The sequence below is a fragment of the Actinobaculum sp. 352 genome (assembly GCF_003957265.1).
Taxonomy (GTDB): Bacteria; Actinomycetota; Actinomycetes; order Actinomycetales; family Actinomycetaceae; genus Asp313.
In genome coordinates this window covers 1-57,671 of sequence record NZ_RQSN01000011.1, presented here as the reverse complement: position 1 = coordinate 57,671, position 57,671 = coordinate 1, and the positions used below count along the sequence as shown (strand labels likewise).

Genomic DNA, 57,671 nt, shown 5'->3' with positions numbered 1-57,671 from the left:
GCGGTTCATTTGCAGGCACATAGTAGTCCGCTTGCCAACCCGGCAGCACCTGGGGATCCAGATAGCCCGTGCTCGACTCCGGGTACCCTCCAACCGACCCAGAGTATCCCGCGGCCGAACCCGGGTATCTGCCGAACGCCGGACGCTGGCCTACGGCATATCCAGCGGATGAATCGTATTGACCATCCGCACCGGTAGTCATCGGAATATTCGGCTCCGAAGGTCCGTTGAAGCCACCGTTCGATTGACTCATGATCTTCCCTATGCGGTACCAAACTTGCCTAGATACCCCTTCGCGGCATCCACCAAGCGGTTCCGTGCGACGGTCACAGTAAGCGGCCCTACAGCAATGTCAATGCGCACGGCTTCCGCCACCGCAAAACATCTACAGCTAGTTCGGCACCGGAAGGTACACCTCCTGTTGCCCCTCGACCGACCAGAAATCTAATTCCGCAGACTCGGGTGAGAAATCCTGCGGAACGCTGAAATAGAGCCATCCCTCTACTTCTTCCCCGACGTCGAGTGTATCCACGTACGCTATTGTCCCTACACCGAAGTAGCGCAGCAGGAGGTAACGGGTATTGCTCGTGCAAAGCATTGGCCCGCCAAAACCGCTGTATGGATGAAGTGACTGCGATCCAACGTTGGTGACCTTGAACTTCACGCCGACAACCTTCCACTCCTCATCCAGCTCGTCGTAAAGATTCAGCTCATCATGGGTGATGATATCAGTGGCATCATCGTTGTACTCGAGTGCTTCAAAGGTCAGCGAATCAACCCGCACAGTGGTGCCATTGATGCGTTCCACACCCGGCGGCGTGGAGGTCGGTTCGGGCGTCGGTGAGCTGGTCGTTGCCGACGGCGTCGGATCGGCTTGTTCGCCACCCTTGAACACGCCAAGTCCGAATAGAACTCCAACAATGATGCCGACGACAGCGACCCCCACGAGAACCCAACCCCATGCAGGGAAGCTCGACTTCTGTGGAGGATAGCGGCCCGGTGGCACCTGGCCACCCGCATACCCGCCGGAAACGGCGTATTGTCCGCCTGGATACTGGGCCGAGGAGCCATACTGCCCTGCGCCGTATGGCAGATTGCCGGGCGCGCCGACCTGCCCGTACATTTGCTCTTCGGACAGTCGCGGCGCACCGGGTTGGGGACCACCCTGAGCCAACGGGGATCCCTGACCAGCGGGACCGTATCCCTGCCCAGTCTGTTGTCCGTACGGTGTCTGCTGTCCCGGTTGTGGTTGCTGTGCATAGGCCTGCTGTGCATACGGCGCTTGCGCATTCCATTGTCCATATGCTCCCTGCCCCTGCTGCGCAGCCGGGTCATACTGCGGTGGCTGTCCAGCATTAGACTCGCTCATTATTCAGCCTCTCTGGTCGCACGCATGTTCCTTCAACGTTCCCCGTCATTCTCACACAGGGAAGCAGCATCAGTTCAACACTGCCCATAACTGGTCTCGCGGTGGAAACTGCGCCTCATCTTCAGTGGCGTTAGTCTGAACGCATCCACCTGTGCATAACCGCAGGTGGGAGCCGCGCGCCGCCTCAGATCATGCGGTCACTCCGGCAAAAACCATTCATATCCAGGCATATCAACCTTTCCCCTCACTTCATATCGCCGCCCGAATGCCACGCAGATCACGCTTTACTCATCCGTTGATCCGGGCAGGGCCAGCAACGCAGAGCCAGCAGTGCAGAGCCAGCAGCGAAATACCTTGCTTGACGTACTACGTCAGACGTAGTACGTTCGACGTATGAAGCAAGCGGTGAACCTGTCCTCCATAGACTTTGAAGCGAGAAGGCAATCGTGATTAGCGCTGATGCCATCCGCGGTTACATCGACCTCATCGTGCTAACTCTTCTAAGGCAGCAACCCTCTTACGCGTACGAGCTGGCGAAAACCATCACCACGGTTGCCGATGGGCAATACACGATCAAGCAGACAACTCTCTACTCCGCACTCAAGCGCCTGGAGACCACCGGCTTAGTGGCCTCCTACTCCGATACCAGTGATTCCGGCAAGGCCCGTACGTACTACCGGCTCGCTGCCAGCGGCTCCAACCACCTCACGGCCAAACTCGCGGAATGGGAGGACACAAAGAATCTCATCGACCGCTTTGTCGGCAACAAGGAGCCATTCAATAACTCCCCGCGCACCCGTGAATATCACTCGACTCAACCAGACCAAGGAGCTTCCTGATGGACACCATCTCCACCTTCCTCGACGCCATGTTTGCCCCCTATCCCGAGACACCGCGCCTCTTGGAAGCAAAGCGTGAACTCCGTGCCATGATGGAAGATGCCTACGCGGATGCGATGGCTTCCGGCAAGTCCCATAATGAAGCGGTTGGCTCCGTTATCACAGACTTCGGGAATCTCGAAGAACTCGCGCCAGTGCTAGGCATCCTCCCGGATATCCGCACCACCGCCAAGTTGGACGACGACGAGGTGACGAACTCTGCAGCGCACGACGGCGTCGCCGGAACAACGGCTGCCGCACTGCGGGGGCACGATTCCACCTACGAAGAACCACACCACACCGTCATCACACTGCCCGAGGCGCAGGCGCTGGCCGAGGCCCGCCGCTCTACCGGTACTCTTCTTGCGAACGGAGTGGCCCTGTGTGTGCTCGCAGGGGCCGTCTTCTTCACCTTCCTCGGTCTGGCAAAGGGTGACTCCGGCATTGGCGTTATCCCATTGAACGACAATCAGGCAGCCGCACTGGGGTTACCGTGCGCGCTTATCATCGTTGCCGTCGCCGTCGGACTCTTCATCCGGCGCCACCAGGCGTTCGTAGGCCTTGAGCACCTCGTTACGGGCATGTTCACCCGTGACCCGATCGTCACGGCGTGGGCAGCGCGGTTGCGCATAGAAAACGAGGGCAAGCGGTCCCGGGCTCTCGCCATTGCCGTTACTCTCTGGATTCTTGCTGCAATACCGGTACTGGCTGCCGCGTTCCTTTCCGATAGCGAGTACACGCTTCTCGCTTTTGCCGTCGCGCTCGTTATGGTTGCAACCGGACTGCGCATCTTTTTGCCGACTAATTGGGCCGCAGCTACTCACGACACCGTGACGCATCTGGGCAGGACAGCTGCGCCTGAGCCGCCTAATCCAAAAGAGTTACCCTTCAGCGATGCTTTAGCCGGCCCGTACTGGCTGCTCTGCTTAGGTATCTATCTGGGCACGTCGTTCATCACCCAGCGCTGGGATCTCACCTGGATGATCTGGCCTATCGCCGGCGTGCTCTTTGGCATTATCGCGGCGACTGAAACCGGCATACGTTCCTGGAAGGCGCGCTGAAACGGCCCATGCGCCACCGCAGGGTCCGGCGGTTCGAATAGTCGCAGGGTCCGGCGATTCGAATAGCCGCCGGACCCTGCCGCTTTGAATACGCGAGCGCTAAGGGTACCGAAGGCACCCGGTGTATGTGCATTGTCAAACAGCACATGCGGGCACCGTTGCTACGTGGCCGGAGCCTCGGTGTTTTGTGCCACGAGGTAATGAGCACTACGGATTGATCTCGATATAATCCCAGTCGTCTTCGTCCAAATCTGTAACGCCAAGGCCGTGGAACGAGAAACTCTCCGGCACTTCGTAGTAGATCCAGCCCTCGGCTTCTTCCCCACTTTCCATGTAGGTGACATCAAATAACAGATCATCACCCTCGGCAACGATCCACAGATAAGGCACATCGTTCTCGAACAACAGTAGGTTCATGCACTCAAGAGCGGGGAAAACGGGGCCGTCTCCGTCGTTTGTCACCTTCACCTTGACACCGACAAAGCGGTTACCCGCGTCCGGTTTTGCCGTGTCTCCAGGACTCGTACTCACCTGTTTGGTGACGACGTCATTCGCATTGTCGTTGTATTCGAGAACTTGCACGACGATGGAGTTGGTACGCGCCGTGTGGTCATCAATACGCTCAACCGTCCATGCCTCCTCCGGTGTCTCAGTCGAGTCCGGCGTTGTGGTCGTGGTCGGCGTCGGCGTTGGAGTGGGCGAGGGCGTCGTCGAACTGGTAGAGGGTACCGGGGTGGGTGTCGGTGTTGATGTTGGCGACGACGTCGGAGCGGCTTCCTCATTGCCGCCGAAAACACCGGTGGCAAACAGAATCCCCACGACCACACCAACAACAGCTACCGCCGCAACAATCCACCCCCACACCGGGAAACGCCGCCCCGATGGCGGCTGAGACGGTGGAAACTGACCCGGAGGATACCCACCTGCGGGAGGATATTGCCCAGGCTGCGGATACGAACCCGGCTGCGGTCCCCGATACCCGCCCGCAGCAGGATACTGTCCGTAACCTGCTTGCTGCTGTCCATACGCTCCCGTGGGCTGCCCGTAACCGGGCGCACCTTGGCCGTAAGCGGGCTGCTGACCCGGCTGTCCGTATCTGGGTGCTTGCCCATAACCTGCTGGTTGTTGGCCCTGCGGATTGAACTGCGGACCACCATTCATCTGACTCATCTGCACACCTTTCGTGCGATTCCCACCGCCGCTTATGTTGGTGAGAGCTTTCCGGCGGAAAGGAAAGCTCGTCAAAGTGTCAGCGCAGGCCACCAGTCACCGTAGAGCCTAACAACCAAAGCTATACGGAACCATGCAGCCTAAGCTGAGTCTTAGTCTTACGGTATCGCATGATAACCCCACACCCCAGTGGCGTCCCACGCACGAGTCCAGCTTCCCCGAACGGGTTCACGCCGCCACAGCCGCCACGCGCCCGGCATCATCCGATTGTCATGACCACAACGGCCGAGAGTGCGAATCCAACCACGCCCGACATGACCATTTGCACGCCCGCCCACGCCGGAGTGGCGTCCAAGGGTCCGCGTCGCATGGGCAGAATCACGCCCTTGTTCGGCAATTCACGTGGATGCTTGCGCAGACGAGCCATGAGCTCTTCCTGTTCCTTGGTGACGGTGTCGATATTCGACAGCTCCCCTAACCCAGCTTCGTTTTGCTGCAACGCCATCAACGTACCCGCAGGTGGCTCAACCGGATTCTTCACGTCGATGTCGCGAAGCATGATGACGGATCGAAATACGGCACCGCCGACGACGGGACGAACCACGACCGGTACCAACAGTCCCGAGTTCCGACCGCGGCGCACCACACGTGTGAGCACGTCTTCATCGGTGCCAAGTGTCCGCGCCACCACCGGTATAGGATGTGCAGGCGATTTGGGCTGCAAAAGCCACGGCGAGAGGAAGAGCGCCGCCATAACTAACAACAGCAACAGGATCAGCCAGAAACGCGGCCCATGCAGATTGGGGCCGAATGACAGTACCGCAATGACCGTGCCCGCACAGCTTCCGGCGAATAGTCCGGTTCCAATGCGCCGCAAATGGTCGATGGGGCGATTGGCCGGCACCGAGCCGGCGCTAGATATTTCTTGAACAAGGTTCGTACTCACGCGTGTACTTCACTCCTGAGGAATGCGACAATTTCTCGGGCCGCACGCCGTGCCTCCACGCCGTCGCGCCCCGGACCACTGAATCTGTGCGGCGCATTGCCAAGTATATGGACGCGTGGATCGGACAGCACTCGGCTACCTTCTAACACAATACCGCCCCCACGACTGCGCAGGCCAAGCGGCGCAAGATGCCGAAGCTCCCGCCGGAATCCCGTCGCCCAAATGATGGCGTCCGCCTCAAGATAAGAACCGTCATCCCATCGCACCCCGTATGGCTCTACACGGCTGAACATCGGTCGACGGCGCTTTCGACTCACGGGACTATTCCGCGAGGTTGCACGGGGGAGGGAATCCGTCCCGTCTTCGGCACTGCTCACGGGAGGAGTCCGCGCCACCCAGTACAGCTTTTTGGCGACGCGATCCAGATCTGCCAGGTGGAGCTGCGCGCTCAGACCGGAACCAACGACGACGACGCGCTGCTTCTCGAAGTACCGCGGCCCGGGGTAATCCTGCGTGTGATACTGCTGGCCACGAAAGTCTGCCATTCCTGGATAATTCGGCACAAAGGGACGCGTCCAGGTTCCTGTACAGGAGACGACGACGCGAGCATGGAACAGACCTATCGAGGTAGCTACCCGAAGTAGACGCAACCCAGGCGTCGGATCCTCGCTGACTGATCGGACCATCACCGGGCGCAGAACGGGCAGGTCGAAATAGTCTTCGAAATCGGCGAAGTACGATGGCACGACGTCGGCCGCTTCTTCCCACGGGTCGATGTTGCCCATCCGGATTCTGGGGAGTGTAGGTAAGCGCTCCACATCGGCCACGCGCAAGCTCGGCCAATAGTGTTGCCACGCCCCTCCCGGACGCACTTCGGCATCGAGCAGTAGAAAGGATTGCGAACTGGTCGGCACGGCGGTTGAAGCGCCCGTGTTGGGGAGGTCAGCGCTCGCCGTTAAGGCTGCCCGCGCTGGGGCGGACTGGCCACTTAGGGTTCGGTCGAGCTCCACCCGTTCACTCGTACCCCGGTCTTCTCCTGCCCGGTCACTTCCTGTCTGGTCGTGTCCTGTGTGGTGATCTCCCACCTGGTCGTGTCCTGTGTGGTCGCTTCCTGCCTGGTCAGCTCGTACCCGGTCTTCTCCTGCCCGGTCTTCTCCTGCCCGGTCACTTCCCGCCTGGTCGTGTCCTGCGCGGTCACTCTGCACGCTCACCAGGTTCGCGCCTGCCCCAAGTTTGTCCATATAACCGTGCAGGCCCTGCCGCAGTAATTCATATCCCATCGCCAGACCATTCTGTCCAGCACCGATGATCAGTACATCGACCGGGCGTGACGCCTCCTGCGGCGCCTCGCCGTGGATGCTTTCTAGCGATGAGTACCACACAGGTTCCAAGCCCTGCCGACTACCGGCCGGAATATAGGCTCCCGTTGGGATACGAGAATAGCCGCGCTTGTGCCGCACACTCGCTCCCCCGGTTTCCCCCATGTTGATACCGTACTCGGTTCCGCGCCCTGCGCGGCGAGTACACTCAAAAACGTGGACCTACACGAGGCACGCAGTATGGCACGTCACCTTATGGACATGCATGGCCTACAAGGCTGGGATTTGCGCTTTGATCGAGCCCGCCGCCGCGCCGGGCAGACGAACTTCACGGACCGCTTCATCAGCCTGTCTGCTCCCCTGCTCGCACTGTATGACGAAGACCTCGCCCGACAGGTGATCTTGCATGAAATCGCACACGCACGTGTGGGGTACGGGCACGGGCATGATCGTGTGTGGAAGGCAGAGGCCGAGCAGCTCGGGGCTTCGCCCACCGCCACCTTGCACGAGGCCCCCGAAGTTCCCGCGCCGTGGATCGGCACCTGCCCCCATGGGCACGTTGTACACCGTTACCGCCGTCCCTCCCGCCCGCAGTCATGTGCCCGTTGTTCACGCACGTATGATCCGCGTTTCGCATTGCGGTGGCGCCACCAATAGCCAGGCCCTTGACGGATGCAGCCTCCCCGCACCGGCACGCCGCTCCTACTTGCCAAGCAATGCTGCGACGATCCCCGCAGCTCCCTTTTCCACCACCGCGAGCGTGGCATCGAAGTCCCCACTGAACCATGGATCAGGCACATCCCATCGACCATCCGAGGAATAGAAATCCGAGTAGCCCCTGGATCCTGCTGCACCGCGAGAGGCGCCGCTGCGCGCTGACCGGCCCCGATCCCCCGGCTGGCCGGATACTCGCTCCTCCAGCGCACCACCCGGTCCGAAGCACCCACGTGGCGCAACCTGCAAACCGCTGCCATCGAATTCCCGCCACAGGTGAAGGCGTTCCAGTTCAATGCCAACACTCTCACACATGCGCCGCAAAGAGCGCGCATGGCCCACGGTCATCGCCAGGATCAGCCCCGAGCCTCGCAACTCGGTGGTTGTGGCGCGATGTGCGCGGCGGTGCGGCACCGGGTAGCCGGACGCACGCAGCACCTGAGCAGCCGGAGGATAAATCGGGTTGCCATGCTCTTCATCCGAGACGCCGCTGCTCGATACCGTATAGTCAAGCCCAGCCTCGCGCAAACGCTCACCGAGCACTACCTCACCCATTGGTGACCGGCAAATGTTCCCGGTGCACACCACGAGAATCTGCGGCGCTGCATCAAGACGAGTACGCAGGTCAATGCCGACGCGTGTATCAGGATCCGTCATACGTCTATCCTACGGGCCAAGATCTCGACCCGGAGCACGCACCCTGGCGAGCATCCCCGGACGGTTGTGAGCTAGCCGAGCGCGGCTGCCGCAAACGCGTTGGCAAATGCGCCGGGAACCCGATCAGCCAACTGCACGAGTGGCCCCGCAGGGCGCGGACCGGCGAATGACACACGCACGTGTCGGCGAATGGCACGCGGCTTTCCGTAATCGGTCGGAAAGCCATGCACGACGACCAAGAAACGCCAGGCCGCAACAGAGTGGCCCGCGTGGCAAGCGTGTGCGGCATGGCACGGAGAACTCACACCGGGGCGACAAGCTACCCGCACGTCCCGCGAGAACGCAGGCGAGGGGAACGCGGTCTACTTCGGCAACCGAGCAAGCACGTGCTCCACTCGCCGTTCAAGCGAGGGCGTCACCGAGGCGAAGAACTCCGCCCGCAGTCTCTTCGCGCTCCGCCGCCAATATCCGACTGCCGTTCCACCGGAAATAATCGAGGACCGGAAGACCCCGTGATTACCCGGCACCAGAATCCCGTCGAATCGCTCCGGCACCGTCATATAACGAGACGCATAACCGAGGATCAATTCATCAAATCCCGGCAATGCCAGCACAGAACGCGCCACCGCCGTGGAATCCGCCCGCTCCAGCACCGAGTTGTCAACCCAGAAGCACTGCCCATCCACATGGAAAGATGTCAACTGTGCAGCACATTCCTCAATCGCGGCATCGATATCACGCAACGGCAGGCCACACCACCAATTCAAGTCACGGCGTGATGCCGGACCATGCGACCGTAGATAGCGCGACACAAGTTCGACGACGGCGTCGTCGCGGTCGACCTGGCGGGACTCTCGAATCCAGTCCTCAGTCAGAACGAAGAGATGCACGCCGGACTCATCCATTGGGCCGAACACCAATGTGCCCTCCACACAAAGGCGATGCAGGAAATAGTAACGGTGATTCCGATCATGCAGCAGGTGATGCTCCTCCCAGAGGGCCTCCAGTTCTGTCCGCGTCATGCGCGGATTGACGGTGCGCAGTGCCTGCACCGTGATGTCGCGAACCGCATCGATATCCGCTGCCGATACTCCCCACCGTTGGCGACGCGCTTCTTCCCCCGCCAACTTGCGTTGCGCTGTAAGGGGGAGATACCAGGCGACGTCGGCGGCGGAGAGAACGTGCAGGGTGCCGCGCTGCGGCCAGGTACGGACGAGCCGACCCGAGTTGAACACCTCCCGCACTTCGGACAAAGAACGTGCGCGCGTGCGAAGTGCCAATGACAACTGCACGCCCGGCCAGTCCTGGCCCTGCAGGCACATCATGTCGTACGCCGCCTGCGTCACCGAGGGCCACGGTGGACCGACAAGACGCTGGGCCACCAGCCGTAGTCGCGATATGTATCGCCGTTGTTGCGCAGTGCTCATAACTCACCTTCCGGATCCGGACCGACGCGCCACACGTGTTGCACATCCGAAGATGGGTGCAGTCCCAGCGAAGCCGACCGCACCGCATCCGGCACGACCAATGACTCGGAGGCCGGGCCCTCCCATACTACCGAGCGCGGCCATTGGGGCGCGGTCATCATCGGGGCGAAGTCGTCATTGGGCAAGGTCATCATCGCACCCGGGCCGCCATCGTGTCCGGGCTACCATGGGGCGATGCCACCATTGGGCGAGTTCATCATCACACCCGGGCCGCCATCACACCCGGAGCGCGATCAAGGCGATGCCACCCTCGGGCAAGGTCATCATCGCATCCAGGCCGCCATCGTGTCCGGGCTACCATGGGGCGACGCCACCCTCGGGCAAGGTCATCATCGCACCCGGGCCGCCACCACGTCCGAGCCGCCGTTGGGCGAGACCACCATCGCGCCCCGCCATGGCCTCCGGGCCTCTGGCGCAGCGCCGATCACGGCCTACGGTCCCGCCACCCATGCGTCATCTGTCCAAATCCCGTCCAAACGAAACCAGACTGGAACAATTCAATTCAAGAGTTGGCGGAGTCTCGCGGATTCTTAGCATGGGCACAACGGCACCATCATCGTTTGGACGGGATTTGGACATCTTGAGCCGGGGCTCGACCATCTCGACGAGGTACCGCCCGCCTACAGCACAACGCCACGCCGGTCAACAGTTGATATATCGCGCCGCTGACCTGCGAGAAGATGGAGCCATGGACACCGCGCTGCTGGTCAAGGCCTTTGCAGGCCTCTTCGCGATTATGAATCCGTTCGTTGCACTGCCAATGTTCCTCTCCCTCACAAACGACTACAGCCTCCAGCGCCAACGTCGAACCGTTGTGCGTGTCACTATCAGCTGCATTGTCATGTGTGGGGTTCTTATCGCCAGCGGCGCCGCCGTACTCGACTTCTTCGGCGTAAGCGTCAACGACTTCCGCGTGGCCGGTGGTATCGTGCTACTCATTATCGCCCTCGGGATGCTCAACGGTGGAAGCGCCGTCCATTCGGGAACTGCTGACGAACAGGCGCAGCAGTCCGACCAGGCGGCCCAGGGCGATGTCGCTTTCTATCCGCTCACTTTCCCAATTCTCGTGGGTCCAGGCACCATTACCACCATCATCGTATTCACAGGGCATGCTCATAACGCCAGTGGCTACGTCACTGTCAGCATTGCGGCACTGCTGGCTATTGCACTGCTGTTCGCTGTGCTCTGGTTCGCGCCATCAATCGGACACCACATGGGCAAAACCCTACGCACAATCATGACCCGGCTCATGGGCATGATCCTCGCCGGTATTGCGGTTGGCATGATCATGGAAGGTGCCGCGGCTCTGCTTCCCGGCCTGGCGAAGTAGAGATGTAGCCTCACCTCGGAACGTAGAGACGCCTATAACTCTCGCGAGTGCGTGCCTATACAACGCCGCCGTTGATCACATGCGGATCACCCAGCCTTCTCTTGCTAGCTCGCAGCCGGTCTGGACCGGTAGGTTGCAAAACGTGTACCGACTCTTGCCGGTTCGTGGAAAGTCGGCGCTGGACAGCTCGGCTGCAAAGCCTGGAATGAGTCTTGCGCGCTCTGGATACGCCGTCGATTCACGGCATACATATACGTAAACGCGCTTGCACAGGTGATTCAACGCTCTCACCGGGTCATTCAACGCTCCGCGCTGCGTCAAGACCATCCAAGGCCTCATCCACGTCACCGTCTGCCATCACCAACTATTGCCACCCCGACAGCGAGGCATTACCGTGGGGATATGACGCACGCTTCAACCGTTTTGGCCATAGCCACCCTCACCACGGCGATGATCGCCGGATTCCTTGTATCGTATTGCGTCACCTTAGGTGGCTGGTTTACCCACATGACAGGCAGCGGACGTGCACGAACCGCCCAGGAATACTACACGCCTTTCCGCGTGGCGAGCCATCTCAAGCAACGCTATGGCGCATGGATGCTACTCCAGCCCCTCCTTGCCATCTTCTCACTCATTCTCAATGCTCGCTCACAACCCCTAGCGCCACAGATCGCCCTGCTACTCCCCCTGCCACTGCTTCTACTCATCCACTCCTGGAGCGGCTTCGGCAAAATCGAAGAAGACTTCGCCTCTGGAAAGGAGCTCTCCGGCGAACAGGAAGCACGCTACGCCCAACTCAATCTGCCACTGCACCGGCTGTACGCGCTGTTCTATATCATTGCAGCGGTCTGGCTGATTCTGGCCGTGGGGATTGCGTGACCAGAGCCCTCCTCCGTCAATGGAACTTGCGGCGTCGTCGCCCGATGCGTAACAGCAACGCACCCCGAGTCCACCCACCCAAGAAGTGGAGGTTGTTTCGAGAAACTTCGCGAAATATCCTCCACTTCTCGCCAGGCCCTCCACTTCTTGACCAGAACGCCCCGCGTTCGGCATAGCGCGAACAACAACGACCAGAACCCGTTACTTCATTGAGGAGCCTGGATTCTTGGGATGATGGGTTATTGGCTGGACGGTTGCGGCATGATTCTCTGTCCCGTCACTTTGTTGGGGAGCCAGCACAAACAACGGAAACCCCGTGAATGCCTGAGTTTCCGGAAACACGGGAGTTCCTACAAACAACCGAACCCCACCCGTCACCTTGTTAGTGGTCGCAGGTGAAGAAATGTCGGCGGCAACGCCACGGAGACGCAGCGCCCGCCATGCCATTTTGTACCTATCGATGACCTACCTCGGCGACGCTGCGGAGAGAGGACTCGCAGTAACGAGTCTGCACGCAGCGCCATCAGTCCGACGCAATGTTACACTCCTACGCGGTAGTGTCAGAAGTCCCAGTCGTCGTCCGTGGTTGCCTCGGCTGTTCCAATCACATAGGAAGAACCGGAGCCGGAGAAGAAGTCGTGGTTCTCATCCGCGTTCGGTGAGAGCGCCGCAAGAATAGCCGGGTTCACCGCGGTCTGGTCCGGTGTGAACAAGGCTTCATAACCCAGATTCATCAAGGCCTTATTGGCGTTGTACCGAAGGAACATCTTGACGTCTTCCGTCAGACCCATCTCGTCATACAGGGACTCGGTGTACAGTTCCTCATTGTCATACAGGTCCTGCAGCAACTCGAAGGTATACTCCTTGAGTTCCGCCTGCCGCTGCGCGGACGACTTCGCGACAGCCAACTGGTACTTGTAGCCGATGTAGTATCCATGCACTGCTTCGTCGCGAATGATAAGGCGAATGAGATCCGCTGTGTTGGTGAGTTTGGCGTGAGCCGACCAGTACATGGGGGCATAGAATCCGGAGTAGAACAGGAAGGACTCGAGCATCGTCGACGCAACCTTGCGCTTCTCCGGATCGTCGCCCCGATAGTAGTCAAGGATGATCTTCGCCTTCGTCTGCAGATACTCGTTCTCCTCCGACCAGCGGAAGGTCTCGTCGATCTCTTCGGTGGAGATAAGGGTGGAGAATATCGAGGAGTACGAACGCGCGTGAACAGACTCCATGAAGGCGATATTGGTATACACGGCCTCCTCGTGGGGAGTTACCGCGTCCGGGATCAGTGACACGGCTCCAACGGTTCCCTGCACGGTGTCCAGAAGCGTAAGGCCTGTGAAGACCCGCGTCGTCATATTCTTCTCGTACGGTTTCAGAGTGTTCCACGATTGAATGTCGTTGGACAGCGGCACCTTCTCCGGCAGCCAGAAATTACCGGTCAGCCGGTCCCACACCTCAAGATCCTTCTCGTCCTCCAGCCGATTCCAGTTAATGGCCTGGACACGATCAACAAGCTTGATACGCGGTGGTGTCATCGTTTCCTCTTCCCCAGTCACATCCATCTTCGCGGACGGTCTTGATTCTCTCACGAAGAGCCGCTGTGCGGGATGAGGGCCCGCTCACCCTGAGCAGGTGCGGCCTACCCACGCACAACGCGGGCCGCGCGACCATCCGAGCATGCGTGGCAAGAAACTCGCGGCCCGGCAGCCGACTGCCCGAACTATACGGTCTCATCAACACGATGCGTATTACAATCCTATCCACCCCTCTGCTACCCTAGCCTCAATGACTACTTTCTCAGTAAGGTAAGCCCCATGTCACACACGGAAAGTCCTCGTCATCCCGGCGAAGATACTAGCCGCAGCTCTGTTGACACCGCTGCATCTTCCGCTGTCACTGTCGACAGCACAACGGCAACACCCACGCCCCCGCCGGGCCAACCCACCATACCAACACCCACGCCCGGTCCACCCACCGCAAACAGCCTCGGAACAGCGGTGCAACGCTATACCGGCCGCATCGGCGGACTGGATATCGCCCGCGCTCTGGCCATCCTTGGAATGTATTACGCCCACACGGCACCTCTCGTAGACAGCGGCAACACTCTTGTTAATGTCATCGCCGCGATCCCGCACGGGCGCTCATCCATCCTCTTCGCCCTGCTTGCGGGTATCTCTCTGGCAATTCTCACCGGTCGCAATGTTCCCTACACGGGCGAACGCATGCGCACCGCACGCCTGCGGATTTTCGGCCGCGCCTGCGCACTGCTTCTTATCACAGGCATCCTGAGCCTGCTGGGAACCTCGATCGCATTAATCTTGTCCTTCTACGCGGCGTGGTTCGTGTGTTCACTGCCATTCAGTCGCTGGTCGGCCAAACGGCTCTTCATCGCCGCAGGAGTAGTTGCGCTAGCAGGCCCGCCACTAGGTACAGTAGTCAACTGGCTTCTCCAGTCCCTCAACCTATTCGGTTACGACTCGAACTACTTCACCATCGAGGTCTTTATTACCGGCTTGTATCCCGGCCTCACCTACATGGCTTTTATTCTCGCCGGAATGGGAATTGGACGGCTCGACATCACACGTCGGCGGTTGCACGGCATCCTCATTGGCGTCGGTTGCCTCCTCATGGCAGTGGGCTATGGGGGCAGCTGGATCCTCACCAACGCCCTGGTGGACGAGTCCTCCTCACCATGGGGTATCGACGCACCCGAAGGTGAGGGCACGCTTTTCGGCGGAGACTTTACCGACTTCGATTTCAAGAACTTCAGTTTTGACGACCTCGACGTCGGGAACTGGAGCTTCGACGACGCCGACTTCCCACTGCTCGGCTCCGACTACCAGCCCCTGCATTGGCAGTCCATACCGTTTCCTTCCGCGGCGGAATTCGTGGTTGCAGAACCACATACTGCGACCGTGTTTGAAACGGTCGGTTCAGGCGGCTTCGCGGTAGTGATCCTCGGCGTCTGTTTACTGCTTGGCCGACTTGCCCGCACCGCGCTCTTCCCGCTGGCCGCCGTCGGTTCCATGTCGCTGACCGCCTACTCGGGCCACGTCATCGCGCTGGGCATCAAGCCTGAATGGGGCTACATGACCTCGTGGACACCACTCCTGATACTGTGCATCGGTGCTCTCATCCTCTGCAGTCTGTGGAAGCTCTTCTTCCAGCGCGGTCCACTCGAGTGGCTCACCTGGAAGGTTTCGGTACTCACGGCACGTACACCCGGCCTCGACGACGCCGATATACTCGCGGGCTCCGCCAGCACTCCACTGCTGCGCCGAGCCGAGGACCAACAAACTCCTCCTCCAGCAAATACACAGTGAGTTAACGGCAACTCCCCACTTATACTGCTATGCTTCCAGATACGACTAGTTTTCCGGTAAGCAAGGAGTATCTATGGTGGACAATGCCACGGCATCCCCAACGCATGGGAAAGAGGGCCACACTTCAATCACTGACAAGCCGCGTCCCGCATCGAGTTCGGCGCAGGCTCCAGCCGCGACACCCACAACAGCCGTCGCAACAACACGAACAGACTCGCAACCCGCACCTATGCCACCCACGCGCATATCAACAGGGTCGAGCACCGGCGACCTTGAACACGCACATCGCACAGCCCACGCACGCCCGCAACCTCTCTCGAGCGGCACGCGCTACTCGGGGCGCATCGGAGGGCTGGACATCGCCCGCGCTCTCGCCATACTCGGCATGTTCTATGCCCATACGGCACCGCGGCTCGGCGAACCGGGCACCATCCAACACATAGTGTCGGACCTCCCAGTTGGGCGCTCGTCCATTCTTTTCGCAGTCTTAGCGGGAATATCACTGGCAATCCTCACGGGTCGCAACATCCCATACACCGGCGAGCGTATGCGTGTAGCGCGGTTACGGATCTTCGGCCGCGCAACCGCGCTCCTCGTCGTCACTGGGATCCTCAGCTTGCTAGGAACGTCGATCGCCCTGATTCTTTCCTTCTACGCGGCATGGTTCATCTGCGCGCTACCATTCACCGGATGGTCGGCCAAACGACTTTTTGTTACCGCCGGCATACTTGCCATCCTTGGCCCACTGGCCCACACAACCCTGAACTGGTTGTTCGCATCCCTGAGCTTATACGGATCAGGGTCAAACGCTTTCGTCGTCGAAGTCTTCGTTACGGGAATCTACCCGGGCCTTGTGTTCATGGCCTTCATCCTCGCGGGAATGGGAGTCGGCAGACTGGACATTACCCGGCGCAAAGTCCACGGCCTTTTTCTCGCCGTCGGCGCAGCACTGATGGCAGTCGGTTACGGTGCCAGTTGGATCCTCGGCAACACGATAGTTGATCGTGCACAACAGGCAGCCAACGGTGTACTACCCAATGGACTCTCGGGCGGTAAGCTGCCGGGAAGCCCCCCGCCGATTAAATCCCTTACCCCCGATCAGCTCTCCCAGTTGGGCGATCTTGGCGATCTGACACTTGGAAACGGCAATGCCTCCATCCTCCCAAACGGTTTCGACAAAGCGTTGACGTGGCAACCCGTTGAGTTCCCCTCTCTCGGCGATCTTGTCACCGCTGAGCCGCATACCTCCACCATCTTTGAAGCTCTCGGTTCGGGCGGCTTCGCCCTTGCGGTCATCGGACTATGCCTCCTCATCGGTGGATTGTCTCGCACGCTTCTCTTCCCGCTGGCCGCCGTCGGCTCGATGTCGCTCACTGCCTACTCGGCGCATGTCGTTGCGATCGCCATCGAACCGGACTGGTCCGGGAGCGCATCCTGGCATCCCTTCCTAATCTTGAGCGCCGCAGTGATCGTTGGTTGTAGCCTCTGGAAGGTTATCTTCCAGCGCGGCCCACTGGAGTGGGTGACATGGAAGGTCTCCATGCTCACGGCCCGTACCTCCAACGGTGACGACGCCGAGGCACTTGCCGGTTCAGCAAGGTAGCATTGGTGAAACGCCTAGTGAAGGTACCAGACCAATAGCACTCGCACACTCCGCGGGCCACTGGCGCAACTCGTCGCTGCAGCGGCCCGCGGGTGGCATCTAAACAGTTCCGCTGACGCGGTGATTCTCGGCGCGCTACCTAACTTCCAGGTTCTCCGCCGCAAGGTATGCACGCAGCACCAGTTAGCACGAGTGATCGCATCAGTCAGCCGGGGCGATTGTCCAGCTCCCTTCACCATTAACAAGGATCATCAGTAGCCCATCCGGCAGGTCGACACTTGAACCGCCTTGGGCTAGAACAATCGGTTCATCCGGCGCATCTACCGTTACCGCTGCCACGTCGACACCCGCGCCCTCTAACCGCACGGCCCGTGGGATCTCTGCCCCCTCCGCCAAGCGATACACTGCCACGCCTTCACCGGTCAGTGTTTCACCGTTCCAAGACGGCGCCGTCGAAAGCGGTTCAATATCCACCGTCCACTCGCCGTCCGAAGCCATTGTTAAGTAGTCAATATCGCCGCTTCCGTATAGCGTGCTGACGGCCTCGCCCGGTTCGGAAAGCTCAGCGAGCGATAACCGCAGTCCATGCGCACCTTCCGCTCCAACTCTCAAGTGATTTCCACTGGTCAGCGAAAAGGTCGCATAACAGGGGGAATAGGCGCCGACTGATTTGACCCACACCTCCGCATCTCCCACGCCAGTTTCGATCTGTGGCTGACATGCCTGCCCCTGCGCCGTGGCGATTGGCCGCGGAGGCTCCGTGGAACACCCGCCAATTGGTAGCGCAAGTCCCGCAGCAAAAGCCAACACCCGCAGCGGTCGTGGGCGTCCACCTCGCTGACCGTCGTTGCGACCCAAAACAGTAAGCCGCGAGAAGCAGGGAGATAAAGCATCAGAGCATACCCTAATCAAGGCGGAGCGCGCGCCGACCAAGCCACTACCGCGGCCATGTGAACAACTGTTAGGCGGCGATATGTGCCTCCCATTGTTTTTCCGCGGACAATTGACTGCCTCCCATGCCATCCCCGACTCCTCTACATGCGTGTATCCCCAACTCTAGTGGGAGCCCAAGGCGATCAGCCACTGCGGCACTGTCTGTCCAGGCAAACACGATAGGCTGACCTCCACGGCCGATATCAACCTGGCATAGTCTTGCGTTGTGCCGCACCGCGCAAGCATCGGAAAGGAGTATCCATGCGATCCAGACCGGTTGCCGCCACATGCGCTGTCGTTCTGATTCTTGCCCTCATGTTTGGCGGCTTATTCATCCGCGACAACAACTCAGCATCTGAGGCCACACCCTCACCTACGGCAACTTCCCTCCTTCCCCCGATTGCTGACGACCTAGACTTTTGGGCACCGGAGGGGTATACAGTCTCCACTCCCGACGTCGGCACCATCGGTGCGCTCGACGCTCAGACGCAATCCCATGCAGTGATCGCCTTTGCCGTTGACGGCAATACCGACGAGGTCGAGGAGTTGGCGCGCTCGCTCATCTCCTTCGGTCCCACCGCCGCCACTTCCATCACCGTCGAGGGTGACGCGGAGCTTGCGGGCAAGTCCGGCAAAGTCTTCACTGCTCGCAGCGCCGATGGGTCACAAAGCCTGATGGCACGCGGAATGGCCTTTGATATCAACGGCCATGTGGTCATCGTCGTCGTCGCAAATTATGCAACCGGCGCCGCCGATCCACAGGAGGTGAGCGAGGACGATTTCGCGGCGTCAACCAGTGGCATGAGCTGGAAGTAGTTGCGTTCCAGCGAAACATCCCCGCACATCCCCCCTCGCCCCGTACAATGGCCGCATGAGTGTGCCTGACAACACGGCCACGGCCTCTTCGTCTTTTGAACACCACGCAGAAGGCACGACACCCCGTACGTCCGAGCCGTCGAATCCCACCCCCGAGAAAGCCGGAGCTACTGCCTCGACTACTCCTGTCGATGCCGAGAGCCAGGAGCAAACACCGGAACATACCGGCTATGCCAACGCGCTGAGCACCTTGCCGCCGCAACTGACCGGCTTCCAAATCGGTGGTCTGGTCATCGGAATCATCGCCTTCCTCTTTCCCTTCTTCATTGATATTCCCAACCTGGCCGAGCCCGGGGAGCGAATGCTTTCGATCTTCCTGCTCGCCATCGTCTTTTGGATTACGGAAGCCATCCCGCTGACCGCTACCGCAGTGTTGGTCATCCTGCTCGAAGTCCTGCTCATCTCACAAAGTGCTTTATCCGATCCCACCGGTGGAGACCCCGAGCTCGTGGAGGCCGCCTTGCCCGCCGCGAACTACTTCGCCGCCTTGGCCAACCCGGTGATCATTCTTTTCCTCGGCGGATTCCTTATCGCACACGGCGCGGAAAAATATGGCCTTGACAAGAACATCGCCGCAGTCCTCTTGCGGCCGTTCACCGGATCGGCACGAATCACCGTGCTCGGCTTGATGGTCATCACCGCACTGATGTCAATGTTTATGTCCAACACGGCAACCACGGCAACGATGTTCGCCGTGGTGATCCCCATTATCGGTGCCCTGCCGGAGGGACGTGCACGCACCGGCGTTGCCCTCAGCATTCCGCTCGCTGCCAATGTGGGTGGTATCGGTACGCCCGTCGGCACTCCTCCTAATGCCATCGCGGTCAGCGCGTTAGCCGAGCGTGGCATTCATGTCTCCTTCATCCACTGGATGGGGATGGCCGTGCCTTTCATGCTAATCGTTCTCGTGGCTTCCTGGCTGCTACTGTGCACCTTGTACATACCACGTGAGGCGCGTATCGCTATCTCCGTTGACTCTGCCTGGAATACGTCTCGCCCAGCCGCTTTGTTCTACATCGTTGCCGGCACAACCATTGTGCTGTGGATGACCGAACCCATTCACCAAATCTCCTCCAATACGATCGGCTTCTTCCCGGTTGTCGCTCTGCTATGCCTGCGCGTGATGGACGGCCGGGATCTGGGCGCCATTAACTGGGCGGTTCTTTGGCTTGTCTCTGGCGGCATCGCGCTTGGTAATGGTATTGGCGCCAGCGGCCTAGACGCCTGGCTGGTCGGGTCCATCAACTGGGAGAATATGAGCGCGATGCTCGTCATTGCGGTTCTGGGCTTCATCGGCCTGGGATTCGCCAATGTCATGTCGCACTCCGCGGCATCCAACCTGCTTGTCCCACTGGCTGTATCCCTGGCAACTGCCCTGGCGGGAACAAGTGTGATCGCGGTGGCGGCAACTGTCGCTATCGCGTGCTCGCTGGGGATGTCCCTGCCGATTTCCACACCACCGAATGCGATCGCCTACTCGACCGGCGAGATCTCCGTCAAACAGATGGCCATCGTCGGGATAATCGTTGGCGTCGCGGGCACGGCACTACTCGTCTTCGCACTGCCCACGGTGTGGAGTCTGCTGGGTTTGGCATAGTCGGGCTGCTGGTTGATGGCTGAGGTTTGCCGCGGAACTCGCCTTGCCCGAGCGGCATCGGGCCGCTGCTTGGAGGCGGCAGGTTTGCGACGGGCTCGGCTACGGCTTGGCGGCATCGGGTTTACGTCGGCGTTCCTGTTGTGCGCGCAGCCTTCTATCGGGCAGGGTCCTCGCCTCTACCACAGTCACAGTCGGACAACCGGGATAGTACGGCCGCTAGCGGATAGCGCGGCTGATCGGCCGATCATCTCATCCACGATGGCCGAAGTTTGAATCCCTGCCGAAAAGACGGTCGAGTTCCCGGCGTTCCTTCTTCGTCGGGCGACCCGCGCCTCGCTCTCGCTGCATAATCGGGAGATAAACCTTCGGGCGCTCGGGCGTGAGATCCTCATAGCACGCCTGCGCCGCCGGAGCTCCAACGCGCTTGGCGATAAGCGCTGTTACCCGCAGTATCCGATCAAATCCAGCCACTCGATAACGGACTTCGTCGCCTATCCGCAGCCGGGTGGAGGCTTTGACCGGTTCTCCGTTCACCCGGACGTGACCCGCCCGGCATTCCGCGGTGGCCAGCGAGCGCGATTTGCATTGCCGCACGCTCCACAGCCACACGTCTACCCGCACTGAGTCCATGGATTCATGCTAGCGAGAATCAAGGAGAGAACCGCAACCATACCGATAGAAGATCGGTGGAGCTAGCACTCCGGAAGCAGTTGGCACGGCAGGCACCCAGCCTTTTCTTCTGTCGAATCATATGGTGGGAGCGGTACGGTAGTGGCGTGATAATTTCGCCAAAGCGTCGTTCCTCCCTGCTCCCGGTCTGCCTTGCCGTATTGAGTGCCTGCGGGCTTGGTGCCTGCAGTAGCTACGCCATTGATGCGGAGAGCTCCGGTACAACCGTCGAGGCAACGGAGGAACTGCCACCAATCACCGACCTGATCTCCTTCACTCCGCCGGCGGGCTACACCGTCGCAGCCGAGCAAGATGCGATTATCACGGCTGATAATGGCGCGGATGCGGCAGTCCTCGTTTCCATCCAACCCGCAAATGGCCGGTCTGCCGATGAGTTGATAAGTGATTTGTTCACTCTTCTCGATGGCACACAGCCGGATAAGTCGGAACTGGATGCGCTCGGTGAAGAAGAAGTTAACGGACGGTCCGGGGAAGGTTTTTCCGGCTGCGCCACCAGCAGTGTTGATAGTTTGTGTGCGCGAGGCGCCGTTGTCCCGGTCGACGGAGGGTACATCACCGTCGCCGCTATGAACTACTCAACCGACGGCGAAGCCGAGCCTGTTGCCGAGTCGACGTACCAGGAGCTTCTCACCGGCGTCTCCTGGAAATAGACTACGGTAGACCAGTCACTAATTCGCCTGGGAAACGCTCAGAACGCGCGCACCGGGCAGCCCTCAGACACCTCATCACCGATACGCGACAACAACGCCTTCGACCGCATTCACGAAGATTAAGAGGTCACCGCTGCGTAGGAAAGTATACGGCGAGATCACCTCGCCCGGCTCACCCTGGTCCGTGATGTCACCCGCCTGATCCGAATCAAACCGTGCCAGCACATCCCAGTTCTCGCCAATCAAAATGGACGAGTGCACCGCCGTCCCCGAGGCCTCCCCGGAAGTCGGTCCCGCCTGTATGACATTGATAATGCCCGGCACACGCGTGAAATCCGCGCTGACCACACTGGTGGCAGCGATATCGGCGCTCAACTCGTGATCGGGAATAGCAAGAGTGCCGTCCGTCAGGGTCAACTCGGTGAATCCGTCCGCCGTTGCGAGGGCGTAGTACTGAGTCTTTCCACCGGCGTTATCATCCTGACTGCCTGCGGAGTCGGCATCTGCGGCACTCGACTCCGAGTCACCCGGCGACGTTTCGCTGCTTGCGCCCACACTAGGAGGTTCACTCCCACTGTGTTCCGAGTCCTTCACGGGATTGCCGGGGCGCCGCACCGCCATTCCCAACTCCAGCAATTGTTGCCGCGCTTCGCTCAGATTCACGTCTGGCGCAGCCGCAGATTCGAGTAACTGAACATCCACCACATCCAACTCCCACTCGGTCTGCCCATCCTCAGAAAGGCCAACCGCGGATTCGTTGCCCGCACAGACAACACCATCGGACACGGCAACACATGGCCCACTTGTCGGCAGAGGGAAGAAAACGTTGTGGTCGATTGAATAGACTCCGCTACCCACGCCCGAAATACCGATGTTGATATAAGAACCGGTGAGTGCCGTGCTGATATTCGACGCCTGCGCATCGCTGGGAACGCCCAGCCGTAAGTTGCGGTCGGCCACGGGCGCACCGGCGGCATCGAAACCCGTCATATGAACGTCACGTGTGCCCTGCCAGGTGAGGAAATAGGCCGTATCGTCTGACACGGCCGCCAGCGCGAAGGTGCCTGCCTTCCCGACGTCCAGCGTGTCGCGAGTTCCGTCTTTCAAGTCCACCGTCACCGCACTGTCCGCGACTCGGTTGCCCTGCTCATACGTCAGGGTTTCGCACACCACAAATGCATTGCCATCGCACTCGATCCAGCCAGCGCCACTGAAGTCCCAGAGTTTCTCACCTGTCCTGAGCGAATACCCCGTCACTGTATGGGTGATCTCGGGCAGATCGTTCTGGTAAACGAGGATATTGTCCCCATCGTATGCAACACCGTTGATCGCGCCGTTATCTGTGGGCATCTCTACCGCAAAGACCGCCTCCTCATCAGCCACAGTCGGAGCGAAGTCGACCTCAACGGTTGGAGTATCGGTAGGTGTAGTGCTGGCTGTGGTGGGTGTCGGTGAAGTCGAAGGCCTGGTAACAGCATTGGAACAACCGCTCAGAACAACAGCAGCTCCTATCACTATCGGCAAGAATCGCGGATGACGCGGTAAGCTCATGACTCCACCTCCTCTTGGAATCCTACGGGCAAATTGTCCCTTCCGGCATGCTGTGTGGCGAATATGACCGATCTTATACCGCCCCCAACCACTGCGGCGAAGAGCACAGCGTGTTACATTGCTTCACCGATCCGACTACACTGACGGGGTAACAGCATGGGAGAAGTAATGACCGTTGACCCGAAAAAATACTTATTCATCAACACGAGCGCCAACCGTGACGGCAAGACTGCAGAACTGGGCACCGCCCTGTTGGAGGATCTGCCTTCCGAGCGGATTGATCTCATCGACTATAGGATCGGCTTCTTCGGCCAGGAATTCGCCGACGACGAGTACGAGGTCGTTTTCGAAAAGGTGATCGCCAGCGACGTCGTCGTACTGGGCAGCCCGGTATACACGGACAATATGAGTGCCGCCGCGCGGGCCTTCCTTGAACGGCTGGAGTGCCATCCCCGCGCCAAGGAGCTTGCCGGGCGGGCGATCGCCTTTATTATCCAGGGGTATCAGGTTGGCCCAACACTTCTTGAAGCAGCGGTGAACACGGTCAAGAACGCAGCCGAACCGCAGGGCATGACCTACCTGGGCGCTGCAAGCGATATGGTGGAACTGGCCGAGCTTCGCGAGAAGTTCGACGACTAGCGGCACGCGGACGACCGCGTGTGGGTACGACACCGACGCGTAGGGCGTGGATCGCCGTCCCCGCTCGCAGGCCGTCGCGCGGGGTACAACATACATATGAGTAATGAGTGGCGACGACCATGAGTAGCGACGACGATATCGACGATCTCGGCAACGCGGAGGCAAGCTCCCCGTCCGATATGGCGGAGGGTGACACTCTCGACTGGCCGAGCGAGCCGCTGCCCGAGTTATCCAAGCGCGAGCAGCGCCTCGCCAAACGGACCAGAGAAGAGGACTGGATCTTCTCTGACGGCGGTATCGTCAGCCACAATGGAGCCGCGATGGGACTGGGCAATGCCCTCCTGTGTTTCGTGCTTGTTGGCGTCAGCGCCCTAAACATTCTCAGCCTGAACGATAGCCCCGAAGGCTCCTCTCTGGCAGCAGTATGGGCAGTCATCCTTGTTGCAGAGGCACTTATCCTCGCCACTGGTGTCCTCTGCTTCTGGCTGGAACGGCGCCACGAGCAAGACGGCTCCGGTTTCCCGGCCTTTTACCCGTGGGTAGCGATGGCCGCAGTCTTCGGCGTCTGGATCATCTCCGTCAAAGTCATCTCCGGGTTGTAAAGGACTCACCGCAGGCTGAACAGTTCACTGACCCAGGCCAGTGCAGCCTCGATCCATCCTCCTACCCTCGCCGGGTAGTCTTCCTCCACGCAGGCAGTCGCATCCGCCACTGACAATCCGTGTAATCCCGAGGAATACACGTGTAGCTCTACCGGAACGCCGTAGTCGGCGAGCCGCCGCGCATAGTTCATGGTGTGCACGGCCGGAATAATCTCATCCGTTCCCGTTGTGAAGATGAAAGTGGGCGGAGTATGTGGGCCTGCCAGCACCGCGGGGTCTGCTTCTGGCCGGTAGTCGGCGAGCATGGCACCCACTCGGCCGGATGTCGATTCTAGGCCGTCGCTGTGCTGGTAGTACTCCTCCAGCGCGTGGAAATCCACTACCGGATATCCGAGAATCACTCCGAGAATGCCGAGGTGGGCCGCAAGACCTCCTTGCGTGTGCACACGGTCAGCCGATGCGAGCTCCGCGGTCCACCCAGTAGTCGAATCGGACGGATCCGCAGGCACGATTCGGCGCGTCTGCACCAACTCACCCCCACCAATATCGACCTCCCGGCTGGAGCAAACGGGACCTGAGGTATGCGCAGCGTCACATTCTCCTCGACCCGCACCTTCTCCTCCCCGGCCAGCGCCGACTCCCGCCCAGTCTGCGGCAACGGTGGAGGCAAACGTTGCCGCGAGATGGCCACCCGCCGAGAACCCGCACAATACGATTCGTTCGGGGTCGGTCCCCAACTCCTCCGCATTTTCACGGATAACCACCAGCGCCGCCGCTAGATCCCGCAAGGGCAAGGGGTAGCGGGAGTCGGCGCCCACCCGGTAGCGCAGCACCGCCACGTTATATCCCGCGGCCAGGAATCGCAGCGCCACCGGATCGGCCTCGCGCGGTGAACAGTATTGATAACTCCCGCCCGGGATCACTACCACCATGGGCCGACCACCCGGCCACTGCGGCGTACCGCTCTTCGATACCAGTTCCCTGTCCCAGCTGAGAATCTCCACGCTTGCCGCAGTACCCGGTGCGCCGGGAAGGTTCGTAGCGGGCTTGTGTGCGCGGGCGGATGCGCCGACGACGTCGTCCAATGGCATAACGGTTCGGATCATTGCTTCCTCCTTCCGCTATCGTGCCACGACGCCGTTGGCGACGTAACGAGACTTCCCGCAGACGTCTTTGCTTCCCGCAGACGTCTTTCGCCGACGACGCGCTCCCGCAGCTCTGGCGCGCGGGTGTGATGTGGTTGAGCGGCGACGCATCTCTGTTCCAGACATCGCGGACGCGCCACCACCGCGTACCGGATCTCCCGGAGTATCCGCTGCACCATCGAACTGAGATCAGCACGGCTATGCCTGGCTGTGCCATTCGGTAGGCCTCACATCACCGGCGCAAGCCATCGCAGGTTCACAGTGCGCGAGCGGTGCAGCCCCACTCCTTGCCTTCAACGTAGGAATAGGTAATCCACCGTTTCACTGAGTGCGATTCCCCGATCCCGCGCGTAGAGATACAGCAGCGCACTACCGGCGCCCGCCGCACCGGCGTACAGCCCGGTGTATGTCTCGACAAGCCCAGGAAGTTTGCGGGTCCAAGCGGCGTACCAGCGCCTTCCGTCTGCGTCATTCCACGAGTCGCCGAGCAGCTTACGTGCCGTATGTCGTGCCTGCTCCAGGTATTCCGGTCGCCCGAGTTTCTCAGCCGTTTTCACAAAGTGGATGAGCAGACCCGGCGCGCCGCAGCACAGGCAGTAGCTGTTCCAGTACCCCTTTGAGTGGACCAGAGGCGCACCGAGTTGCAGCACGCCCTTGGTCAGTATGTCGATCCACTCGAGATACTGCTGGTCGGCCGTAGTGTCGTAGAGCTTGCGGAACAATATGGTGGTGCCGACCGGCCCGTGGCAGGTGGAGAGGTAGTAGAACTCCTTGAAGTTTCCCCGCTGCGGGTTATACAGGTACGGAATCAATGCTCCGTCACTATCTCCTGCTGCAATGGCCGCCAGGAAATCCACCACCTCCGTCGCCGCGTCGAGGTAGTGCTGCTTACCGGTGGCCTCATATGCCAGAGCGTTGAGATAGGCAATACCGGCGGCACCGTGCGAGTAGTTCGGGAAGACCGTCTCTTCGGACTCCCATCCCACCAGCCGCAAATCGACGGTTTTGTAGTAGGCACCTCCGACGTCGGCCGCCACGCGCCGTGTGCGCGTATAGGCGATGACATCCTCGGCCGCTTGCAGGTAACGGTTCTCCCCTGTTTTGCGATAGACGTATAGGAAGAAGAAGGCGTAGCCGCCGTCGGACATCAGGTCGATGGCATCACTCCAGTGCAGACCGTGCTCGTCCCGCGTAGCCGCCGCAATCGCGTCGTCGGCCGTTGTGAGAAGGAAATCACGGTACCGCGTATCCCCCGTCTTTTCGTAGAGCTGCTCCAAGAAGATTCCTTGGCCCGCCGGGCCCACATACACACTTGTTCCCCAGCCCGCGACGGGCCAAATACCGTCGACAGGCCCGGTCAGTATGCCTGAGAAGAAAGCAGGACCTTCGTAGGTCGCCAGGATATATGCGGCAGCCTGCTTCGCCTCCGCAAGCCATTGTTCATCGCCGGTCGCCTCGTAAAGCTGAACGAAGAACTGGCCGATTCCAGCCGATCCGCCGTACAGGCCCTTCTGGGTAAGCATCAGGTCACCCACGTAGTCATTGCCTGGTTCCGGGCTTACCTTCCAGTATTTGCCTTCCGGTGTTATGACCTCGTTATGACGCAGATAGGCGGCAATTTCCAGAGCGGCCGTCAGGTAGTCGTCGGTGTCCAGCGTCGTGCTCACCAAAGGTTGCGCAAATGCCAGCGTCATGCCTGATCGTCCCCTTCATCCGTCGGCTTCCCCTCGTCATTCGCCCTGCCGTGCCCATCGGCGGCAGAGTCGGCTGAAACCGCCGGGCGTTTAAACAGATCGGTGGATAGGTACTTGTAGCCGTTGTCCGGGTAGATGACAACGATGTTCTTGCCGACTGCCTCCGGCCGGGCCGCTATCTCAATGGCCGCCGTAAGCGCCGCCGCTGCGGATGTTCCTAGGAAGAGACCATCGGTTTGCGAAACGGCTTGCGCCGTCGCATACGCTCTTTCCGCGCTGATATCGATAATCTCGTCGAAGGCGAAGCCATTGGGTGTGTTCGAGTGAATAAGTGGTGGCAACAGCGATTCGTCGACGCCGCCCAATGGCAGCGTTCCGTCGATGATATGACCGGTGAAATCCGGACTGTCGGGGCGAGAGGATGTTGCGGCCTGTACGCCGACGATCTTGACCTCCGGGTTCTGCTCACGCAGATAGCGGCCCGCACCGACTATGGTTCCCGCAGTTCCTCCCATGGCGACGAAGTAGTCAACCTGCCCGTCGGTATCTCGCCAGATCTCCGGGCCGGTTGTCTCATAGTGGGTCGCCTGATTCCGCTCGTTAATGGTCTGCCCGGCGTAGAAGTAGCCGTTCTCCTTGGCGATGCGGGTGATTCCGTCGACCAGGTCCTGCAAGATCAGACCCTTCTCTTCGAAACCGGCAACCTCCTCGATCTCATTAAAATCATGGATTTCCAACCCGTAGCCCTGATATATCTGCACCCGCTCCACCGTGGTCCCCGGTTCCAGATACGGGATGAAAGCGACCCTCTCCGCGGCACCGATGGCCGCGAAGCTGATGCCGGTATTCCCACTGGTCACATCGATAATCGTGCCGCCCTCGGTGAGCTCCCCTCGGTCGAAACCGTCCTTGATCAAGGCGAGTGCCAGGCGGTCCTTCACGCTTCCACTCGGATTGAGGAATTCCAGTTTGCCTAAGATATGCGCCTGCAGGCCGTGTGCGCGTTGATAGTTTGTCAGTTCGACGAGAGGCGTGTTGCCGACGAGTTCTGCAATGGATCTATAAATCCGTGCCATGAGTATCTCCTACTTACGCTGTTGAGTCTGCTATTCCGTTTCGCCGTAAATACTGGCGATGTTGTTCTCTTTGGTGATGGTGTATCCGGCATCGACGGGGAGTTTCACGCCCGTGATGGCACTGGCTTGGTCGCTGGCGAGGAAGAAGGCCGCATTGGCGATCTCCTCGGGTTCGATCCAACGATTCAGGACCGCTCGTTCCGCCTGTATCTTGCGGATCTTCGGATCCGAGTAGTCGTACTTGATAGCCATCTCCGTCTTTGTGAATCCGGGCGCCACGGAATTAACGCGGATCCCGTGCATACCCAGGTGGAAGGCGGCAGTTCGGGTGAGACCGTCGACCGCAGATTTCGAGATCCCGTAGCCGAATGGCGACCACTCCGCAAAGCTCGCCACGAACGACGACACATTGACAATCGCTCCGGGGATTCCTTGAGCCACGAACACACGCGCAACGTGCTGGATCATGTAGAGAGATCCCCACAGATTGACCTCCGTGGCCTGCTTGATCTGCTCGGGGTCGAAGTTCAACACGGTCGGTCTGTGGCCGGTAATACCCGCATTGTTGAAAAGTGCGTCCACCCGGCCATATTTCGCGACGACGTCGGCTACAACCTCCTGGCCTTGCTGGAAGTCCGTCACATCCAGCTCGTAGTCGGCCACGGCGTATCCGGCCTCCCGCAATAGAGTGGCCGCCTGCCGCACCTCCTGGCCGTGCTGATCGGTCAAGATGGCGGTGTAACCGCCCTCCGCAAATCGTCGCGCTCCGGCAAATCCAATGCCCTGCGCGGCGCCTGTGATGATTGCGACCTTTCCATCGCTCATCGCCTGGTTCTCCTTTGCAAAACGTCGAAATACAAAAAAGCGGATGCCCTGCCGGGCATCCGCTACATCCTTCTTCCCGTGGAAGGTATGGTCACAGGCTCCTCCGACATGACAACATCAACGGGTGCACTCCACCCACCTGACAACACATACACATAGCTTCGCTGTTCGTTGGGATTCTATTCGTCATGTCAGAGCTCCTTTCCTTCGTTCGTTTTGCCGGTGTGAGACCCTGCGGTGGCGCAAGGCAACGCCGACCCTCTTATTCCCGGGCACCTTGGCGGATCATCGGTCCACCGGAACAGGTGCTCGGCTTCCCCGCTGCCCGAAAAGCGCCGCATGTCTACGGCGTGCGGTGCGCGTCGGATTAGTTGGGATACTACGGAACGTTTTTCCCGAGCGTCAAGCACGCGTATTCATGTGGACACCTCTTCCGTTTTCGCCGAAGGAGGCTTAAAATCGCACGGCCCGGGCGCGCGGGAGCAGCTTGTTGTGGCACGGCCAACTGCGGGACCAGAAAGCGTTCAGCCCGGGCGCGGAGCCGCAGGTTATCGCCTGCCGCCGCGCCCGGGCTGTCGTGTCAAGGCAGTGCCTGCCCGCAGACCATCGACCGGGTCACTACGCCGTCATAGCATGCAGGAGACGCAGCCCTGCACCTCTGTTCCTTCCAATGCCTGCTGGCGGATACGCATGTAGTACAGCGTCTTGATTCCCTTGCGCCAGGCGTATATGTAATTACGGTTGACATCGCGGGTGGTCACCGTATCCGGGTAGAACAGCGTCAAGGAGAGGCCCTGGTCCACATGCTGGGTGGCCACCGCGTAGGTATCGATGATCTTCTCCGGACCGATCTCGTAGGCATCCTCGTAGTATTCGAGGTTGTCATTGGTCATGTACGGTGCCGGATAGTAGACGCGACCGATCTTACCTTCCTTACGGATTTCAACCTTGGAGACAATCGGGTGGATCGAGGATGTCGAGTTATTGATGTAGGAGATGGATCCGGTGGGTGGCACGGCCTGCAGGTTCTGGTTGTACATGCCGTAACGCTGCACATCCGCCTTCAGCACCTTCCAATCCTCCTGCGTTGGAATATGGATATCCGCGAACAGCTCGCGCACGCGCGGCGTCGTCGGCTCCCATACCTGGTTGATGTACTTGTCGAAATACGCGCCGGAGGCATAGGCGGACTCCTCGAAGCCCTCGAAGTGCTGACCGCGCTCACGCGCCAGGTTCATCGAGGCGCGAATCGCGTGGTACACCACGGTGTAGAAGTACATATTGGTGAAGTCCAAGGCCTCGTCACTGCCGTAGTGGATATGCTCACGCCCGAGGTAACCATGCAGGTTCATCTGGCCCAAGCCGATGGCGTGAGACATATCGTTACCCCGTTCGATGGAGGGCACCGAGCGGATATGCGTCATATCCGATACCGCTGTCAAAGCGCGCACCGCCACCTCAATGGTTTTGCCGAAGTCCTGGGAATCCATCGTCTTCGCGATGTTCAGCGAGCCGAGGTTGCAGGAGATATCCTTGCCGACGTACTCGTAGGAGAGGTCATCGTTGAGGCGGGACGGTTCGGAGACCTGCAGGATCTCCGAGCACAGGTTCGACATCGTGACCTTGCCCTTGATCGGGTTGGCCTTATTCACGGTGTCCTCGAACACGATGTACGGGTACCCGGACTCGAACTGGATCTCCGCCAGCGTCTGGAAGAACTGCCGGGCGTTGATCTTCGACTTGCGGATGCGCTTGTCGTCGACCATCTCCCGGTACTTCTCCGTCACGCTGATCTCGGTGAAGGGTACACCGTACACACGCTCCACATCGTAGGGAGAGAACAGGTACATATCCTCGTTGGCGCGCGCGAGTTGGAAGGTGATATCCGGGATAATGACACCCAGCGACAGCGTCTTAATGCGGATCTTCTCATCCGCGTTCTCCCGCTTGGTGTCGAGGAAGCGCATGATATCGGGGTGGTGTGCGTGCAGATACACAGCTCCAGCACCTTGCCGCGCGCCCAACTGGTTCGCGTAGGAGAAGGAGTCCTCCAGCAGTTTCATCACCGGGTTGACCCCGGAGGACTGGTTTTCAATCTTCTTAATCGGTGCACCCTGCTCGCGCAGGTTGGACAGGTTCAGGGCGACGCCGCCGCCGCGCTTGGATAGCTGCAAGGCGGAGTTAATACCGCGTGCGATGGACTCCATATTGTCCTCAATGCGCAAGAGGAAGCAGGAGACCAGTTCTCCGCGTGCTGCCTTCCCGGCGTTGAGGAAGGTCGGGGTGGCTGGCTGGAAGCGCCCGGTGATGATCTCCTCCATCAGGTCGCGTGCCAGTTGTTCGTCGCCGCGCGCTAGGGTCAATGCCACCATGCACACTCGATCTTCGTAGCGTTCCAGATAACGCTGACCGTCGAAGGTTTTCAAGGTGTAGGAAGTGTAGTACTTGAATGCGCCGAGGAAGGTCGGGAAGCGGAACTTGTGGGCGTAGGCCGCCTTGTACAGTTCCTTGATGAAGTCGAAGGAGTACTGGTCGAGCACCTCCTTCTCGTAGTACCCCTCGTCAACGAGGTACTTCATCTTCTCCTCGAGATCGTGGAAGAACACCGTGTTCTGATTGACGTGCTGGAGGAAGAATTGCCTGGCCGCCTCGCGGTCGGCGTGGAATTGGATCTTCCCGTCGGCGTCGTACAGGTTCAGCTGCGCGTTCAGCGAGTGATAGTCGAGAGAGGATCTCTCCTCGCCCGTATCGGTCAGCGTGCCTATTGCGGTTGTTGCCAAAACTTCTCCAGACCTTCACGTACTCGCGCCACGTCATCCGGGGTGCCGAGTAGCTCGAATTTATACATATGGGGCACGCCGCATTTCGCCGAGATAATATCGCCGGCTATGCAATAAGCCGTGCCGAAGTTGGTGTTTCCGCCGGAGATGACTCCACGGATATGCGAGCGATTCCGCTCGTCATTCAGGAACTTGATGACTTGTTTCGGAACGGCGCCCTTGAGGTTGCCGCCTCCGTAGGTGGGAACTACCAGGACGTAGTCCTCATCCATGTGCAAGAACTCATCCTTCGGGCGCAGCGGGATACGGAAGGCGGGGAAGCCAAGCTTCTCCACGAAACGCTTCGTGTTGTTCGTCGTTGACGAAAAATAGACGATCACGGCCACCGTTCCCTGCCTTCCTCTTCTTGTCGCTCGCCTCCACGCTGGACCGTTGCCGCGCCGTGGGGTACTTACGATGCCGTGGCGTGTTTGCGATGTTGTGGCACACTTACTACGCCGGGCATCTTTTCGATGTTGTGGCGGGCTGTGCGGTTAGGCGACATCAATGGGAACACAAACGCGCGGCGTGCTTTCGGTCGTATACCGTTCCGGCAATCTACCTTCCAGCTGCCGCGCGTTGAGCTCCCTACCTGGAATCGGGCCTCAGGCGCTTACCGACGCGCTTTGCGTGGCCATGGCGAGGGCCTTGATCTTGTCGGGCCGGAAACCGGCCCAATGGTCTCCATCCGCGAATACGACGGGCGCCTGCTGGTAGCCCAAGGCCTTTACGGTGTCCAGTGCCGCCGCATCCTGGGTTAGATCGACCTCATCGTAGGCGAGACCGGCCTTTGCCAGCGCGCGCTTTGTGGCGTTGCACTGCACGCACGACGGCTTGGTGTAAACAGTGATGCTCATGAAGCTTCTCCCTTCTGGCCTGCCCGCCGAAAGGCTTGGATGGCCGAACCTCCTCGGTCATCATGTGACACTACGTTACCGCCACCGTTTGAGCGGTCTCATAAGCGTATCGGCTATAAAGTTTCCGGTTCTGTACCTCAGAGGTACAGACATAAACACTACACCTTGTGGTCACCACCGCAACAGACCCCAAGGTGTTGTGGTTCGGCGTGTTGCAGGTGATGAATCGCACGCGTGTAATTCTACGCCGCACAGATCCGCCTCACAATGGGTATCCGCTCCACTTACCACCCAGGGATATGTGTGACGCATTTCATGCGATCACGTATTCGCCGCGGGAGATCTTCCCGGCTCACGACCTCATGGCGCGTCGGCTACGGACCCGACGCGCCATGATGTTCGCGGTCGTCTTATCTGCGGCTCACGGTTCCCCGCGGCTTACGGTCACCCGCCTTACATCACGGTTACCCGCCGCCAGGAGCAGTACCACCGGGTTCTCCACCCTGCCCGCCGGAGAATGCTCCGGCAGGACCACCGGCATCGGGTTCCATTGCATTCTGGTAGTCACCGGCGGTTGCCGTTCCCACCCTCTGGCCATCGGCCGTGACCGTATAGGTCTGACCGGAAACAATGTCGGGCGAGGAGAACACAACATTGCTTGCGTTGGCTTGAATCGTGTACGACGCCAGCTCGTTACCGTCGGAATCGAGGATCGCCACCGTTGCGCCACTGGATATGGTCGAGGTGTTCAGCATGACAGATGCCTGCGCCGAATTCGTGTTGGGCGCTTGCGCCATTCCCGCTGCCCCGGCCGCGAACAGCGTACCGCCGGAGATCTGCAGTTCATTCATCGCATCTATCGAGCCGTTACCGCCATTCGTCGGTCCGTACACCGTAACCGTTCCGCCGCTCATATAACAGTCACCATTGGAATCAATACCGTCGCCGTTCGCCAGCAGCGTCCACTCGCCACCGGTTATCGATAGCCAGGGCGTGCCACTGTCGCTAGTCGCGTTAATGCCGTCGTCGCTCGAAGTGATTGTGCCGCTGCCGCCGCCAAGCAGGATATATGCCGCTTCCAGCCCTTCCTCCGCTTCCGATACGTTGAGAGTGCCACCCGCAATGATCAGGTCAGAGGTGGCGTCGATGGCATCGGAGTCGCCGCGCGTGACGGCAATCGTGCCACCGGTCAGAAGCACATATCCGCGGCCGATATCGTCCTCGTTATCCGATTTGATGGCGTCACCCGGAGCATCAAGAGTCAGGGAGCCTCCGGCAACTACCACATAGTCCTTGCCGCGCACCGCGTCGTCGACGGCGTTCACCGTCACGGTTCCGCCGAGGATCGCTAAGCCGTCTGAGCTCGAAATACCGTCGTTTCCATTACCTGTGACGCTGAGAGCGCCATTGCCACCAATGGTCAGGTCCGCTTGCGACGCCAACGCTGCCGTCGGCCCGTCGTAATCGTCGGCATAGCTGGACGTATCGGACAGCGTATTCTCAGAACCATCGGCGAGGATCACTACCACTTCGTCGGCAGCCAGCACGCGGATTGCCGCATCGGTCTCCGAGGAGATATTCGCGCCGTCCAGAACCAGCCGCACCTTCTCCGCATCCTCGGTATTGACAACCACTTGACCCTTGAAATCCCCGGAGAGGATGTATGTACCAGCGGAGGTGATCGTCACAGATCCATCCGCTACCGTGACGGCGTCAGCGCCCAGCGTACCGGTCTGCTCCACCGTTGCCGTTCTACCATCCAATGACACCGTGGCGGCTTCGGAGGCGTCGTATTCGACGTCGTCGGCTTCGGCATGCGGCTTCTGATTCTCCGCCATCATCGTCTCAAGTGTGGCGGAGTCAGCTCTTACCGACGTCGTATACACGTTGCCCGACTGCATATTCGTCTCGGCGACCTCGCGTGCTCGATTAAGCAGGGCATAGCCATCAGAATCGGTACTCGCAGTCGAAGTCTGGCTGGTTGTACCGGTACCGCCGGGAGCGGAACTCGTTGCGGGGCTAGTTGTATCACTGTCGGTTGTGGAGGAACAGCCTCCCAGTATCACGCCGACCAGCATCAGGGCAGCCACCGATTCTTTCCACCTGTTCATTGTTCTCCTACTTTCTTCATGGCGCGGTGCCACCGGTTGTGCGGCATGTCCGGAAAGGCGGACGCCACGCCGAGCGCGTACTTTGAGATGCGTATCGGCCGCACACCGTAGTGCCACATGAGCCGATCCGCCACCGATGGTGCTCCACCGGATTTCGTTTCGACGACGACCTCGTCCACTTCCCTATGCTCCCCGTTTCCAAGCAGGGGGGCAAGAGTTAAATCCCGGTCAATGGTTAGCCGTGCCAAATCCGGTTGCAAAATGGTGGAACGCCGATAAGCGGAGTTGAGTACCGGAAGAAGCGAGTCCACACCTGCCTGAGCTGGTATCGGCGCATGTTCTATACCGCGCCTGAGCAGCATCTCCGCCAGCCATATGCGAGTGTCACCGTCGTCCAGTGCCCCGCGCTTGACATCGCCTTGTCCACCCGCCGTCTGCCGCATTCCTAAAGAGTGCCGTATCTCCACAGGCTTCAGCCTTCTGCGGTCCTTCACGTTCAGACTACGGGGTCCACGTGTTTTCAGTTCCAGGAAATGTAGACCCGAGTCCAGATACATTCTTTCCCGCACCTTGAACCGACGCCGCCGTCCGGTGGCGGCCTCCCGATAAAGACCGAAGGTGGGCGTGTCGAAGTACATCGAAAGATACGAAAACTCTCGGCGGTCTTCGATTGTCAGTGCTCTAGCACCCAGTTCCGCAAGGTCTGCGACCAGATAGGCGGCGCTGTCGCGCGGCACCAGATATTTGCGGTCGACCCGTTGCAGAAGTTCTGCCGTCTCAGACAACTCTTCCAAGCTGATGCCCGGCAACGTGCTTAGCGCTTCCGCCACCGCCTTGCTATCTGCCATTTCATCTACCACCGGGAGAGCGTTAAGCATTGGTGGACCTACAGCAGTCACTGGAACCTCTGTTCCGCCTGGACCCGCCCATGTGCGTTGGATGTCCCGCTATTCGCAGCAACGCAAATGTTCTGTGCTCCGCCAAGGGAGGACGGCGCGCTGACGATCGAGCTATACCTGGAGGTGATCGCGGACGCCCCCGTGCCGCGTACGCGCTCTGTCCGCTCACTGCAGCGTGCATCGACCCAGGTGCAGTCGTCGACGTAGTCGAGGCGTTGAATACTCACTTCACGCACGTCGTATCCGGTCTGCTGCTCTATATAGGCGATGAGTTCGTCTTGATTGGCAATGGCCCGGTCCACGGTGATGGTCAACTGGCGAGACGAGCGCAGCACCCGCGGGGAATCAACAATGGCCAGGGCCAATACAATCGCGGCGATAAGAGCGATTCCCAGCCACAGGTCCATGGTCCGCATGCCACCCACAAGGCCGATGGCTAGAGCGGCGAAGTAGTATGCTACCTCGTGCTGAGACAGTTCCGTGGAACGTAGGCGAATAATTGACAGGACGCCGAATAAGCCCAGTCCCAGGCCGGCATTCACGGTAGAGAGCGCCAGTGCTGTGGTTACTGCCAGCACTCCGACGTTGACCACGACAAGTGCGACTACCAGGTCTTTGCGACGATGCCGAGGAACATAAAGAACGAAAGCGAGAATGCTGATCGCAAGCACATCGGCCAAAAAAAGCAAGTAACTCGTATCCACGGAAGACTCCTGTCCACTATCACGTCTACGCGTCATCTCAAGCCAGTACTTACCCTCCCGCATCCACCCCGGGCACCGTACGGCAGCACGGGCGGGCCCGTACACACACCCAACACGCGCACATAGTGGGCGCTGTGCTCCACTGCCGTGGGATGGCACGCCTCCCCTGCCAAACGCCGGGATAGCACCGGGCCACCCCGGTTTCAAAGCGGCCATTAACCCTCTCCCACCAGGCGGTGGGAGAGCACGGTAAGTTCGCGCTTAAGATTCCGACAAACAATGCGGCTCTGTCGGCCGCATCCCTCTTAGACTCACAAGGCTATCTGTGGTGAAACGTAACGAATCCTGGGAACGGTCTGACACTGTGCGTATCCCGCGTTTCCCTGCAGGGCCGCCACTTTCGGCCGTGGGCAGGTGCGACACGGACGTCCACCACATGTCTTTTCTTGACCGTCCCCAGTTTCACGGCGAGAATACATATGTGGCATCAACTGATTACACAACCCTGCTGCATGCGGCCGGTCTTCGCGTGACCGAGCCGCGACTAGCCGTACTCGCCGAGATTGAACAGGGTGGTCATGTCAGCGCCGACGAACTCCGACAGCGTGTAACCGCCCGCATCGGCTCGGTGTCCACACAGGCGATTTACGATATCGTGCACGCACTGACCCGGGTTGGCCTGCTACGCGAAATCAAACCCGCCGGCCACGTCTCGCTTTTCGAAATCAGCCGCGACGACAACCACCATCACCTTGTGTGCCGTAAGTGCGGCCGAATTGAGGATGTTCCCTGTGCCGTCGGGTACCGGCCCTGCCTGGTCGCTTCGGATGATCATGGTTATGTCATCGACGAGGCCGAGGTAACCTTCTGGGGGCTGTGCCCCGATTGTCAGGCGAAGGCTGCTGCGCCGGGGAACTCGACACCCGCCCACTCGCTCGCATAGTCGTGCCCAACTAGCAACCCCGGTCCACACCCGGGCCTTATGTCATTCGGCATCCGGCATTGAGCATCTTTGCTATATCACCCCACACGCGTCAATAGATGCGTCATAATAGGAGACGTATGGAGATGCTTGGTTAACGCCTCCCGTCAGCAGCCGCCCCGATTGTGCGGCGTGCAAGTAGCGCCAGAGAACTTGGCGGTTCTTCTAGCATCTCCGCAACTGTAAGCAGGAGCCTGAATGAACGTCGAGTCCTTCAATCTTGACCACCGCGCCGTCGCCGCACCTTATATTCGCGTTGCCGACATTAAACACCTCGGGGCAGATGTTACGCTCACCAAGTATGACATCCGCTTCTGCCAGCCCAACCGTGAACATTTGGACATGGCGGCCGTGCATTCCATCGAACATTGCTTTGCCGAATTCGTCCGCGACCGCAGCGACGACGTCGTCGACTTCTCGCCCATGGGTTGTCAGACCGGGTTCTACCTCATTTTGGTCGGCAGACCAAACATCTCGGAAACCATCGACCTCGTCGAAGACACCTTCTACGCCATTCTCGAGGCGACGGAGGTTCCCGCCGCGAATGAGGTCCAATGCGGCTGGGGAGCACACCATTCACTCGCCGCCGCGCAAGAGGCCGTACGCGAGATGCTGTCACGGCGCGAGGAATGGGAGGAGGTGATGGCGTGACCCGTATCCGCGCAATCGTCCTGGCCGCCCAGGACGAGGAGGCACGCCCCGTCCTCCACCTACTCGCTCATGCCGCCACCAAGCCGGCCAAGCTCTCCTGTCCAACCGGAGCTGGCTGGACAGCGGCCTCCACCCATGGAAACATCCTCGTCTTACGCACCGGAATCGGACTTACCGCTACTGCCAGTGCCCTGGGCTGGGCCCTGGCCCATTTTAGTCCCCGTTTCGTTCTCTCCACCGGATCCGCGGGAGGGCTGGCAACAGATATCGGAGTGGGCGACGTCGTTATCGGCTCGTCATATGCGTACGGCAGTGCGGACGCAACCACATTCGGATACGTCCGCGGCCAGATCCCGGGGCAGCCGCCATCATTTGCCGGGAGTCCCCCGCTTCTGGAGGCCGTCCCACCCGGGGTGCGGCAGGGCCTCATGCTGTCGGGAGATTCCTTCGTCACCGCCGCCAATGTAGGCGATATGCGCCAGGCCTTCCCGGAGGCTCTGAGCACGGACATGGAATCCGCCGCAGCCGCACAGGTATGTGCCACATGGGATATTCCCTTCGCATCCATCCGGTGCATTTCCGACCTCTGCGGCCCACAGGCCGGGCAGGATTATCACCTTGGCCTGAACGACGCCGCCCAGCGTTCGGCGGAAACCGCGATCAACTTGTTGTACGCGGTCTCCGAGAACGCCCGGAGCGGACCGGCGCAGAGATTCTCCGAGGAATCCTTACGTGCCGCATTGCTGCTCGCCTTTGCGCGGGTGCGGAAACTGCCGCCCGAATCGATCAACGGCGTGCCAGCAAAGATCAGAGCTGCACTGGAACAACAGTTAGAGGCGGACGGACATCTGGATATTGCGCCAACCGCGCTTGCCGCCATCGCCGCCGCGCAGAAGGCTATCGCACAGGACAACACTCTGACTCTTACCGCTAAGCAGTACGACACGCAGCGTGCCGCCCTGGTTGGCGAACTCGGCCTCGACTCCGGACGCGGACACCTCTCCTGGCCCCCCACCTCGCAAACCATCATCAAGCGGTTCAATGGGTACTGGAATGATGCGCTTGAACAAGTCGGCTTGCGGGCGCAGTCCGGCCGTAAACGCGGCGGACTGAAGTTCAGCGACCGAGATTACATCAATGCACTGCGTGCCTTCGCCACCTGGTCCGCCAAGCACGGCAGCTCGCCGAGCTACAAGACCTATCAGGAATGGCTGGAGAAAACCGGACGCCGCGGAGTGTTCCCCTCCGGCGCCGCCATCCGGCAGCGTTTCGGCTCGTGGCGGGCCGCCGCGTCCGCAGCACAGATCTGACCGAGCTACGCCGCGCCAATCTGATCGAGGAGCCATGCCAGTTCAAAGGCGCGGTTCTGCCAGCGGTTATAGCGCCCACTGGTACCGGCATGCCCGGCCACCATTTCAATCTTCTCCAAAATGGGCCGTTCAATCTCATCGTTCGTCGTCGTCGCACGCAGCACCTGCACCCACTTGGTGGGCTCCACGTAACTGACCCGGATGTCGTTGAGCGACGTCGTCGCGAGAATCGCCGGATATTCGCAGTGCTTCACATTCTCAACCGGAGAATATGACTTCATGTATTGGTACACCTCCGCCGATTCAATCGGGTTGCCCCATTCTTCCCACTCACCCACCGTCAGCGGCATTTCCGGCATCAGAATCGTCGTCAGAGCATCGACGAAGGGAACTCCGGCCAAAATGGCTCGGAAGCGCTCCGGGGCGATATTCGCTACTGCCCCCATCAGCAGACCGCCGGCAGAACCTCCCTCCGCCGCGAGGCGCCCGGGGGCGGCCCAACCGTTCTGCTCCAACCAGGCAGCACAATCAACGAAATCCGTGAAGGTGTTGCGCTTGTGCAGAAGCTTGCCATTGTCGTACCAAGCACGTCCCATTTCACCGCCGCCGCGTACATGCGTCCAGGCGACGACGACGCCGCGCTGCAACAGAGAGATCAGGGCGGGGCGGAAGTACGGATCATTCGACACCTCGTACGATCCGTAACCGTACATGTATCCCGGGTTTGTTCCATCGGGTGTGACGTCACTGCGATAGGCGAGGGTCATCGGCACCCGCGCCCCATCGGTCACCTCAACCCACACCTCTTGTTGGGTGTAAGCGCCGCGGTCGTAGTTCGGCACATCGAGGGTTTTCAGAACTGTCGACTCCCCGTTGGCCACCGTATAGGCGACCTGGGTGGGAGGGGTGAGTAATGACTCGACTGTGTACACCACATCGGTGCTCGCCCAATAGGGCGCTGGCTCCAGAGCGATAGTGGCCATCTCTTCGGAGGAGATAATGACCGGTTCACCCCAGACTTCTCGCTCGTGCGGCTCCAGAAAACGCCCACCGCGCTGGGCCGTGCGCGGATGTGCCTCTTCGGGCTGTCTGGGCAGTACTCGCAGTTGCGTCCGGCCAGCAGAGCGCATCGCCACCACGGCGAAATCACGGAACGCCTGTACCTCATTGATACGCTCGCCCGATTGTGGGGCCAGTCGTGCTATCCACTCATCCGGAGTGGAAGTCACCAACGGTGCCGTCGCCACCTCGAAATCCGGGCGGTTGGCGTTGTGCACAATAATGAGGTGATCTCCGGCAGGTTCCACGGAGTACTCCAAGCCATCACGGCGATGGCACACCACCAGCGGTGCCGCCAGTGGGTGTGCGGCGGAGAACAGTCTCACCTCGGAGGTCGTGCGAGACACCGATTGAACAACAATCCACTGCCCGTCACGCGACGCGGCGTGAATGACATCGAAACGCTCATCGTCTTCCTGGTAAAGAAGCCGATCCTTCTCGGCAGGGGATCCTACCTCGTGCAACCAAATCTGCCAGGTCCGCCACGCGTCATCCACCCGGGAGTAAACCACGTGGCTTCCGTCTGTTGTCCATGCCAGGCCATAGCCGAGCCCGGACACGGCGTCGTCGACGATATGTCCCGTCTCGATATCGAAGATACGCAACGCAAAGTGTTCGTCACCGGTGAAGTCGACTCCCATTGCACCGAGCTTGCCATCGGGTGCCGGCGCGAAGTCGGACAGGGCAAAGAACTCCGACCCCTCTGCTAGTTCATTGCCGTCCCACACGACTTGTTCACCGCTGGGACCGTCCTTTTCCCCACCGAGAGCGTTCACATCCGGCCTGCTGCCATCACGGTCCGGTAGGCGGTATAGCACCGGATACTGGCGCCCCTCCCAGGTGCGCTGGTAATACCACCAGTTGCCCTCACGGTGCGCGATGCTGATATCGGTCTGCCGTGTGCGCGATGAAATCTCTGCGGTAATCTGCTCGCGCAGACCTTCCAGATGCGCGGTACGTTCCTGCGTCCAGGCATTCTCCGCTTCCAAGTGCGCGAGGAGTTCCGGATTCGTAGCGTCACGGAACCACTCATAGTTATCCACATATGAGTCCCCGTGGAAAGTACGGGTCACTGGTACCTTGCGTGCCATGGGCGCGTGAGACTTCATGGGTTCGATTCTAAACGCTTCCTAGGCGCAGACGAGTGAAGTTACCGTGTGCGGGTTGATGGTCACACCGGGCGTTATCATTGGCCATCCCGGCCTGGCGGACCGGCTTCTTGGGCGGCCAGTTCACCGTCTCGGTCCGGACCCGACTCCTCCCTATCGGAAACCGACTCCTCGCGCTCCGGGCGCGATGCGTCACCTTCTTGTAGCCTCCCGTTCTTCTCGCCTTTCTGCTGAGCATGTTCCGTCGAGCTGGCATCGCCAACGTGCTTCTTCTTGCGGGGCTTGGCGGGATAGCCGGAACGCCAGATATACACGCCAATTAGGACGAATCCGACGAGCAATGCCACCGCCCACCACGGAAACCGTGGTATTTCAGGGGTCTTACCCGCAGCATCCAGATCCTCCTGCGGTGTGGGGTAGACCCGCTCTCCCGTCACGAGAATACGATGCGTGTTGATGCCCAGAGGCGTGCAGGTCACGAGAGTGACGAGATCGCGTCCTTCCTCGACCCGCAGGGCCTCCGTCTCCGTGGGCTCCACGACCTTCTTGTCGTAGATGCGGTAGGTCAGGACTTCATCGAAGATTTCGATGGTGAAGGTATCGCCCACCTTCAACCTGTCCAGGTTGGTGAACATCGTAGCCTGTGCCAGGCCGCGGTGCCCGGTGAGTACTGATCGAGTGCTCTCACCACCCACGGGTAGCGAGGTTCCCTCCAGATGTCCCACGCCCTTCAAAAGCGTCTGATCAGAGGTGCCGTGATACACGGGAAGGTCAAGATCAATGGCCGAAATCCGCAGACGCGCCATAAGCCCGGTCGAATTGGCACGGAGCATCGAGTTGTAGTCCAGCGACTCGTTCTCGCTCGACCCGCTGCCCGTTGGAACATTGGAATTCGCTTCAAGGATCGCACCGGCACGTAGGGCGTCGTTGTACTCATACGCGAGACGCAATTGTTCCTGCGCAGATGGGTCGGCGGAATTCACGCTGTCGGAATACTTGCTGATGACCTTTGACTGGTTGTATTGCGCGATCCAGCTCGCGGCGGTCGGATAAGCGAGGACAAGCATGCCGAGCAATGCAATCAGCGCAGGCACAAGTGAAAGCCAGGAGAACTTCCACGGGCCACGCTTGGCCGTGGCCCGTGTTTCCCGCTCCGCATCGCTGCCTGGTATCGCTTTGCGGCCAGATCCGGGCTCGCTCTCAAGTCTGGTTCCGACGACGGAATTGGACTCGTGTTCCCGGGACCCCTCAGCCTCAGCTGTCGGCGGTGCCGATACGTGCGATGCACCGAGAAGCTCTTGGTCAGCCTCTTCCACTGCTGCGGAGTCCTCCCCTATCGTCTCGGCTACCCCAGACTCGCCTGTCACCGACTCTGGCGCCGTCGGTTCGTCTACTGTCGGGTCTTCTATCGTCAGCTCGTCTACCGTCGGCTTTTCGGCGGCCCGCGAGCGATGCCGACCGGGCTTCCACATTCTCATTACAAGTCCCTCTCCCCGAAGCAATAGTTCCACCACCTGCAGTAGACTTCACCGCGACCCTCAGCGCCGCGGCACCCCTACAACACGCGTGGCGGGAGGGCATATATCCTCCCGCCACACCGGTGTTACTGCGCCTTCACCGTCGGCGCGAGCTCAGCCGAGGTGAATCACTCCGACTGTTCAGCCGCCTTCTGACGACGCGAACGAACCACCATCACGGAACCACCCGCAACGAGCAACAGAACAATGCCTCCCAGGGTCATGAGAAGCTTACCCTGCGCACCGGTCAGCGGCAGTCCCGGAACGGTCTGCTTGCTGTTAGCAATCGTGGCATCCCAGCTTCCGGTAGCGGTCTGGCCGATCTTAACCGTCAGCGGTGTCTCGTTATTCGAAGGAACGACGAAACCTGCAGGAGCCGCGGTCTCAACGAGCACGTAGCAACGCTGCGTGGCGTCCTTCGGATCATTCTCCGAATCGGAGACGTACAGACCTGCGATCTCCACCACACCATTGGAATCCGAAGTGAAGGTGTCGGTTCCGTTCACGGACAGCGGGCTGCCAGTCTTCACGGCACTCGAGCAGTTACTGGCGTAGGGGTCTTCGGCGGCGTACACCTGGAAGGTGGCGCCGGCCAGACCCTTGTCGGTGTTGTCAGCGTCAACCTTGAGTACTTTGACGTCGCCCCAGTGCGTAACAACCTCCGGGGTTGTCGGCGGGTTCTCCGGCTCCTCCGGATCGTCCGGATCGTCCGGCGGAGGAGTCGTGGAGTACTCGGTATCCGTGAGCAACTGCGCCTTGTTCTTGATGTTACCGTCACCAACCGAGGTGATCTTGCCCTGGAAGACGACCTTGAGCTCGGCGGAGGCGTTGTTCTTCAGTTTGATCAGACCTTCCTTGGTGAAGGCCACAGTCAAGCTGTTGCCGTTAGCGTTGACCGTGTAGTCAGTGCCCTCGGCGAGAGGGGTCGTACCCAGGGTAACCGAGCTCACTTCGACCTCACCGAAACGCTCATCCATCGCATCCTTGATCTGGAAGTACTTGAAGTACGCGGTCTCATCCAGAGTCGGGATGGTGGTCGTCACCGGGAAGGAGACAACCGAACCGAGGCCGTAGCCGTAATCGGACTGGTTCTCGACAGTCTTACTGATCGAGATTTCCTCATTCTTCGGGTAAACGTTCACGTTGTACAGCCAGTTACCCTCTTCGCCATCGGCAGTATTTGGGTAAGGGATGGTGACAACGAACGGCTTCGCCTTTTGCACGATATTGGCCGGCGCATCCGTCTCGCAGACGAGGTAGGCCGCCACCTTCAAATTGCCAATGGTGGCGGAACCGTCACTGATCGTGGTTGCGCTACCTGCAGCGGCGTCCAGCGTCTGGCTGTCCAACGTCGGTGATGTCGGATTTGCACAGGCGTTATCCGGCACCGTGAGGTTGGAGAGGGTCTCCCAATCAGATGCCTTGGAAAGGTCCAGGCTCGTGATCGGGTAGGCGGCAAACGTCACGCCTTCGACGGGCTTATCGCCCTCGGTGCCGGAACCATCGGGAGTACCCAGCGTTCCATCACCATTGAGGTGCTTGTGAACAATGATGGAGCCCTTGGCGTTCTGATCGATATTGCCGTACGACAGCTCATCGGCAACAGCCGACGTGCCTCCGACAATGCCGACCATGCCGAGCGCCAGGGCGCCGACGACCGCGCTTCCGCGCTTGCCGACAAGATGAGTGTGTGCGCTCATCGTATTCTGATTCCTTTCATTAGTGCCCAGCCATGAATGGAAGGGATGTTGTGTGTGTTGACCCGATGTCTATGTAGTCGTGACCGGATCTGCGGGATTACCCCTCGAAAGCCACCCCTCCCCTCTTTCGGCGCAGGACGGCGCCACCAAACGCGACCAGCAAAAGGGCGATGCCTCCAATGAGGAACGAGTCAGTACTCATTCCGCCCGTCAGCGGCAACCCGGGAACTTTACCCGGTTTGTTCGTAAACGCTTCGCTGAATTCGTAGTCCAGCGCATCGGTAGCGATCATGAACTCATGGGGCGCGGCATCCAACCGATATCCGGCTGGTGCCGTCTTCTCCACAAGAGAATAGGAGTCCGAGCTCCACGCCAAATCTTCTAAGAAGAAGACTCCGGCGCGTGGATCACGGTCGGTGTAAGGACCTGTCGGGCATTGCTCAGCGGTGTCGGCAATGCAATCGACGACTGTCGTGTTAGCCGGAACGTCCGGACCAGTGAGTGTCCATTCGGAACCGCTGAGCAAGTTGCCGTGCGTGTCCGTTTTCGACCACTTCACGGTTCCTGTCAGAGGCGTGTTGACTACGCCTCCGTTCGCAATGGCATCGCTCGACGAATCTACGAGAGTCACCTCAAGTTGACTGCCGGAGATGGTTGGGAACGTGAAGGTTTCCGACGTCGGCTGGTAGCCCGCAGGAGCCTCGGTTTCTTTGATCGAGTAGGTACCCCAGTGCAGGTTCGCAATCTTGAAGGCACCGGCAGCCGGATCGGTATCGACATAATCTCCGGAAGGGCAACTGTCAGCAGAGTCGGCCACACAGTCCGTAACCGTTGTGCTATTGGGAACACCGGGACCGGTCAGTGTCCACTCCGAACCGCCCAGTTGTGTCTCGCCGTCGGCCGCGTACTTCTTCCAAACCAAACTGCCAGGCCGTGCAACATTCACAATGGTGCATGTGACACGGTCTTGGCTCCGCAGATAGAGAGTTGCTACCCCGGGCCGCGATGCTTGAATCCACGAGGTGTAATTCTCTCCCTGCGTCCCATCTGTCGCGGTACAGGCCCATTCGCCTGCCTCGTAACCAGCAGCCTGTGGACTTGACGCATTCTCACTGAGGGTATACACCCCTGGCTGGACAACAGACGGATCGCCGGTGGTTCCCGCACCGGAAACACTCCACGCGCCCGAATTGCCCGTCAGAGTCCAGTCCGTTGCAGACAGCGCCGTGGATTCGCTTCCCGTGTAGGTGTTGTCAACCTGCTTGATCAACTGCAGAGTGGGCACCCGCACTGCAACTTTGTAGTCCTCAACCTCACCGGTCGTTGTGTTACCGGTAGGCCGCAAGGCTGCAGAGTCATTCGATATACGCACACGCATGTATGTATCGCCTTGACTGCCGGATTCGCCGTCAACGCTGCGCACGACGTCGTTAGGAACCGTCCACAGCAAATTCACTCGCGAGGCGCGGCACATAACTTCGTTCGACTTCTCGCCGTCGTCGAAGATCCCGTTGTGATTCCAGTCGATCCATCCCGCAACCTTGCCCGGTCCGGTACAGGATACGGACTGCTGGAACGACTGCCCTGGCCGCACGCGAATCCCGTGCACAGGCAGTACGACTCCGTCCTCGTCATCTGGATCGCCATTCGCGTCATCACCGAGGGCGTCATCGCTGTGCTGGTGATACCCCTCAGCGTCGATATTGGCACCGAGCCGAGTCTGAGATGCGCCCATACTCGCCTTACCCAGCGCAAAGAGATCTTGGCCGTTTCTGCTCACCGCGCCACCGGTCCATGTGGGCTGGAACAGCGCCGACGCCTTGCCGTAGGACTCTGGCGCATCTCCGAAATCGGCAGCGATGATGAACCCGAGTGCTACTGCACTATAGCCGCCACCCTGCAGTGTGATGGTGGCTCTAGTGGCACCTTCCATAAATACGACCGCGTCAGGTCCGCCGTTTCCCAGCGGAACCGAGTATCGACCGGCAACACCGTTGTACGTGTTATAAACGCACTCCCGACCCTCGGTTACGGCACCAAGACCGGTCGTCTCGAAGCGCAATGAGCGCGGAGAATCCATGGCTGCAACGGTCGTCACAGGGCAGTCCGCGCCGTTGGCACCACTCTTATAGGTGTCGAGAACACGCCATGTGACATTGCCATTAACCGCCGCCTGCACCCATTCATCCCGATACGGCTTCCCGGAAAGGGGATCGCCATAACTCATACTGGAGGCTTCAGCGTCCGCGAAAACCAAGCCTGCCAGTGACACCTCCTGTGAGATCCCGTCGGGAGCATCCAACCGCGCCTCACATGAGAGGTCGAAGCTGACTTTCGCGTCGTGCCCTAGACCCTGTTCACCCTTATAGGCATAACCATTAGCAAGACCGGTCACCATGGTGTTCGGGTTGACATAGTTGGTCGGGTATCTGATCTCCCCGTTGAAATAGCCGGCTCCACCGATGTTGTATATATCGTCAAGTGCGTCACCTGCCCATGTTCCGGGAATGGTCGCAACTAGTTCACCGCTTTTTTCATCCAGTTGCTGCAAGTTCGAAAGCGTGCAGGTCGTGACGAGTTGCCCGGCGTCACCCATGTCACGATAATTGACAAAAGTGTTGCTTGTCTTACTGCCGGAACTGCGTAGGACCGTCGTATTGTCAGGATTGGTCCACACTGCGCCCGAATCCGCAGGTGGTTGAACCGGATCGTTCGTGGGACGCCCGTTTGCATCAAACAGGCTGTAATCCGCCCACTGCAACCATTGAATAGCTTCCTTGAATCGCCCTTCGCCTCCCGTTGCGAAAACTGCCGGGAGTGCTCCACCGGGCAGGGCTGTTAGCGCCGTTGAGTCCAAGGATCCGCTGCTCTGCGCGCTTTGCTCCGCATTGGCTGTGTTACTCAGCGTCGTCACTGCCATCAGGGCGGCGAACAGCGTTGCCACACAGTGTGCAAAGCGCGAGCGGCTGCTTGATTCGTACACCATATCCCCTGCCCTTCGTGGGATCGTTTGATGCGCATGACGAGACGTCGCCATGTATGTGCCTCCGGGAAATACCTCGTTAGCGAATCGGATCTTCAAAGCAATTCGCACGAATGTCGATACAGAAGAGCGTAACACAAGAGTTGTTGCCTCGTGATAGCCTTTGCGAAAACATTTTCACAACCGACGTGCCGGTCCTTACATCAGCCACAGTCAAGCGCCAAAACCGCTGGTAAACGACTCGCTAGGAGCCGACTGGCGGTGAATTGTGAAGTAAAACACATACAACTCATGATGGTGAGTCCACCTGTCAACAGCCGTTTATCACCCGCAGCAATGCATTTGAGCTCACAACTCTGCCACCTTAACTCCCCCTACCTTCGCTGCCACTATCCGTCACGGCCGGGAGGCATCGGCCTCCATCCGACCGCCCGTGCCATCATCTGAGATCGGCGGCCACTTCCCATGCCGGAATTGGGAAGGCCGAACCTAATCGCACGCCATCGTTCCCTCGAGCCCAGGCAACCGCCTCTCCTGCACGGTCGTTCTCGAACAGCATTGGCGACGTAGGTATACGCCCAGACAGCGCGAGTGGGGTACCACCGCCATGGTGATACCCCACTCGTTGGTGCCGAAACATCAACTTCGGCCACCGCGAACACCTGCCGAACTCAGCGGCAGGCTCTCATATATCAGTTAGCTAACTTGCGACGTCGTGCCACGACGACGGCGCTACCTCCAAGCAGCATGGCGCTGATCGCCACCGCTGCCAAGCCCGTGACATCTGAGCCGGTGCGCGGCAGAGTCTTCTTCGGCGTCGGTGTAGCAGAAGGCGTACCTGTTGAAGCGGGCGACTTGGTCACTGAGGCGTGATAGGGATTCTTAGCCTCCACCGGAATGCCGGTGGTGCGCCCCTTGGCCGTCACCTTCGCAATATCGCCATGGATCTCATCAGTCGTGACACCGCTCAGATCTGCCGTGCAGCTGAAGCTGGCATCCACTTCAAATGGACCATCCCATGTGGTCCCGGTTGATCCATCGGGGAAGGTGCAGACGATGTTCTCCACCTTGCCCTTGCCCTGCGTGATCGAATCCGTCACCTCGACACCCACCAGAGCTTCCGTGCCATCATTCTTAATCGTGAACACGAGGCCTGTGGCACCGTTCTTTGCCGTCAGGTCGACGGCCTCCTCAGCCGTGTCCGCATCGTTGCCATCGGAATCCTTCTTGACCAGGTCAATCGAAGGCGTCGGCGCGGTTACCTGATTTGTCACGCTGACCGCCGTCGTCGTCTGATCCCCGACAGTGACGGTTGCCGTTGTGCCATCCTCAGAAATAGAGACGTTGTCCGCCGATGACCTGAAGACCGGCTTACCCCACACAAGATCGCCATCGTCCGGCACAATCTCGGATAGTGTCACCTCGGTACCGACGGGCAGACCATGCAGTTCCTGCGCTTCTCCACCGGCCGCGAGGTGCAACTCCTTGGTCTCCTTGGAGCCGTTAACCACATATGTGGCCTTCACGGTGAACGAAGCGTCAGTTGCGACATACTCCGCACCACTGCCAGTCAAGGCCTCTTTCTTCACCGAGATGCCGCCGAGGCCGGGGCCGTCCAGGAAACCGTCGCCCGACGTGCTAATGGTGAGTGTGCGATCAACAGTCGCACCGCTGACGGTGGCCGTATTCGTCAACTTATCACCTATCTTCGCACTTGCCGGATTGTCCAGATACACGAAGTAGCGCACTTCGTAGATCGCATTCGGGTTGTCATTTGGAATGGTGGCGGTAAAGCCGTTGCCCGTTGGGTTGAAGTTGAAGGTGCCAGAGCCGATCGATTCTCCAGGATTGACTCGGACCGCACTAACCTGCTTCGAGTAGTCCTCCTGCGTGGACCACACCTGCAGGTACGGCCGGTAATTGGCTCCGTCCGCAAGGTGATACTTCAGCCCGTTCGTCCCAAAGGTGTCGTTGATGGTGATCGTGTTCGTCCCCTGGTAAGCGCTCGCAGGGATGCGAATGTACCAATAGAACAGTGCCGGGTCCTCGGCTCGGACCCAACCGCCCTTTAGAGCTTCAGTTGGGACAGTACGGTCTTCCGGACCTATAACACCATCAGTACCCGGGATCTCCACGGTGATAGTCCCACCGGCCTTGACGAAATCGAAGGTCCGGGCCGTCGATGTGCTATTGAGCTGCGACCAGAGCCAACCCTCGCCAGTCATATTCGGGTGAGTCGTCACATAGTCAGTCAGCGTGCAGGTCAATGTCTGACCGACGCCGTTTGGTGCCGTGCACTCGGCAACCGGCGTCGTACCATCGCTCGCGTGCATCGTGAAGGAGGTGGCACGCGTGGTGAGCAAGTCGGGGAGCTTCAAAGTGAAGGTGTCTCCGGCCCGTGCACCCGAACCTGTGGTGTCGATCGTGAATTCAACCCGCGTTTCATCCCACTGGCGCGATGGGCCACTGGGATGAGGAATATTCTTGACGGTCACACCCGTGATCACGTCAATCTCCTTTGCCTGCGCCGCCGGGCCAATCAGGAGAAGACCCACCAACGCTGTCACCATGGCGGTGAGAAGAGCGCCAGAACGCCCTAGCCATCTCCGGTTGCGCGACCCATACGTCCGGCCGGAACCGGAGGACTTTCGTGCTGTGGTCACAAAACTGCTCCTTTCGGCCTGAGCTCCAGAGACCCCTAGGCAAAAGCCAGGAGGACCTGCTGCGCACGCCGCGTGGGTGCGTGTTTACATAATCGGAGAACGGGCCACTTGTCTGTTATAGGCGCTATCGACAGTAACGCCTTCGTAGTGAACTGGCAAACAGCACTTCTCCAAGTGACGATTCTCGCACCCGAGTGTTTTCGCAGGTCACAGGGCTGAGTCTGGCCAACTTTCGAACAGGAAAGCCGCTAATTCGCACAAATGGGTATCTTTCCCCATTGTGCATTGCTAGAGGTCGGAGTTAAAATGCTCCGCCAATCGTTGCTAGGACGAAGTGGCGCACAAGCTCACCTCCCTTCCTCTCCGGTCACACTCGGGCCGTGTCGAGGCGCGCCGTCCCGCGGAATCAATTGCGTCATATTCAGCTGCTTCGCATCGGTGCTCGCTACCCTCCCGTATCACACCGTCCGAGGCAGAGACTCCCATGACCTGAGTTCGCTGGTGCCACCCGACGTCGAGTCACGTAACGCCTCCGTCAGAAAGTGAACTGCGAAAGGGGCGGCTCCACCGTTTTGGTGCAGCCGCCCCTCGACCTAGGTATCGCTTACCACTCAGCTCCCGTGTAAGAGAACACGTCGCTAGGCAACGCTACCAACTCCCGCATCAGGATTCCTTACGCCGCCGGTACAGCCACACGGCTGCACTGCCACCCGCGATGGCAAGGACGGCCAACGTGAGAGTACCGAGAACCTCGACACCCGTGAACGGCAGCTTGCTCTTCGGTTTCTTCGCCACATAGGTGTTGGTGAACTCGAGTTCCACAACCTGGTCCTTTTCCTCGATGCTCACATTCTGTGCATCGGGAGCCGTCAGCTTGTATCCATCGAGTCGAGCAGTAGCGGCGTCCTCCGCTACCTTGCAACTCGTCCCTAGCGGGAATGACTTGTCAGACTGAACCGTCGTCCCGTTGCCGGGAACCTGTAGTGAACCAGACTGACCGTTGGAGCATTCGTACACAAAGGTGAAGTCCTTATTCTTCGCCTTGTCGGCACCCGTAACCTTTTTGGTCACCGCGAAGGTTCCTCGGTCCAGCGTGTAGGTGTTGGTCGCCGCAATAGCGATGGCGGAGCCGTCGCCGATTTCAATGGTGGCAGTATTGCCATCCACCGCCTGGCCGTCAACCGTCAATGTGGTTGCCAACTGCGCCTTGTCAACGTCGGCATCCTTCTCCGTGACCGTGCAAGAACCAGTCGGAACATCGGTCACACTCTCGGCAGAACCAGCGGCCACGCTCAGCGTGCCGGAAACCGTTTCCGCACCAGCACCATCAACACAGGCATAGTCGAAATCGAACGACTGCGGAGCAAGCGACGCCCCGTCACCATCCACCGTCTTCGCGACAGTGAACCCACCGACCAAACGGGTGTACTCATTAGTCACCGTTACCGCCTGTGCCGTGTCCTTCGCGATGGTCACATTCGTCGCGGAATAGGACGTCGCCAAGGCGTAGCCATCACGCTGCGCGGAATCCGCATCCTCCGTGATCGTGCAGCTGGTACCAGCGGGCAGGTTATCCACCGCGACCGCCGAACCATCTGCCGGAACAGTCAACGCACCCGCAGACGCATCTGGATCATCACAGGTGTAACCCACGGTGAAGGACTCACCCGCACCAGGCGTGTAATCCCCCGTCACCGCCTTCGCCACCGTGAAAGAACCACGATCCAAGGTGTACGTATTCGTCGCGGAAATAGCAATCGCAGAACCATCACCGATTTTGACCGTCGTCTCGCTGCCCTCGACCACCTGTGCATCAACGAGCAGTGTTGTCTTCAGTTGTGTCCGGTCCGCAGAGGCATCCTTCTCCCTAACCGTACAGGTGCCGACTGGAATGTCGGCAACGCGTTCCGACTGGCCCGCCGCCACAGTCAGCGTGCCGGATACGGTTTCCGTACCGGCGCCGTCAACGCAGGTGTAATCGAAGTCGAAGGAAGCCGGAGCCAAGTCAGCACCGTCACCATCCACCGTCTTCGCGATAGTGAAACCACCCACCAGACGCGTGTAGCGGTTGGTCACCGTAACCGCCTGGGTGGTCTCGCTCTCAATGTCCACATTTGTCGCTGAGTAATCGACTGCGACAGCGTACCCATCACGCTCCGCTGAATCAGATTCCTCACCTATCACGCAGTTGGTCCCGGCGGGCAAGTTGTCTACCGTCACCGCCGTACCATCAGCAGGAACGCTCAAAGAGCCTGAGGTTGCATCAGCATCGTTACACCGATAGTTCACCGTGAAGGACTCACCCTCGCCAGGCGTGTAATCACCAGTCACCGCCTTCGCCACCGTGAACGAACCCCGATCCAACGTGTACGTATTCGTCGCGGCCACAGCAACGTTCGAGTTATCAGTCACCTGAATCGTGGTGGACGAACCCGCTACCTCCTGGCCGTCCACCGCAATCGATGTCGTCAACTGCGCATTCTCAACTTCTGCTGGCCGCTCTGTGATAGTGCAGGAACCGGTCGGAATATCGGAGAGGCTCGTCGTGGATCCGGCGTCGACCTCCAGGATGCCGGAAGCGGTCTCTTGACCTCCGGCGTCGACACATGCGTAATCGAAGGTAAAGGATGTCGGCGCGAGCGCAGCTCCATCACCATTTACCGTCTTACTCACGGTGAATCCACCGACGAGACGCTGATAGTCATTGGCGAACGAGACCGTCACCGGCGTCGTCTTATCGGAGATGGGCACCGTCTGTGGAGCAGGAACCTGCAGCGCGTACTCATCGATCTGCGCAGAGGCCGCATCCTCAGTCACCGTGCACGAGGTGCCAATCGGGAAGGTCTTGTCCGCAGTCACCACTGTGCCATCTCCGGGGACGGTCACGGAACCGGACTGTCCATCCGTGCACTCGTATGCGAAGAAGAACTGTTTGCTCGTAGCTGCATTTGTGCCGGAAACATTCTTCGCGACGGCGAAGGTCCCACGGTCAAGTGTGTAGGTGTTTGTAGCCTCGATGGCGATCGCGGCGCCATCGGTCACATCAACTGCAGTAGAAGTAGCATCGATAACTTGCCCGTTCACCGTCAGTGTGGTCGCCAGTTGTGTGTTAGCCACTTGAGCGTCCTTCTCAGAGACCAGGCACGTCCCTACCGGAACGTTCTCTACAGCCTGAGAGGAACCCCTTCCCACCGTCAACGTGCCCGAAACCGTGGGCTCCCCAGCATCGTTAGTGCAGGAATACTCGAAATCGAAGGAAGCTGGTGCCAGGTCGGCGCCATCACCATCCACCGTTTTAGCAACCGTGAACCCACCGACCAGGCGAGTGTAATTGTTGGTGACCGTGAGGGACTTTGTCTCGTCCTTCGCAATAACCACATTCGTCGCCGAGTACGAGGTCGCCACGGCGTAACCGTTACGCTGTGCCGAATTGGCTTCTTCCTCAATCGTGCAAGTCGTCCCCGCAGGAAGATTTGCAACTGTCAACGGAGTCCCGTCAGCAGGAAGGGCTAGCCACCCTGCAGTTTCGTCCTCATCGTCGCAATTGTAGGAAACGTCGTACGTCTCTGATGCCGACGGGGCATAATCGCCGCTAACAACCTTCTGGACCGAGAACGAGCCCTGATCGCGTGTGTAACTGTTTGCGAACGTCGCAGTGACTGGAGTAGTCGCGTCCGAAATAGTTACCATCTGCGGCTCCGGTTCCGCAAGTGTATAGCCGTCCAGTTGCGCCGACACCGTATTCTCAGAGATGGTGCATGTTGTGCCCAGGGCGAACACCTTATCCGCAGTTACCGCTTTGCCGTCGCCTAGAACCGATAGGGTCCCGGACTGGTTGTCGGAGCATTCATAGGCGAACGAGAACTGCTTGCCACCAGCGTCCGCTCCAGCGACGTTTTTAGCCACCGAGAAGGTGCCACGGGGCGCCGTCGTATTAGTCAGAGTGACCGGTATTGACGTCCTATCGCCAATACTCATGCGATTCCTGACGTATCCATTGACAAGGAACTGCGGCTCACCCCAACCCAAATCGTTGAAGGAACTTGTGGACGGATCCTCGTACAGCCAAATGAGTGTGCCCCGTGGGAATACGCCATTATACGGAGTCTTCTGCCCCACAGTCACCGTCATGTCAACACTACCAGTGACCGTGTCCTCATTGAGTGTACCCGGCGGCTCCCACCCGCGTGAACGATACACCACGGCTTGCGCAGGAAGTTGATACACCACCCTGACAGTAAAAGTTGTGCCTTCTGGCACCGTGCTGGAACCGGGACCAGTGACCAATTTTGTGACGTCGAAGCCACCCCATCCGACCTGCATGTCCACCGTAATCGCAAATGAGTCCGTGAACCAGCGCTCCGCTTCCCTGGTCTGCTCGGCGCCCTTGAGAGTGGCACTGTTTCCATAGATCACGCCGTAGTTATAGCTGCCGCCGTTAAAGACGGCAGGGTAGGTCACCATGTAGTTGGAGTTAGGGCGGAATGGACCGGTCAGCGTGATGGTAGCAGTGTTGCCCTCTATCTCCACATCGATATCAAAATCGCCATAGTCAAGAGTCACGTCAGCACCATCGGCGGTTGCCAAGCCGATGTTCTGCATGACGGTATCGCCCTCGGAGGCACGGTACGCCAAACGCCAATCCCGGAGACTCGGCGGACTGCCGAAGCTCATGCCTTCGCCGAGCGTGTCGGTGATGACGATGGTCTGACGCGTGCCATCCAACGTGATGCCAGCCTTCTGACTGACATACTTGGTGCCGAAGTTAATTCCCCACGTCATGCCACGGCGACCCCAGGCGCCACCAGCCCACTTGGAGAATTCGTACGGCGCGTACGGTTCACCGATCTTCTCGCTGATGCCGCCAGTACTGGGCAGATCGACCGAAGTCACACCATTAGTTGTGATGTCCGCAGTTTCCGATGTCGTCGACTTCAGGACGCGCAGCGCCGCAGAGCCGGTTCCACGGAAGCCGGAGAATCCAGCCGCCTTGAGCTCGTCAACCTTGCTATTGAAAGCGCAGACAATCGTGGTTTGTGTGAGGGAGCAGCTACCGATTTCAACCTGTTCACCGTTGTGCAACACCGTCATTGCGGTGGTCTTTGGATACTCCAGGTTCCGGAAGTAGCTACCTAAATCAATCGTGAAAGAGTCACCACCAGTGACATTGGCATTAGAAGCATCCCAGGTGAAGTCAAGCTTGGCGTAATCATCGACCTGAAGCTTGTCGCCTGGACGTTCCACTCCCGCCTCATTCGTCCGAACAAGGCTGAGGTCGCTGATTACGATATTCGGGTTGTTCGCCGCACGAGCCGATAGAGTTAGCCCGACTTGGGAAAGAAGTACTGCCACTACAGCAGCAAAAGCAACAATGATTCGCCGATATCGGCCATTTGCGGCAGCCACCCGCGAGTGCCCAGCCATCCGTCCTCCTGAGGAATGTGTGTGTCTACCAGTTCGCCCCTCATACCCCCGTAAAGAATGGACGGAACTGGCCTCGATGATTCTTCGGTAGAAATGACGATAGCACAGAGCCCTTAACGTATAAAAGGCCTCGTAAGACTTGTGGTCACAAACACGGGAGGGTGGCGACACAGCCGTGCCGCCACCCTCTGGGATTTCCGTATTCTTTCGGTGAGCGTGGACCTAGCCGACCTCCTGATCGTCCAATCGTCTACTCACCTCAGGGTCATTTGCCTTACGCTTTTCGCCGTCGGAGCCAGAGCGCTCCTCCGCCCACGGACACCGCAAGCAACGCGAGCAAGCCAGGCACACGCAAATCTGCACCGGTACGCGGCAGCGACTTCTTAGGAGTCGGCGTCTTCGACGGCGGAGGCGGAGTGTTCTCCGTGTAAGTATTCGTGAAGCTCAACTCCACCACCTTATCCTTCTCCTCGATACCCACCTTCTGCGCAGCGGGAACCTTCACCGTGTAGCCACTCAACTGAGCTGAATTAACATCCTCAACAACTTCACATGCCGTGCCCACCGGGAACGTCTTGTCAGCCTTCACCACCGTCCCGTCACCAGGAACCGTCAGTGAACCAATCGACCCATCCGAACACTCGTAAGCAAACGTGAAGCTCTTACCCTTAGCCACATCGGCACCAGAGACCTTCTTCACCACAGAGAACGAACCACGATCCAACGTGTAAGTATTAGTCGCCTCAACAGCAATGGCCGATCCATCACCAATTTCGATAGTCGCAGACTTACCTTCCACAACATTGCCATCAACACTCAGTCTGGTAGCCACCTGCGCATTGGCAACAAACGCATCCTTCTCCGTGACCGTACACGAACCCACAGGCACATCCGTGACCTGCTCAGACTTCCCCGCCCGCACCGTCAACGTACCGGACATCGTCTCGTTACCCGCACCATCTACACACGTGTAATCGAAACCGAAAGACTGCGGCGCAAACTGAGCACCATCACCATCGACCGTCTTAGCAACAGTGAACCCACCAACCAGACGCCGGTAGTCATTCGTGATCGTATTCTCCTGCGTCTGATCCTTTGTGATCATGACCTTAGCCGCAGTATGCGTGGTTGCTACTGCATAGCCGTCACGTCGTGCGGAGTCTCCATCCTCAGTAATGACACAGCTAGTACCAGTTGGCAGGTTGTCTACCCGCACAGGCGTACCATCAGCAGGAACATCGAGCACGCCAGAAGTCTGATCCGGATCATCACAAACGTAATTCACCTTGAACGACTCCCCGGTGCCAGACGTGTAGTCACCAGTCACCTTCTTCGCCACAGAGAACGAACCACGATCACGCGTATAGGTATTCGTCGCTTCAACGGCAATCGCGGAACCATCAGTCACGCTAATGGTGGCCTTAGAACCTTCCACCGCCGCACCATCAACCGTCCACGACGTCATCAACTGCGCGCCGTTAACCGTCGCATCGCGCTCACTAATCTCACACGTACCAGTTGGAACATCTTCCACGCCCTCAATCTGACCTGGCGTGACCTGCAGCGTACCAGAGACTGTCTCCTCACCTGCCGCGTCCACACAAGCGTAATCAAAGGCAAAGTTCACCGGAGCCAAACTCGCTCCATCACCATCGACCTTCTTACTGATGGAGAATCCACCAACCAAACGCTTGTAGTCATTGGTGAAAGAAACCTCAACAGGCTTTGATCTATCCGAGATCGTCACAGTCTGCGGGTCAGGAACTCGCACCGAGTACTCATCAATTTGCGCAGACGCAGAATCTTCGGACACCTCACACGTGGTTCCAATCGGGAAGCTCTTATCCGACTCCACTACAGTCCCAT

45 protein-coding genes and 1 pseudogene (1 of these 46 running past the window's edge) are annotated in these 57,671 nt (G+C 59.4%); 16 read left to right on the top strand and 30 right to left on the bottom strand.

Translation table 11 applies throughout. The features are described from left to right. Both EKN07_RS10740 and EKN07_RS10735 read right to left on the bottom strand, forming a co-directional pair. A protein-coding gene (locus EKN07_RS10740; RefSeq protein ID WP_108714727.1) for a DUF4352 domain-containing protein crosses the window boundary here: on the bottom strand, positions 1-253 show its 5' end (the start). The gene continues 674 nt to the left of window position 1, outside the view; the window shows 253 of its 927 coding nt (coding positions 1-253); its start codon is at positions 251-253; the stop codon falls past the left edge of the window. A gap of 138 nt (positions 254-391) precedes the next feature. Further along, a complete protein-coding gene (locus EKN07_RS10735; protein WP_126146383.1) occupies positions 392-1,369 on the bottom strand; it encodes a hypothetical protein in 978 nt (325 codons plus the stop codon). 446 nt (positions 1,370-1,815) lie between these two features. Between EKN07_RS10735 and EKN07_RS10730 the strand changes: the two are divergent. Both EKN07_RS10730 and EKN07_RS10725 read left to right on the top strand, forming a co-directional pair. Next, positions 1,816-2,127 (top strand): annotated as a pseudogene (locus EKN07_RS10730) (PadR family transcriptional regulator); the annotation flags it as partial. An 80-nt stretch (positions 2,128-2,207) separates the two neighbouring features. After that, positions 2,208-3,308 carry a permease prefix domain 1-containing protein gene (locus EKN07_RS10725; RefSeq protein ID WP_126146381.1) on the top strand — a complete coding sequence of 367 codons (1,101 nt, stop codon included), beginning with the start codon at positions 2,208-2,210 and terminating at the stop codon, positions 3,306-3,308. Between the two features lie 207 nt (positions 3,309-3,515). Here EKN07_RS10725 and EKN07_RS10720 read toward each other — a convergent pair whose 3' ends face one another. Further along, the gene (locus tag EKN07_RS10720) at positions 3,516-4,127 is read right to left on the bottom strand and encodes a DUF4352 domain-containing protein (RefSeq protein ID WP_126146380.1); all 612 of its coding nucleotides are present in this window, start codon (positions 4,125-4,127) and stop codon (positions 3,516-3,518) included. A 62-nt stretch (positions 4,128-4,189) separates the two neighbouring features. Between EKN07_RS10720 and EKN07_RS10715 the strand changes: the two genes are divergently transcribed. Next, positions 4,190-4,450 (top strand): hypothetical protein, encoded by a 261-nt coding sequence (locus tag EKN07_RS10715; protein WP_126146379.1) that lies wholly within the window; start codon positions 4,190-4,192, stop codon positions 4,448-4,450. Between the two features lie 287 nt (positions 4,451-4,737). On the opposite strand, the gene EKN07_RS10710 is transcribed toward EKN07_RS10715, so the two are convergent. The 3 genes from EKN07_RS10710 to EKN07_RS12630 form a co-directional block, all read right to left on the bottom strand. Beyond that, complete coding sequence (locus EKN07_RS10710; protein WP_126146378.1) at positions 4,738-5,424, bottom strand: hypothetical protein; 687 nt, start codon at positions 5,422-5,424, stop codon at positions 4,738-4,740. Further along, positions 5,421-6,209, bottom strand: a complete 789-nt coding sequence (locus EKN07_RS12635) for an NAD(P)-binding domain-containing protein (RefSeq protein ID WP_164546659.1) — start codon at positions 6,207-6,209, stop codon at positions 5,421-5,423. The genes EKN07_RS10710 and EKN07_RS12635 overlap by 4 nt, the downstream gene beginning before the upstream one ends. 203 nt (positions 6,210-6,412) lie before the next feature. After that, on the bottom strand, positions 6,413-6,622 hold the full coding sequence (locus tag EKN07_RS12630; protein ID WP_164546658.1) for a hypothetical protein: 210 nt from the start codon (positions 6,620-6,622) through the stop codon (positions 6,413-6,415). A gap of 361 nt (positions 6,623-6,983) precedes the next feature. Here EKN07_RS12630 and EKN07_RS10700 point away from each other — a divergent pair, with 361 nt between their 5' ends. Further along, positions 6,984-7,400 carry a SprT-like domain-containing protein gene (locus tag EKN07_RS10700; RefSeq protein ID WP_241228184.1) on the top strand — a complete coding sequence of 139 codons (417 nt, stop codon included), beginning with the start codon at positions 6,984-6,986 and terminating at the stop codon, positions 7,398-7,400. A 45-nt stretch (positions 7,401-7,445) separates the two neighbouring features. On the opposite strand, the gene EKN07_RS10695 is transcribed toward EKN07_RS10700, so the two are convergent. From EKN07_RS10695 to EKN07_RS10685, 3 genes are all read right to left on the bottom strand, one after another. Then, positions 7,446-8,114, bottom strand: coding sequence for a low molecular weight phosphotyrosine protein phosphatase (locus tag EKN07_RS10695; RefSeq protein WP_108714718.1), 669 nt, complete (start codon positions 8,112-8,114; stop codon positions 7,446-7,448). Between the two features lie 362 nt (positions 8,115-8,476). Then, positions 8,477-9,541, bottom strand: coding sequence for a winged helix DNA-binding domain-containing protein (locus EKN07_RS10690; RefSeq protein WP_126146375.1), 1,065 nt, complete (start codon positions 9,539-9,541; stop codon positions 8,477-8,479). After that, positions 9,538-9,735 (bottom strand): hypothetical protein, encoded by a 198-nt coding sequence (locus EKN07_RS10685; RefSeq protein ID WP_126146374.1) that lies wholly within the window; start codon positions 9,733-9,735, stop codon positions 9,538-9,540. Before EKN07_RS10685 ends, EKN07_RS10690 begins: the two co-directional genes overlap by 4 nt. A 554-nt stretch (positions 9,736-10,289) precedes the next feature. Here EKN07_RS10685 and EKN07_RS10680 point away from each other — a divergent pair. Then, entirely contained in the window at positions 10,290-10,931 is a 642-nt protein-coding gene (locus EKN07_RS10680) for a MarC family protein (RefSeq protein ID WP_108714714.1), read from the top strand. A 402-nt stretch (positions 10,932-11,333) separates the two neighbouring features. Further along, positions 11,334-11,810: a hypothetical protein gene (locus EKN07_RS10675; protein ID WP_108714713.1), complete on the top strand. Its 477-nt coding sequence runs from the start codon at positions 11,334-11,336 to the stop codon at positions 11,808-11,810. A gap of 560 nt (positions 11,811-12,370) precedes the next feature. On the opposite strand, the gene nrdF is transcribed toward EKN07_RS10675, so the two are convergent. Continuing rightward, positions 12,371-13,348 (bottom strand): class 1b ribonucleoside-diphosphate reductase subunit beta, encoded by a 978-nt coding sequence (gene nrdF / locus EKN07_RS10670; protein ID WP_108714712.1) that lies wholly within the window; start codon positions 13,346-13,348, stop codon positions 12,371-12,373. Positions 13,349-13,627: 279 nt separating this feature from the next. Between nrdF and EKN07_RS10665 the strand changes: the two genes are divergently transcribed. Beyond that, positions 13,628-15,136 (top strand): DUF418 domain-containing protein, encoded by a 1,509-nt coding sequence (locus tag EKN07_RS10665; RefSeq protein ID WP_126146373.1) that lies wholly within the window; start codon positions 13,628-13,630, stop codon positions 15,134-15,136. A 73-nt stretch (positions 15,137-15,209) separates the two neighbouring features. Then, entirely contained in the window at positions 15,210-16,739 is a 1,530-nt protein-coding gene (locus EKN07_RS13055) for a heparan-alpha-glucosaminide N-acetyltransferase domain-containing protein (protein WP_108714710.1), read from the top strand. 201 nt (positions 16,740-16,940) lie between these two features. Here EKN07_RS13055 and EKN07_RS10655 read toward each other — a convergent pair whose 3' ends face one another. Then, entirely contained in the window at positions 16,941-17,351 is a 411-nt protein-coding gene (locus EKN07_RS10655; RefSeq protein WP_126146372.1) for a hypothetical protein, read from the bottom strand. Positions 17,352-17,933: 582 nt separating this feature from the next. Between EKN07_RS10655 and EKN07_RS10650 the strand changes: the two genes are divergently transcribed. Further along, positions 17,934-18,488 carry a hypothetical protein gene (locus EKN07_RS10650; protein ID WP_108714708.1) on the top strand — a complete coding sequence of 185 codons (555 nt, stop codon included), beginning with the start codon at positions 17,934-17,936 and terminating at the stop codon, positions 18,486-18,488. Positions 18,489-18,543: 55 nt separating this feature from the next. Further along, positions 18,544-20,145, top strand: a complete 1,602-nt coding sequence (locus tag EKN07_RS10645; RefSeq protein WP_108714707.1) for a DASS family sodium-coupled anion symporter — start codon at positions 18,544-18,546, stop codon at positions 20,143-20,145. Between the two features lie 249 nt (positions 20,146-20,394). Here EKN07_RS10645 and EKN07_RS10640 read toward each other — a convergent pair whose 3' ends face one another. Then, on the bottom strand, positions 20,395-20,775 hold the full coding sequence (locus EKN07_RS10640) for an RNA-binding S4 domain-containing protein (RefSeq protein WP_108714706.1): 381 nt from the start codon (positions 20,773-20,775) through the stop codon (positions 20,395-20,397). Positions 20,776-20,921: 146 nt separating this feature from the next. Here EKN07_RS10640 and EKN07_RS10635 point away from each other — a divergent pair, with 146 nt between their 5' ends. After that, positions 20,922-21,485, top strand: coding sequence for a hypothetical protein (locus EKN07_RS10635; protein WP_126146371.1), 564 nt, complete (start codon positions 20,922-20,924; stop codon positions 21,483-21,485). A gap of 75 nt (positions 21,486-21,560) precedes the next feature. Here the strand turns inward: EKN07_RS10635 and EKN07_RS10630 are convergent, their stop codons facing one another. Continuing rightward, positions 21,561-23,036, bottom strand: a complete 1,476-nt coding sequence (locus EKN07_RS10630; protein WP_126146370.1) for a hypothetical protein — start codon at positions 23,034-23,036, stop codon at positions 21,561-21,563. 156 nt (positions 23,037-23,192) lie between these two features. Between EKN07_RS10630 and EKN07_RS10625 the strand changes: the two genes are divergently transcribed. Then, the gene (locus tag EKN07_RS10625; RefSeq protein WP_108714703.1) at positions 23,193-23,675 is read left to right on the top strand and encodes an NAD(P)H-dependent oxidoreductase; all 483 of its coding nucleotides are present in this window, start codon (positions 23,193-23,195) and stop codon (positions 23,673-23,675) included. Between the two features lie 119 nt (positions 23,676-23,794). After that, a complete protein-coding gene (locus tag EKN07_RS10620; RefSeq protein ID WP_108714702.1) occupies positions 23,795-24,277 on the top strand; it encodes a hypothetical protein in 483 nt (160 codons plus the stop codon). A 5-nt stretch (positions 24,278-24,282) separates the two neighbouring features. Here the strand turns inward: EKN07_RS10620 and EKN07_RS10615 are convergent, their stop codons facing one another. The 10 genes from EKN07_RS10615 to EKN07_RS10570 all read right to left on the bottom strand — a co-directional run bounded on the left by EKN07_RS10615 (position 24,283) and on the right by EKN07_RS10570 (position 36,407). Next, complete coding sequence (locus EKN07_RS10615) at positions 24,283-25,383, bottom strand: alpha/beta hydrolase (protein WP_126146369.1); 1,101 nt, start codon at positions 25,381-25,383, stop codon at positions 24,283-24,285. 332 nt (positions 25,384-25,715) lie between these two features. Then, the gene (locus EKN07_RS10610; RefSeq protein WP_108714700.1) at positions 25,716-27,116 is read right to left on the bottom strand and encodes a lanthionine synthetase LanC family protein; all 1,401 of its coding nucleotides are present in this window, start codon (positions 27,114-27,116) and stop codon (positions 25,716-25,718) included. Then, entirely contained in the window at positions 27,113-28,192 is a 1,080-nt protein-coding gene (locus tag EKN07_RS10605) for a PLP-dependent cysteine synthase family protein (protein WP_108714699.1), read from the bottom strand. The genes EKN07_RS10610 and EKN07_RS10605 overlap by 4 nt, the downstream gene beginning before the upstream one ends. Positions 28,193-28,222: 30 nt before the next feature. Then, complete coding sequence (locus EKN07_RS10600) at positions 28,223-29,017, bottom strand: SDR family oxidoreductase (RefSeq protein WP_108714698.1); 795 nt, start codon at positions 29,015-29,017, stop codon at positions 28,223-28,225. Positions 29,018-29,643: 626 nt separating this feature from the next. Beyond that, a complete protein-coding gene (gene nrdE / locus EKN07_RS10595) occupies positions 29,644-31,797 on the bottom strand; it encodes a class 1b ribonucleoside-diphosphate reductase subunit alpha (RefSeq protein WP_240611303.1) in 2,154 nt (717 codons plus the stop codon). After that, positions 31,779-32,183: a class Ib ribonucleoside-diphosphate reductase assembly flavoprotein NrdI gene (nrdI, locus tag EKN07_RS10590; RefSeq protein WP_108714697.1), complete on the bottom strand. Its 405-nt coding sequence runs from the start codon at positions 32,181-32,183 to the stop codon at positions 31,779-31,781. Before nrdI ends, nrdE begins: the two co-directional genes overlap by 19 nt. 258 nt (positions 32,184-32,441) lie before the next feature. Continuing rightward, positions 32,442-32,693 carry a glutaredoxin-like protein NrdH gene (gene nrdH, locus EKN07_RS10585; protein ID WP_108714696.1) on the bottom strand — a complete coding sequence of 84 codons (252 nt, stop codon included), beginning with the start codon at positions 32,691-32,693 and terminating at the stop codon, positions 32,442-32,444. Positions 32,694-33,157: 464 nt separating this feature from the next. Then, on the bottom strand, positions 33,158-34,804 hold the full coding sequence (locus EKN07_RS10580; protein ID WP_126146368.1) for a carbohydrate-binding domain-containing protein: 1,647 nt from the start codon (positions 34,802-34,804) through the stop codon (positions 33,158-33,160). Beyond that, entirely contained in the window at positions 34,801-35,682 is an 882-nt protein-coding gene (locus tag EKN07_RS10575) for a VTC domain-containing protein (protein ID WP_241228183.1), read from the bottom strand. The genes EKN07_RS10580 and EKN07_RS10575 overlap by 4 nt, the downstream gene beginning before the upstream one ends. A gap of 17 nt (positions 35,683-35,699) precedes the next feature. Then, positions 35,700-36,407, bottom strand: coding sequence for a DUF4956 domain-containing protein (locus EKN07_RS10570; protein ID WP_241228182.1), 708 nt, complete (start codon positions 36,405-36,407; stop codon positions 35,700-35,702). A gap of 481 nt (positions 36,408-36,888) precedes the next feature. On the opposite strand from EKN07_RS10570, the gene EKN07_RS10565 reads away from it, so the two are divergent. From EKN07_RS10565 to mtnN, 3 genes are all read left to right on the top strand, one after another. Continuing rightward, the gene (locus tag EKN07_RS10565; RefSeq protein ID WP_240611300.1) at positions 36,889-37,350 is read left to right on the top strand and encodes a Fur family transcriptional regulator; all 462 of its coding nucleotides are present in this window, start codon (positions 36,889-36,891) and stop codon (positions 37,348-37,350) included. Between the two features lie 237 nt (positions 37,351-37,587). Further along, positions 37,588-38,040: an S-ribosylhomocysteine lyase gene (locus tag EKN07_RS10560; RefSeq protein WP_108714693.1), complete on the top strand. Its 453-nt coding sequence runs from the start codon at positions 37,588-37,590 to the stop codon at positions 38,038-38,040. Next, the gene (gene mtnN / locus EKN07_RS10555; protein WP_241228181.1) at positions 38,037-39,350 is read left to right on the top strand and encodes a 5'-methylthioadenosine/S-adenosylhomocysteine nucleosidase; all 1,314 of its coding nucleotides are present in this window, start codon (positions 38,037-38,039) and stop codon (positions 39,348-39,350) included. The genes EKN07_RS10560 and mtnN overlap by 4 nt, the downstream gene beginning before the upstream one ends. A 5-nt stretch (positions 39,351-39,355) precedes the next feature. Here the strand turns inward: mtnN and EKN07_RS10550 are convergent, their stop codons facing one another. From EKN07_RS10550 to EKN07_RS10520, 7 genes are all read right to left on the bottom strand, one after another. Next, positions 39,356-41,518 (bottom strand): S9 family peptidase, encoded by a 2,163-nt coding sequence (locus EKN07_RS10550; RefSeq protein WP_108714690.1) that lies wholly within the window; start codon positions 41,516-41,518, stop codon positions 39,356-39,358. Between the two features lie 77 nt (positions 41,519-41,595). Beyond that, positions 41,596-42,996, bottom strand: coding sequence for a class C sortase (locus EKN07_RS10545; protein ID WP_241228180.1), 1,401 nt, complete (start codon positions 42,994-42,996; stop codon positions 41,596-41,598). Positions 42,997-43,163: 167 nt separating this feature from the next. Further along, positions 43,164-44,735 (bottom strand): SpaH/EbpB family LPXTG-anchored major pilin, encoded by a 1,572-nt coding sequence (locus EKN07_RS10540; protein ID WP_126146365.1) that lies wholly within the window; start codon positions 44,733-44,735, stop codon positions 43,164-43,166. Positions 44,736-44,832: 97 nt separating this feature from the next. Next, on the bottom strand, positions 44,833-47,679 hold the full coding sequence (locus tag EKN07_RS10535) for a CshA/CshB family fibrillar adhesin-related protein (RefSeq protein WP_241228179.1): 2,847 nt from the start codon (positions 47,677-47,679) through the stop codon (positions 44,833-44,835). A 731-nt stretch (positions 47,680-48,410) separates the two neighbouring features. Continuing rightward, positions 48,411-50,381 (bottom strand): Ig-like domain-containing protein, encoded by a 1,971-nt coding sequence (locus EKN07_RS10530; RefSeq protein WP_126146364.1) that lies wholly within the window; start codon positions 50,379-50,381, stop codon positions 48,411-48,413. Between the two features lie 663 nt (positions 50,382-51,044). Beyond that, entirely contained in the window at positions 51,045-55,805 is a 4,761-nt protein-coding gene (locus EKN07_RS10525) for a DUF5979 domain-containing protein (RefSeq protein WP_126146363.1), read from the bottom strand. Between the two features lie 274 nt (positions 55,806-56,079). Further along, positions 56,080-57,671 (bottom strand): DUF5979 domain-containing protein (locus EKN07_RS10520; protein WP_241228178.1); only part of this gene is annotated, 1,592 nt, incomplete at its 5' end.

Coding starts and splice junctions, on each gene's coding strand:
- EKN07_RS10735 (WP_126146383.1), bottom strand. CDS start 1,369: ATGAGCGAGTCTAATGCTGGACAGCCACCGCAGTATGACCCGGCTGCG.
- EKN07_RS10725 (WP_126146381.1), top strand. CDS start 2,208: ATGGACACCATCTCCACCTTCCTCGACGCCATGTTTGCCCCCTATCCC.
- EKN07_RS10715 (WP_126146379.1), top strand. CDS start 4,190: ATGGCGGCTGAGACGGTGGAAACTGACCCGGAGGATACCCACCTGCGG.
- EKN07_RS12635 (WP_164546659.1), bottom strand. CDS start 6,209: ATGGGCAACATCGACCCGTGGGAAGAAGCGGCCGACGTCGTGCCATCG.
- EKN07_RS10700 (WP_241228184.1), top strand. CDS start 6,984: ATGGCACGTCACCTTATGGACATGCATGGCCTACAAGGCTGGGATTTG.
- EKN07_RS10695 (WP_108714718.1), bottom strand. CDS start 8,114: ATGACGGATCCTGATACACGCGTCGGCATTGACCTGCGTACTCGTCTT.
- EKN07_RS10690 (WP_126146375.1), bottom strand. CDS start 9,541: ATGAGCACTGCGCAACAACGGCGATACATATCGCGACTACGGCTGGTG.
- EKN07_RS10685 (WP_126146374.1), bottom strand. CDS start 9,735: ATGATGACCTTGCCCAATGACGACTTCGCCCCGATGATGACCGCGCCC.
- EKN07_RS10680 (WP_108714714.1), top strand. CDS start 10,290: ATGGACACCGCGCTGCTGGTCAAGGCCTTTGCAGGCCTCTTCGCGATT.
- EKN07_RS10675 (WP_108714713.1), top strand. CDS start 11,334: ATGACGCACGCTTCAACCGTTTTGGCCATAGCCACCCTCACCACGGCG.
- nrdF (WP_108714712.1), bottom strand. CDS start 13,348: ATGACACCACCGCGTATCAAGCTTGTTGATCGTGTCCAGGCCATTAAC.
- EKN07_RS10665 (WP_126146373.1), top strand. CDS start 13,628: ATGTCACACACGGAAAGTCCTCGTCATCCCGGCGAAGATACTAGCCGC.
- EKN07_RS13055 (WP_108714710.1), top strand. CDS start 15,210: ATGGTGGACAATGCCACGGCATCCCCAACGCATGGGAAAGAGGGCCAC.
- EKN07_RS10650 (WP_108714708.1), top strand. CDS start 17,934: ATGCGATCCAGACCGGTTGCCGCCACATGCGCTGTCGTTCTGATTCTT.
- EKN07_RS10645 (WP_108714707.1), top strand. CDS start 18,544: ATGAGTGTGCCTGACAACACGGCCACGGCCTCTTCGTCTTTTGAACAC.
- EKN07_RS10640 (WP_108714706.1), bottom strand. CDS start 20,775: ATGGACTCAGTGCGGGTAGACGTGTGGCTGTGGAGCGTGCGGCAATGC.
- EKN07_RS10630 (WP_126146370.1), bottom strand. CDS start 23,036: ATGAGCTTACCGCGTCATCCGCGATTCTTGCCGATAGTGATAGGAGCT.
- EKN07_RS10625 (WP_108714703.1), top strand. CDS start 23,193: ATGGGAGAAGTAATGACCGTTGACCCGAAAAAATACTTATTCATCAAC.
- EKN07_RS10620 (WP_108714702.1), top strand. CDS start 23,795: ATGAGTAGCGACGACGATATCGACGATCTCGGCAACGCGGAGGCAAGC.
- EKN07_RS10615 (WP_126146369.1), bottom strand. CDS start 25,383: ATGATCCGAACCGTTATGCCATTGGACGACGTCGTCGGCGCATCCGCC.
- EKN07_RS10610 (WP_108714700.1), bottom strand. CDS start 27,116: ATGACGCTGGCATTTGCGCAACCTTTGGTGAGCACGACGCTGGACACC.
- EKN07_RS10605 (WP_108714699.1), bottom strand. CDS start 28,192: ATGGCACGGATTTATAGATCCATTGCAGAACTCGTCGGCAACACGCCT.
- EKN07_RS10600 (WP_108714698.1), bottom strand. CDS start 29,017: ATGAGCGATGGAAAGGTCGCAATCATCACAGGCGCCGCGCAGGGCATT.
- nrdH (WP_108714696.1), bottom strand. CDS start 32,693: ATGAGCATCACTGTTTACACCAAGCCGTCGTGCGTGCAGTGCAACGCC.
- EKN07_RS10580 (WP_126146368.1), bottom strand. CDS start 34,804: ATGAACAGGTGGAAAGAATCGGTGGCTGCCCTGATGCTGGTCGGCGTG.
- EKN07_RS10575 (WP_241228183.1), bottom strand. CDS start 35,682: ATGCTTAACGCTCTCCCGGTGGTAGATGAAATGGCAGATAGCAAGGCG.
- EKN07_RS10560 (WP_108714693.1), top strand. CDS start 37,588: ATGAACGTCGAGTCCTTCAATCTTGACCACCGCGCCGTCGCCGCACCT.
- EKN07_RS10550 (WP_108714690.1), bottom strand. CDS start 41,518: ATGAAGTCTCACGCGCCCATGGCACGCAAGGTACCAGTGACCCGTACT.
- EKN07_RS10545 (WP_241228180.1), bottom strand. CDS start 42,996: ATGAGAATGTGGAAGCCCGGTCGGCATCGCTCGCGGGCCGCCGAAAAG.
- EKN07_RS10540 (WP_126146365.1), bottom strand. CDS start 44,735: ATGAGCGCACACACTCATCTTGTCGGCAAGCGCGGAAGCGCGGTCGTC.
- EKN07_RS10525 (WP_126146363.1), bottom strand. CDS start 55,805: ATGGCTGGGCACTCGCGGGTGGCTGCCGCAAATGGCCGATATCGGCGA.